At 64.2% G+C, this 54,779-nt stretch carries 54 protein-coding genes (2 of these 54 cut by a window edge); 36 read left to right on the forward strand and 18 right to left on the reverse strand.

The window, feature by feature from the left end; translation table 11 throughout:
* The 10 genes from cyoE to AC2FNZ_RS03255 form a co-directional block, all read left to right on the forward strand.
* A protein-coding gene (gene cyoE / locus AC2FNZ_RS03210) for a heme o synthase (RefSeq protein WP_093962749.1) crosses the window boundary here: on the forward strand, nucleotides 1-898 show its 3' portion. It extends 59 nt beyond the left edge of the window; the window shows 898 of its 957 coding nt (coding positions 60-957); its start codon lies off the left edge, out of view; the stop codon is at nucleotides 896-898.
* Nucleotides 895-1,056, forward strand: a complete 162-nt coding sequence (locus AC2FNZ_RS03215) for a cytochrome c oxidase system small membrane protein (protein ID WP_170337538.1) — start codon at nucleotides 895-897, stop codon at nucleotides 1,054-1,056. Before cyoE ends, AC2FNZ_RS03215 begins: the two co-directional genes overlap by 4 nt.
* Nucleotides 1,056-1,631, forward strand: coding sequence for a cytochrome c oxidase assembly protein (locus tag AC2FNZ_RS03220; RefSeq protein ID WP_170362951.1), 576 nt, complete (start codon nucleotides 1,056-1,058; stop codon nucleotides 1,629-1,631). The genes AC2FNZ_RS03215 and AC2FNZ_RS03220 overlap by 1 nt, the downstream gene beginning before the upstream one ends.
* A gap of 22 nt (nucleotides 1,632-1,653) precedes the next feature.
* Nucleotides 1,654-2,469, forward strand: coding sequence for a cytochrome c oxidase subunit 3 (locus AC2FNZ_RS03225; RefSeq protein WP_093962747.1), 816 nt, complete (start codon nucleotides 1,654-1,656; stop codon nucleotides 2,467-2,469).
* A gap of 173 nt (nucleotides 2,470-2,642) precedes the next feature.
* Entirely contained in the window at nucleotides 2,643-3,320 is a 678-nt protein-coding gene (locus AC2FNZ_RS03230; protein WP_496839907.1) for an SURF1 family protein, read from the forward strand.
* Entirely contained in the window at nucleotides 3,317-4,705 is a 1,389-nt protein-coding gene (gene thrC, locus AC2FNZ_RS03235; RefSeq protein WP_496839517.1) for a threonine synthase, read from the forward strand. Before AC2FNZ_RS03230 ends, thrC begins: the two co-directional genes overlap by 4 nt.
* Nucleotides 4,702-5,964 carry a M16 family metallopeptidase gene (locus AC2FNZ_RS03240; protein ID WP_093962744.1) on the forward strand — a complete coding sequence of 421 codons (1,263 nt, stop codon included), beginning with the start codon at nucleotides 4,702-4,704 and terminating at the stop codon, nucleotides 5,962-5,964. The genes thrC and AC2FNZ_RS03240 overlap by 4 nt, the downstream gene beginning before the upstream one ends.
* Nucleotides 5,964-6,548 (forward strand): GNAT family N-acetyltransferase, encoded by a 585-nt coding sequence (locus AC2FNZ_RS03245; RefSeq protein ID WP_093962743.1) that lies wholly within the window; start codon nucleotides 5,964-5,966, stop codon nucleotides 6,546-6,548. Before AC2FNZ_RS03240 ends, AC2FNZ_RS03245 begins: the two co-directional genes overlap by 1 nt.
* 92 nt (nucleotides 6,549-6,640) lie before the next feature.
* Nucleotides 6,641-7,459 carry an MBL fold metallo-hydrolase gene (locus tag AC2FNZ_RS03250; RefSeq protein WP_093962742.1) on the forward strand — a complete coding sequence of 273 codons (819 nt, stop codon included), beginning with the start codon at nucleotides 6,641-6,643 and terminating at the stop codon, nucleotides 7,457-7,459.
* 38 nt (nucleotides 7,460-7,497) lie between these two features.
* Nucleotides 7,498-8,916, forward strand: coding sequence for an FAD-binding oxidoreductase (locus AC2FNZ_RS03255; protein ID WP_093962741.1), 1,419 nt, complete (start codon nucleotides 7,498-7,500; stop codon nucleotides 8,914-8,916).
* Between the two features lie 38 nt (nucleotides 8,917-8,954).
* On the opposite strand, the gene AC2FNZ_RS03260 is transcribed toward AC2FNZ_RS03255, so the two are convergent.
* On the reverse strand, nucleotides 8,955-9,437 hold the full coding sequence (locus AC2FNZ_RS03260; protein ID WP_093962740.1) for a fasciclin domain-containing protein: 483 nt from the start codon (nucleotides 9,435-9,437) through the stop codon (nucleotides 8,955-8,957).
* A 170-nt stretch (nucleotides 9,438-9,607) separates the two neighbouring features.
* Nucleotides 9,608-10,147 carry an adenine phosphoribosyltransferase gene (locus tag AC2FNZ_RS03265; protein ID WP_093962739.1) on the reverse strand — a complete coding sequence of 180 codons (540 nt, stop codon included), beginning with the start codon at nucleotides 10,145-10,147 and terminating at the stop codon, nucleotides 9,608-9,610.
* A 200-nt stretch (nucleotides 10,148-10,347) separates the two neighbouring features.
* On the opposite strand from AC2FNZ_RS03265, the gene AC2FNZ_RS03270 reads away from it, so the two are divergent.
* Nucleotides 10,348-10,530 carry a hypothetical protein gene (locus AC2FNZ_RS03270; protein WP_496839519.1) on the forward strand — a complete coding sequence of 61 codons (183 nt, stop codon included), beginning with the start codon at nucleotides 10,348-10,350 and terminating at the stop codon, nucleotides 10,528-10,530.
* A gap of 6 nt (nucleotides 10,531-10,536) precedes the next feature.
* Here the strand turns inward: AC2FNZ_RS03270 and AC2FNZ_RS03275 are convergent, their stop codons facing one another.
* On the reverse strand, nucleotides 10,537-11,166 hold the full coding sequence (locus tag AC2FNZ_RS03275; RefSeq protein WP_496839520.1) for a LysE family translocator: 630 nt from the start codon (nucleotides 11,164-11,166) through the stop codon (nucleotides 10,537-10,539).
* 61 nt (nucleotides 11,167-11,227) lie between these two features.
* Entirely contained in the window at nucleotides 11,228-12,100 is an 873-nt protein-coding gene (locus AC2FNZ_RS03280; protein ID WP_496839521.1) for an S-methyl-5'-thioadenosine phosphorylase, read from the reverse strand.
* Between the two features lie 216 nt (nucleotides 12,101-12,316).
* Here AC2FNZ_RS03280 and AC2FNZ_RS03285 point away from each other — a divergent pair, with 216 nt between their 5' ends.
* Nucleotides 12,317-13,951: a SulP family inorganic anion transporter gene (locus AC2FNZ_RS03285; RefSeq protein WP_496839522.1), complete on the forward strand. Its 1,635-nt coding sequence runs from the start codon at nucleotides 12,317-12,319 to the stop codon at nucleotides 13,949-13,951.
* Between the two features lie 58 nt (nucleotides 13,952-14,009).
* Here AC2FNZ_RS03285 and AC2FNZ_RS03290 read toward each other — a convergent pair whose 3' ends face one another.
* A complete protein-coding gene (locus AC2FNZ_RS03290) occupies nucleotides 14,010-14,615 on the reverse strand; it encodes a flavin reductase family protein (protein WP_496839523.1) in 606 nt (201 codons plus the stop codon).
* Between the two features lie 72 nt (nucleotides 14,616-14,687).
* On the opposite strand from AC2FNZ_RS03290, the gene AC2FNZ_RS03295 reads away from it, so the two are divergent.
* From AC2FNZ_RS03295 to AC2FNZ_RS03315, 5 genes are all read left to right on the forward strand, one after another.
* Nucleotides 14,688-15,182: a GNAT family N-acetyltransferase gene (locus AC2FNZ_RS03295; protein ID WP_170366645.1), complete on the forward strand. Its 495-nt coding sequence runs from the start codon at nucleotides 14,688-14,690 to the stop codon at nucleotides 15,180-15,182.
* 54 nt (nucleotides 15,183-15,236) lie between these two features.
* A complete protein-coding gene (locus AC2FNZ_RS03300) occupies nucleotides 15,237-15,986 on the forward strand; it encodes an EcsC family protein (protein ID WP_496839524.1) in 750 nt (249 codons plus the stop codon).
* 227 nt (nucleotides 15,987-16,213) lie between these two features.
* Nucleotides 16,214-16,564: an NUDIX hydrolase gene (locus AC2FNZ_RS03305; protein ID WP_496839525.1), complete on the forward strand. Its 351-nt coding sequence runs from the start codon at nucleotides 16,214-16,216 to the stop codon at nucleotides 16,562-16,564.
* 72 nt (nucleotides 16,565-16,636) lie between these two features.
* A complete protein-coding gene (locus AC2FNZ_RS03310) occupies nucleotides 16,637-17,092 on the forward strand; it encodes a DUF1178 family protein (RefSeq protein WP_496839526.1) in 456 nt (151 codons plus the stop codon).
* A gap of 3 nt (nucleotides 17,093-17,095) precedes the next feature.
* Entirely contained in the window at nucleotides 17,096-17,734 is a 639-nt protein-coding gene (locus AC2FNZ_RS03315) for an SDR family oxidoreductase (protein ID WP_496839527.1), read from the forward strand.
* Here AC2FNZ_RS03315 and AC2FNZ_RS03320 read toward each other — a convergent pair.
* A complete protein-coding gene (locus tag AC2FNZ_RS03320) occupies nucleotides 17,728-18,084 on the reverse strand; it encodes a hypothetical protein (RefSeq protein ID WP_170587649.1) in 357 nt (118 codons plus the stop codon). The two genes, AC2FNZ_RS03315 and AC2FNZ_RS03320, sit on opposite strands and share 7 nt — an antisense overlap.
* Before the next feature lie 166 nt (nucleotides 18,085-18,250).
* Here AC2FNZ_RS03320 and AC2FNZ_RS03325 point away from each other — a divergent pair, with 166 nt between their 5' ends.
* The 6 genes from AC2FNZ_RS03325 (at nucleotide 18,251) to AC2FNZ_RS03350 (ending at nucleotide 27,061) form a co-directional block, all read left to right on the forward strand.
* On the forward strand, nucleotides 18,251-19,489 hold the full coding sequence (locus AC2FNZ_RS03325) for an aspartate kinase (protein WP_170362969.1): 1,239 nt from the start codon (nucleotides 18,251-18,253) through the stop codon (nucleotides 19,487-19,489).
* A gap of 46 nt (nucleotides 19,490-19,535) precedes the next feature.
* Nucleotides 19,536-21,779, forward strand: coding sequence for a phosphoenolpyruvate--protein phosphotransferase (gene ptsP / locus AC2FNZ_RS03330; protein WP_093962727.1), 2,244 nt, complete (start codon nucleotides 19,536-19,538; stop codon nucleotides 21,777-21,779).
* Nucleotides 21,780-21,925: 146 nt separating this feature from the next.
* A complete protein-coding gene (zwf, locus tag AC2FNZ_RS03335) occupies nucleotides 21,926-23,371 on the forward strand; it encodes a glucose-6-phosphate dehydrogenase (protein WP_496839528.1) in 1,446 nt (481 codons plus the stop codon).
* Nucleotide 23,372: 1 nt separating this feature from the next.
* Nucleotides 23,373-25,178 carry a phosphogluconate dehydratase gene (edd, locus tag AC2FNZ_RS03340; RefSeq protein WP_496839529.1) on the forward strand — a complete coding sequence of 602 codons (1,806 nt, stop codon included), beginning with the start codon at nucleotides 23,373-23,375 and terminating at the stop codon, nucleotides 25,176-25,178.
* Between the two features lie 4 nt (nucleotides 25,179-25,182).
* Nucleotides 25,183-25,818, forward strand: a complete 636-nt coding sequence (locus AC2FNZ_RS03345; RefSeq protein ID WP_496839530.1) for a bifunctional 4-hydroxy-2-oxoglutarate aldolase/2-dehydro-3-deoxy-phosphogluconate aldolase — start codon at nucleotides 25,183-25,185, stop codon at nucleotides 25,816-25,818.
* A gap of 52 nt (nucleotides 25,819-25,870) precedes the next feature.
* Complete coding sequence (locus AC2FNZ_RS03350) at nucleotides 25,871-27,061, forward strand: pyridoxal-phosphate-dependent aminotransferase family protein (protein ID WP_496839531.1); 1,191 nt, start codon at nucleotides 25,871-25,873, stop codon at nucleotides 27,059-27,061.
* On the opposite strand, the gene AC2FNZ_RS03355 is transcribed toward AC2FNZ_RS03350, so the two are convergent.
* On the reverse strand, nucleotides 27,058-28,167 hold the full coding sequence (locus AC2FNZ_RS03355; protein WP_496839532.1) for a pyridoxal phosphate-dependent aminotransferase: 1,110 nt from the start codon (nucleotides 28,165-28,167) through the stop codon (nucleotides 27,058-27,060). The genes AC2FNZ_RS03350 and AC2FNZ_RS03355 overlap by 4 nt on opposite strands.
* A 144-nt stretch (nucleotides 28,168-28,311) precedes the next feature.
* Between AC2FNZ_RS03355 and AC2FNZ_RS03360 the strand changes: the two genes are divergently transcribed.
* Nucleotides 28,312-29,094 (forward strand): crotonase/enoyl-CoA hydratase family protein, encoded by a 783-nt coding sequence (locus AC2FNZ_RS03360; protein ID WP_496839533.1) that lies wholly within the window; start codon nucleotides 28,312-28,314, stop codon nucleotides 29,092-29,094.
* Between the two features lie 27 nt (nucleotides 29,095-29,121).
* Here the strand turns inward: AC2FNZ_RS03360 and AC2FNZ_RS03365 are convergent, their stop codons facing one another.
* Nucleotides 29,122-30,288: a benzoate/H(+) symporter BenE family transporter gene (locus tag AC2FNZ_RS03365; RefSeq protein ID WP_496832522.1), complete on the reverse strand. Its 1,167-nt coding sequence runs from the start codon at nucleotides 30,286-30,288 to the stop codon at nucleotides 29,122-29,124.
* A 125-nt stretch (nucleotides 30,289-30,413) separates the two neighbouring features.
* On the reverse strand, nucleotides 30,414-33,575 hold the full coding sequence (locus AC2FNZ_RS03370) for a valine--tRNA ligase (RefSeq protein ID WP_496839534.1): 3,162 nt from the start codon (nucleotides 33,573-33,575) through the stop codon (nucleotides 30,414-30,416).
* A gap of 145 nt (nucleotides 33,576-33,720) precedes the next feature.
* Between AC2FNZ_RS03370 and AC2FNZ_RS03375 the strand changes: the two genes are divergently transcribed.
* Both AC2FNZ_RS03375 and AC2FNZ_RS03380 read left to right on the forward strand, forming a co-directional pair.
* Complete coding sequence (locus AC2FNZ_RS03375) at nucleotides 33,721-36,012, forward strand: xanthine dehydrogenase family protein molybdopterin-binding subunit (protein ID WP_496839536.1); 2,292 nt, start codon at nucleotides 33,721-33,723, stop codon at nucleotides 36,010-36,012.
* A complete protein-coding gene (locus AC2FNZ_RS03380) occupies nucleotides 35,990-37,069 on the forward strand; it encodes a T6SS phospholipase effector Tle1-like catalytic domain-containing protein (protein WP_496832528.1) in 1,080 nt (359 codons plus the stop codon). Before AC2FNZ_RS03375 ends, AC2FNZ_RS03380 begins: the two co-directional genes overlap by 23 nt.
* Nucleotides 37,070-37,072: 3 nt before the next feature.
* Here the strand turns inward: AC2FNZ_RS03380 and AC2FNZ_RS03385 are convergent, their stop codons facing one another.
* A complete protein-coding gene (locus AC2FNZ_RS03385; RefSeq protein ID WP_496839537.1) occupies nucleotides 37,073-37,717 on the reverse strand; it encodes an NUDIX hydrolase in 645 nt (214 codons plus the stop codon).
* 5 nt (nucleotides 37,718-37,722) lie between these two features.
* Nucleotides 37,723-38,301, reverse strand: coding sequence for a GcrA family cell cycle regulator (locus tag AC2FNZ_RS03390; protein WP_093962717.1), 579 nt, complete (start codon nucleotides 38,299-38,301; stop codon nucleotides 37,723-37,725).
* Nucleotides 38,302-38,427: 126 nt separating this feature from the next.
* Here AC2FNZ_RS03390 and AC2FNZ_RS03395 point away from each other — a divergent pair, with 126 nt between their 5' ends.
* Nucleotides 38,428-39,231, forward strand: coding sequence for an ABC transporter permease (locus AC2FNZ_RS03395; RefSeq protein ID WP_093962716.1), 804 nt, complete (start codon nucleotides 38,428-38,430; stop codon nucleotides 39,229-39,231).
* Here AC2FNZ_RS03395 and AC2FNZ_RS03400 read toward each other — a convergent pair.
* Both AC2FNZ_RS03400 and AC2FNZ_RS03405 read right to left on the reverse strand, forming a co-directional pair.
* Nucleotides 39,228-40,463, reverse strand: a complete 1,236-nt coding sequence (locus AC2FNZ_RS03400; RefSeq protein ID WP_093962715.1) for an MFS transporter — start codon at nucleotides 40,461-40,463, stop codon at nucleotides 39,228-39,230. The genes AC2FNZ_RS03395 and AC2FNZ_RS03400 overlap by 4 nt on opposite strands.
* Before the next feature lie 107 nt (nucleotides 40,464-40,570).
* Entirely contained in the window at nucleotides 40,571-41,455 is an 885-nt protein-coding gene (locus tag AC2FNZ_RS03405; RefSeq protein WP_496839539.1) for a DMT family transporter, read from the reverse strand.
* A gap of 306 nt (nucleotides 41,456-41,761) precedes the next feature.
* On the opposite strand from AC2FNZ_RS03405, the gene AC2FNZ_RS03410 reads away from it, so the two are divergent.
* The 3 genes from AC2FNZ_RS03410 to AC2FNZ_RS03420 all read left to right on the forward strand — a co-directional run bounded on the left by AC2FNZ_RS03410 (nucleotide 41,762) and on the right by AC2FNZ_RS03420 (nucleotide 44,341).
* Nucleotides 41,762-42,949 carry an aspartate aminotransferase family protein gene (locus tag AC2FNZ_RS03410; RefSeq protein ID WP_496839540.1) on the forward strand — a complete coding sequence of 396 codons (1,188 nt, stop codon included), beginning with the start codon at nucleotides 41,762-41,764 and terminating at the stop codon, nucleotides 42,947-42,949.
* A gap of 63 nt (nucleotides 42,950-43,012) precedes the next feature.
* Complete coding sequence (gene argF, locus AC2FNZ_RS03415) at nucleotides 43,013-43,939, forward strand: ornithine carbamoyltransferase (protein WP_496839542.1); 927 nt, start codon at nucleotides 43,013-43,015, stop codon at nucleotides 43,937-43,939.
* 57 nt (nucleotides 43,940-43,996) lie between these two features.
* Entirely contained in the window at nucleotides 43,997-44,341 is a 345-nt protein-coding gene (locus AC2FNZ_RS03420) for a 5-carboxymethyl-2-hydroxymuconate Delta-isomerase (protein ID WP_496839543.1), read from the forward strand.
* A 14-nt stretch (nucleotides 44,342-44,355) separates the two neighbouring features.
* Here the strand turns inward: AC2FNZ_RS03420 and AC2FNZ_RS03425 are convergent, their stop codons facing one another.
* Nucleotides 44,356-44,961 carry a ferric reductase-like transmembrane domain-containing protein gene (locus AC2FNZ_RS03425; RefSeq protein WP_496839544.1) on the reverse strand — a complete coding sequence of 202 codons (606 nt, stop codon included), beginning with the start codon at nucleotides 44,959-44,961 and terminating at the stop codon, nucleotides 44,356-44,358.
* Between the two features lie 5 nt (nucleotides 44,962-44,966).
* On the reverse strand, nucleotides 44,967-45,455 hold the full coding sequence (locus tag AC2FNZ_RS03430; protein WP_005977668.1) for a peptidase associated/transthyretin-like domain-containing protein: 489 nt from the start codon (nucleotides 45,453-45,455) through the stop codon (nucleotides 44,967-44,969).
* 205 nt (nucleotides 45,456-45,660) lie between these two features.
* Between AC2FNZ_RS03430 and AC2FNZ_RS03435 the strand changes: the two genes are divergently transcribed.
* From AC2FNZ_RS03435 to AC2FNZ_RS03445, 3 genes are all read left to right on the forward strand, one after another.
* Entirely contained in the window at nucleotides 45,661-46,503 is an 843-nt protein-coding gene (locus tag AC2FNZ_RS03435; protein WP_496839545.1) for a phytanoyl-CoA dioxygenase family protein, read from the forward strand.
* A 102-nt stretch (nucleotides 46,504-46,605) separates the two neighbouring features.
* Nucleotides 46,606-47,568: a pirin family protein gene (locus tag AC2FNZ_RS03440; protein WP_170417657.1), complete on the forward strand. Its 963-nt coding sequence runs from the start codon at nucleotides 46,606-46,608 to the stop codon at nucleotides 47,566-47,568.
* A gap of 78 nt (nucleotides 47,569-47,646) precedes the next feature.
* Nucleotides 47,647-48,642, forward strand: coding sequence for a 2-dehydropantoate 2-reductase (locus AC2FNZ_RS03445; RefSeq protein WP_496839546.1), 996 nt, complete (start codon nucleotides 47,647-47,649; stop codon nucleotides 48,640-48,642).
* On the opposite strand, the gene AC2FNZ_RS03450 is transcribed toward AC2FNZ_RS03445, so the two are convergent.
* Nucleotides 48,639-49,094, reverse strand: coding sequence for an NUDIX hydrolase (locus AC2FNZ_RS03450; protein ID WP_170337574.1), 456 nt, complete (start codon nucleotides 49,092-49,094; stop codon nucleotides 48,639-48,641). The genes AC2FNZ_RS03445 and AC2FNZ_RS03450 overlap by 4 nt on opposite strands.
* A gap of 71 nt (nucleotides 49,095-49,165) precedes the next feature.
* Complete coding sequence (hrpB, locus tag AC2FNZ_RS03455) at nucleotides 49,166-51,616, reverse strand: ATP-dependent helicase HrpB (RefSeq protein WP_496839547.1); 2,451 nt, start codon at nucleotides 51,614-51,616, stop codon at nucleotides 49,166-49,168.
* A gap of 126 nt (nucleotides 51,617-51,742) precedes the next feature.
* Here hrpB and meaB point away from each other — a divergent pair, with 126 nt between their 5' ends.
* The 3 genes from meaB to rpmB all read left to right on the forward strand — a co-directional run bounded on the left by meaB (nucleotide 51,743) and on the right by rpmB (nucleotide 54,472).
* Nucleotides 51,743-52,720, forward strand: a complete 978-nt coding sequence (meaB, locus tag AC2FNZ_RS03460) for a methylmalonyl Co-A mutase-associated GTPase MeaB (protein WP_496839548.1) — start codon at nucleotides 51,743-51,745, stop codon at nucleotides 52,718-52,720.
* A gap of 156 nt (nucleotides 52,721-52,876) precedes the next feature.
* Entirely contained in the window at nucleotides 52,877-53,953 is a 1,077-nt protein-coding gene (locus tag AC2FNZ_RS03465; RefSeq protein WP_496839549.1) for a Hint domain-containing protein, read from the forward strand.
* 231 nt (nucleotides 53,954-54,184) lie between these two features.
* Nucleotides 54,185-54,472, forward strand: a complete 288-nt coding sequence (gene rpmB / locus AC2FNZ_RS03470; RefSeq protein WP_039532366.1) for a 50S ribosomal protein L28 — start codon at nucleotides 54,185-54,187, stop codon at nucleotides 54,470-54,472.
* A gap of 69 nt (nucleotides 54,473-54,541) precedes the next feature.
* Here rpmB and AC2FNZ_RS03475 read toward each other — a convergent pair whose 3' ends face one another.
* Nucleotides 54,542-54,779, reverse strand: the 3' portion of a protein-coding gene (locus AC2FNZ_RS03475) for a GNAT family N-acetyltransferase (RefSeq protein WP_093962703.1). 248 nt of this gene lie beyond the right edge of the window; only the last 238 of its 486 coding nucleotides appear in the window; its start codon lies beyond the right edge, outside the window — the gene reads right to left on this strand; the stop codon is at nucleotides 54,542-54,544.

The raw sequence follows: 54,779 nt of genomic DNA on the forward strand, positions 1-54,779 counted from the left end.
CGGCTTTGGCGACTATTTCGCCCTGCTCAAGCCGCGGGTGATGTCGCTAGTCGTGTTCACCGCGTTGGTGGGTCTGCTGGCCGCCCCTGTGCCGGTACATCCGTTCGTCGGCTTCTGCGCCATACTGTTCATCGCCATCGGCGGTGGCGCCTCGGGCGCGCTGAACATGTGGTGGGACGCGGATATCGACAAGGTGATGAAGCGCACCAAGGGCCGTCCGATCCCGTCGGGCAAGGTTGAGCCCGGCGAGGCGATGGCACTGGGCCTGGCCCTGTCGGGTCTGTCGGTGATCATGCTGGGCTTGGCGACCAACTGGTTCGCGGGCGCGTTTCTGGCCTTTACCATCTTTTTCTATGTCGTGATCTACACGATGTGGCTCAAGCGCCTGACGCCGCAGAACATCGTGATCGGCGGCGCTGCGGGCGCCTTCCCGCCGGTAATCGGCTGGGTTGCTGCCACGGGTTCGATGACGCTCGAGCCGTGGCTGATGTTTGCTCTGACCTTCATGTGGACCCCGCCGCATTTCTGGGCGCTGGCGCTGTTCATGCGCTCGGATTATGACGACGCGGGCGTGCCAATGCTGACCGTAACGCATGGACGCCGCGCCACGCGGACCCATATTCTGGTCTATACCGCATTGCTGGCTCTGCTGGCCGTGGGCACCGCGTTCTCGGGTATCGGTGGGCCGATTTACCTGGCTGTGGCCGTGGTGTTGAACGCTCTGTTCCTGCGGGGGGCATGGGCCATCTCGCGCCGCACCGAGGACGACGCGGAGGCGGACAATTTCAAGGTTGAGCGCAGCTTTTTCAAGCTGTCGCTGCTGTACCTGTTCCTGCATTTTGGCGCGATCCTCGCCGAGGCGCTGCTGAAACCCTACGGGTTGGGAGGCTGGTCATGAGCCTGCGCAAAAGCCATGAACTGCACCAGCGTCGTTTTGGCCGCAACCTGGGTGTTGGGCTGACTCTGGCGGCGTTCATCGTGATTATTTTCGGCCTGACCATCGTAAAGGTCTCGGGCAGCGATTTCGGCGTGCCCAGCGAGGAGGTTCAGAACTGATGGCTTTGAGCGGACCGCAGAAGACCGTCGCGCAGACCGTTGGTCTGGTTGTTCTGATGGGCAGCCTGGCCTGGGCGGCCGTACCGTTCTACGACTGGTTCTGCCGGGTCACCGGGTTCGGGGGCACCACCGGCGTGGCCGAGGCCACGCCCGACGATATCCTCGACCGGGTGGTGACCATTCGCTTCGACGCGTCCAAGGCCAAAGACATGCCGTGGGAGTTCAAACCCGTCGAGCGCGAGATGAAGGTACGCATCGGCGAGACCGGTCTGGCCTTCTACGAAGCATACAACCCGACGGACAAGCCGGTTGCGGGGCAGGCGTCGTACAACGTGACGCCCTATTCCGCCGGCGGATACTTCCAGAAGATCGCCTGTTTCTGCTTTGAAGAGCAGGTTCTGGAGCCTGGCGAGCGGGTCGAGATGCCCGTAACTTTCTTCGTCGACCCCGAAATGGTGGAAGACCCCGAAGCACAGTATGTTCATACGATCACGCTGTCGTATACATTCTATGAAATAGACCTGCCCGAGGGCTATGCCGCCCTGGATGCGCAGGCAGAAACAAACACGAACTAACGCCTGTAGGTGAGGGACGCTGATGGCACACGCAAAAAACCACGATTACCACATTCTGGCACCTTCGATCTGGCCGCTGATCGGCGCGATCGGTGGCTTCGTCATGCTGTTCGGAGCCGTCTTGTGGATGCACGGCATGACCTCCTTCGTGTTCTGGGGTGGTCTTGTGGCGGTACTCTACACGATGTTTGCCTGGTGGTCCGAGGTCGTGGCCGAAAGCCGCGCGGGTGATCACACTCCGGTCGTCCGGATCGGACTGCGCTACGGGTTCATCCTGTTCGTCATGTCCGAGGTGATGTTCTTCTTTGCCTGGTTCTGGTCGTTCTTCAAACATCGCATGTATCCGATGTACGACTATGCCGGTACCGAATACATCCAGCCTGACATCCACGCGGTGGACCCGTTCCACCTGCCGCTGATCAACACTCTGGTTCTGTTGCTATCGGGCTGTGCGATCACTTGGGCGCACCACGCGCTGGTCCACGACAACGACCGCAAGGCGCTGATTCAGGGTCTCGCGATCGGTATCGTCCTGGGTATCGCCTTCACCTTCCTGCAGGCCTTCGAATACTACGAACTGCTGGCCCACGAAGGGTGGGAGTTCGGCGGCGATCAGTTCTACTCGAACTTCTTCATGGCAACCGGCTTCCACGGCGCACATGTGATCATCGGCACCATCTTTCTGACGGTCTGTCTGATCCGCGCGCTGCGTGGCGACTTTACCCCGGAGAAACACGTCGGGTTCGAGGCGGCCGCATGGTACTGGCACTTTGTCGACGTTGTCTGGTTGTTCCTGTTCTTCGCCGTTTACATTTGGGGTCAGGCACCTCTGATGTGACGTCGCGCAAGGCTGTCGAATTGCAAAAGCCGCCCTTCTGGGCGGCTTTTTCTCGATCAGGTGCGCAAGGGATTGCGCCCCTTACAATTGCAAGGTTGCATTTCCTTGCGCACAGACCGTAACAAGACGCCGGCTTGACCCCGAGCCGCTATGACACGCAACAAGGGCCAGACATGCGCCGCATCCTGTTTCTGCTGATTTTCGGGCTCGCCGGGCTGGCGGTTCTTGTGTCTCTGGGCACTTGGCAGGTTCAGCGTCTGGCGTGGAAAGAGGGCATTCTTGCCGATATCGAAGCCCGGATCGCCGCCGATCCGGTGCCGCTGCCCGAGGCGGTCGATCCCGAAGCCGACCGCTATCTGCCCGTAGAGGTATCGGGCGAGATGCTGCCCGGCGAAATCCATGTGCTGGTTTCGGTCAAACAGGTCGGGCCGGGCTATCGGATCATAGCGCCTTTCCGAACCGGTGATAGTACGATCCTGGTGGATCGGGGTTTTGTGCCCACAACGGCCAAGCAGGCCGAACGCCAGATCGGCCCCACGCAGGTTGTCGGAAATCTGCATTGGCCCGATGAGATCGACGGCTATACCCCCGATCCGGACCGGGCGGGCAACATCTGGTTTGCCCGCGATGTACCCGCGCTGGCCGATGCGCTTGGGGCCGAGCCGATCCTTCTGGTTGCCCGCAGCCAGACCGATCCCGCCATCACGCCGCTGCCGGTGGATACGGCGGGTATTCCCAATGACCATCTGCAATACGCGGTGACATGGTTCGGCCTGGCGCTGGTCTGGGCCGCAATGACCGGATATTTCCTGTGGCGCGGCCGCGCCCCATCAGAAAGTGACGCGCAATGAAATATATCTCGACCCGCGGGCAGGCGCCCGAACTGAGCTTTGAAGAGGCGATGCTGACCGGTCTTGCCCGCGACGGCGGCCTGTACCTGCCTGCCGAGATCCCGGTTCTGAGCCAGGACGAGATCGCCGCGATGGCCGGGCTGCCCTATGAAGAGATCGCGTTCCGCGTTATGTGGCCCTATGTCAGCGGCTCGTTCGCCGGGGACGAATTCAAAGAGATCATTGCCCGCGCCTATGCCGGGTTCGGTCATGATGCCCGCGCGCCGTTGAAGCAGCTGAACGAGAACCACTTTCTGCTGGAGCTGTTCCACGGGCCCACGCTGGCCTTCAAGGATTTCGCCATGCAACTGATCGGTCAGCTGTTTCAGGTGGCGCTGAAGCGGCGGGGTGAGCGTGTGACCATCGTGGGCGCCACCAGCGGCGATACCGGATCAGCCGCGATCGAGGCGTTCCGGGGGCTGGATGCGGTCGATGTGTTCATCCTGTTCCCGCATGGTCGCGTGTCCGAGGTGCAGCGCCGGCAGATGACCACACCCGCCGACAGCAACGTGCACGCGCTGGCCGTCGATGGCGATTTCGACGACTGTCAGGCCGCCGTGAAGGACATGTTCAACGATTTCGACTTCCGCGACGGGGTCAAGCTGGCGGGGGTAAACTCGATCAACTTTGCCCGCGTGCTGGCTCAGGTGGTCTATTATTACTCGGCCGCGACCAGCCTGGGCGCGCCGCACCGCAAGGTCAGCTTCACTGTACCCACCGGCAATTTCGGCGACATCTTCGCCGGCTACATCGCCAAGCGGATGGGTCTGCCCATCGACCGTCTGGTGGTGGCGACCAACCAAAACGACATCCTGCATCGCTGCTTGTCGGGGCAGGGCTACTTCAAGGGCGACACCATCCCCTCGATCAGCCCGTCGATGGACATTCAGGTCAGCTCGAACTTTGAACGCGCGCTGTACTATGCCTATGGCGAGGACGGGCGGGCCGTGGCGCAGTTGATGGACGAGCTGAAACAGGGCGGCTTCCACGTCAGCCAAGGCGCGATGGAGGCCCTGCGCGAAAGTTTCGACTCGGGCCGTGTGTCCGAAGAGGAAACCCTCGCCACGATCAAATCCACGCTGGAACACAGCGCCGAGCTGGTCTGCCCGCACACTGCCGTGGGCATCAAGGTGGCCGAGGACACCCGCGCCGCCGATGTGCCGATGGTTACGCTGGCCACTGCGCACCCGGCGAAATTCCCCGCCGCGGTCGAGCAGGCCAGCGGTGTGCATCCGCCTCTTCCCTCGCGCATGTCCGATCTGTATGAACGTCCGGAACGGGTGACCCGCATCGCCAACGATCTGGGCGCCATCGAGGATCATATCAAAAGGCACATTGCTGAGTGACTGTCAGACTGGACCAACTAACGAACGGCTTTCGGATCGTCAGCGAGCAGATGCCGGGGCTGCAATCGGCCGCCATCGGAATCTGGGTGACCGCCGGCGGGCGGCACGAGCGGATCGAACAGAACGGCATCGCGCATTTCCTCGAGCACATGGCCTTCAAGGGCACCGAGCGGCGCTCGGCCCTGCAGATCGCCGAGGCGATCGAGGATGTGGGGGGATATATCAACGCCTATACCTCGCGCGAGGTGACGGCCTATTACGCCCGGGTGCTGAAGGATGACGTGGCACTGGCGATGGACGTGATCGGCGACATCGTTCTGAACCCCGTCTTCGATCCGCGCGAAATCGAAGTCGAGCGCGGCGTGATCCTGCAGGAAATCGGCCAGGCGCATGACACGCCCGATGACGTGATCTTTGACTGGCTGCAGGAACAGAGCTATCACGACCAACCGCTGGGCCGCCCCATCCTTGGCCCATCCGAACGGGTCAGCGCCTTTTCGCGCGACGACCTGTCGGCCTTCGTGGCCGAGCATTATGCGCCCGACCAGATGATCCTGTCGGCGGCAGGTGCCGTCGATCATGACCAGTTGATGAAGCTGGCAGAAGAGATGTTCGGCCATCTGCAACCCCGCAAGGGGCTGCTGCCGGAACCCGCCCGGTTTACCGGCGGCGAGGCGCGGCGGGACAAGGCGCTGGAGCAGGCGCATTTCGCACTGGCGCTGGAAAGCCCGGGCTATCGCGATGACGAGATCTATACCGCGCAGATCTATTCGACCGCGCTGGGTGGCGGCATGTCCTCGCGCCTGTTCCAGGAAGTGCGCGAGACCCGCGGGCTGTGCTATACGATCTTTGCCCAGACCGGCGCCTATGCCGACACGGGAACGACCACGATCTATGCCGGCACCTCGGCCGATCAGGTGGGCGAACTGGCCACCATCACCATCGACGAGATGAAGCGTGCCGCCGAGGACATGAGCCCCGAGGAGGTTGCCCGGGCCCGGGCGCAGATGAAGGCTGGGATGCTGATGGGGCTGGAAAGCCCCTCGAACCGGGCCGAGCGTCTGGCCCGGCTGGTGCAGATCTGGGGCCGTGTTCCGCCGCTCGAGGAAACAGTGGCCAAGATCGACGCGGTCAGCACCGCCGACGTCCGCGCCTTTGCCGAAAAGATGGCGGTTCAGGCCCCGGCGGCGCTGGCGCTTTACGGGCCTGTGGGGGGTGCGCCGACACTGGAGAGGCTGCAGGAGAGGCGCGCGGCGTGATGCTGTTGGGCAGACGCAGGCTGAAACTCGAGACCGAGCGGTTGAGCTTGCGCCCGCCCGTGCATTCCGACTTCAACGACTGGGCCGCGCTGCGGCTGGCCTCGCGCGAGTATCTGACCCCGTGGGAGCCGATCTGGGCCAAGGACCATCTGACCCGCAAATCCTTCACCAACCGTGTCTACTGGGCGCAACGCTCGGTGGCCAATGGCACGGCGGTTCCGCTGTTCCTGTTCCGCAGAACCGATGACATGCTGGTGGGCGCCATCACGCTGGACAACATCCGCCGGGGGCCGGCGCAGGCCGGAACGCTGGGCTATTGGACCGGGCAGGCCTTTGCCCGGCAGGGTTACATGCGCGAGGCCATCGGCGCCGTGGTGCATTACGCCTTTACCCGCCTGGATCTGAGCCGGATCGAGGCCGCCTGTCTGCCGGAAAACGCCGCCTCTCGCGGGCTATTGGAAAGTTCGGGGTTCAAATACGAGGGCGTGGCGCAATCCTATCTGCAGATCAACGGGCGGTGGCGGACGCATGTGCTCTATGCGTCGCTGCGCTCGGACCGGCGCGGGCGGACGGACGCGGGCTAGGGCGCCCGTTCGGCCCTGATCCGGGCGGGCCTGTTTCCGAAATCTAGGCCCCGTGACGTGACTCGAGGCGCGGATGCGCTAGACTACCCGACATGCGGAGTGTTTTGGCGGGTCTGATCTTGCTGGCAGGGACGGCGGCGGCGCAGGAGCGTCGGCCGAGTCATTGCATCGCCATCGCCCAGAATACCCCCGGCATCGAATATCTGCACAAGGCGGCCTGGCAGGATCCGGTGCCCGAATTCTCGGTCCGGATCAGCTATGTCGCGCATGCGTCCTTTCTGATCCAGACACCCGGGGGGCTTAATGCCGTGACCGATTTCACCGGCTTCATCGGCGGCGCGGACCTGATCCCCGACATCGTGACGATGAACCACGCCCATGACACCCATTGGACCGCCTATCCCGATCCGGCCATCCCGCATGTGCTGCCGGGGTGGGGTGAGTTCGGGCAGGGCATCGAACATTACCTCGATCTGGGCGAATTGCTGGTGCGCAACGTATCGACCGATATCCGGTCAGCATACGGCGGAGTGGAAGAACGCGGAAACTCGATCTTCGTGTTCGAGGTCGAAGGCCTGTGCATCGGCCATCTGGGGCATCTGCACCATGTGCCGTCCGACGCGCAATTCGCCGCCCTTGGGCGGCTGGACGTGGTCATGGCGGCGGTAGACGGGGGCACGACCATGCCCTTGCCCGAGATGATCTCGGTCCTGCAGCGGCTGAAAAGCTCGGTCATCATTCCGATGCACTGGTTCTCGGGCTATTCGCTGGACCGGTTCCTGGCCGATATCCGATCCGACTTCCCGGTGCGCCGGGATGGGGTTTCGGAGATCGAAGTATCCCTGCGGACCCTCCCGGACCGCCCGACGGTGGTAGTGCTCGAGCCGCAATACCTGATGGAACTGGAATAAGCCTTGCCGTGCGCCGCGGGCTTGGGCATGCAGAGGGCATGCATTTGAACCCGGCCGACAAAACCTTTGCCGAAACCATCCGCGCCCGCCTGGGTGACGATATTCTGCGCCCGGTCGAGCCGCGCTATCTGGACGAGCCGCGCCGCCGCTTTGTCGGGCAGGCGGGTCTGCTGGCCTTGCCCCGCACGGTTGAGCAGGTCGCAGCCTTGGTGCGGTTGGCGTCCGAGGCCCGCGTCCCGGTGGTGCCATACGGTGGCGGCACCGGTCTTGTGGGCGGGCAGGTCATGGCGGAGGGCCCCGCGCCCCTGATCCTGTCGCTCGAGCGGATGCGCGCGATCCGGGCCGTCTATCCGACCGAAAACATCCTGATCGCCGAGGCCGGCGCGGTTCTGGCCGACATTCAGGCTGCGGCCGAGGCGGCCAATCGGCTGTTTCCGCTGTCGCTGGCGGCGCAAGGATCCTGCCGGATCGGGGGAAACCTGGCTACCAATGCCGGGGGCGTCAACGTCCTGCGTTATGGCAATGCCCGGGATCTGTGCCTGGGGCTCGAGGCGGTTCTGCCCAACGGGGACATCTGGCACGGGCTGGGGCGGCTGCGAAAGGACAACACCGGCTATGACCTGCGCAACCTGCTGATCGGGTCCGAGGGCACGCTAGGGGTCATCACCGCCGCTTCGCTCAAACTGTTCCCGCGTCCTGCCGGGCTGGGCACGGCGATCTTTCAGGTGGCCAGCCCCGAAGCGGCAATCGACCTTCTGGCCCTGGCCCGGGACCATCTGGGCGAAACCGTCAGCGCGTTCGAACTGATCCACAGACAGGGGCTGGATTTTCTGGCCGAGGTCTTGCCGGACGTGCGGCAACCCTTTGACACACCGCCGGAATGGTCGGTCCTGATCGAGCTGGGATTGCCGGCGGGGCACGAGCCCGAGGCGGCGCTGGAGTCCTTGTTCGTGGCTGCCGAGGCCCGTGGTCTGGTGTCGGACGGTGTCATCGCCCAGAGCGCCGCGCAGCGCGACGCGCTGTGGTCGGTGCGCGAACGCATCCCCGAGGCAAACCGGTTGATCGGTTCGGTGTCCAGCCACGATATCTCGGTTCCGATTTCGCGGATCCCCGACTTCATCCGGCAAGGCGGCCAGGCGATTGCCGCCCTTGGACCGTTCCGGGTGAACTGCTTTGGTCATCTGGGGGACGGCAACCTGCACTACAACGTCTTCCCGCCCAAAGGCCACGACCGGGGCGAGTTCGATGACCGGCGCGCCGCGATCAAGCGCGCGGTCCATGACCTGGTGCATGAATTCGAAGGATCGGTCAGTGCCGAGCATGGGGTGGGCCGTTTGAAGACCGGCGATCTGGAACGCTATGGTGATCCGGCCAAACTGTCGGCCATGCGCGCCATAAAGGCTGCTTTGGACCCGCTCGGGATCATGAACCCCGGTGCTGTTCTGTCAGATGTGTGAGTGCGGCCCGGACGCTCCGGGCCGCAGCGATGCGTTCTTTACGACTCGGGCAGGATAACCTTGTCGATGACGTGGATCACGCCATTGCTGGTTTCGATATCTGCCTGAACGACATTTGCGTCATTGACCATGACACCGTTGTCGAGGTCGATTGTGATCTCTCCACCCTGAACGGTGGCGGCGGTCATGTCGTCGGACAGATCACCCGACATCACCTTGCCCGGAACCACGTGATAGGTGAGGATCGCCACAAGCTGGTCCTTGTTCTCGGGCTTCAGCAGCGTTTCAACAGTGCCTTCGGGCAGCGCAGCAAAGGCTTCATCCGTGGGCGCGAACACGGTGAACGGGCCTTCGCCCTTCAGCGTGTCAACCAACTCGGCGGCTTGCACAGCTGCAACCAGAGTGTTGAAGCTGCCGGCTCCGACAGCGGTGTCCACAATGTCCTTGCCGTGGCCGTCGGCCATGGCAGCGGTCGAAAACAGGATACTGGCGACACCGGCAACAGCGAATTTGCGAAACATGATCTACTTCCCTTGTTGAGGATGTCATCGGCGACATCAGGGGCGATACGGGGACATGCCGGAAGGAGATCACGCGTCGGGGACAAAAAAACCGACTGGAAAACGAACGACGCCGCGCTAAGCGCGCGGCGCTTCCAGCGGCAAGTCACGAAATCGTGACCGTTGTCTGTTCACAGCCCTTCGAATTCGCACAGGACATGGACGTCCATGCCCATGTCCTCGAGCACCTTCCGGCCACCCAGCTCGGGCAGGTCGATGATGAAGGCGCAGCTGACGATCTCGCCACCCAGACGTTCGATCAGCTTGATGCCTGCTGCGGCAGTGCCGCCGGTGGCCAGCAGGTCATCGACCACCAGAACCTTTTCGCCGGGCTGGATCGCGTCATCGTGAATCTCGACGATGGCCTCGCCGTATTCCAGCTTGTATTCCTCGCTGATCGTGGTGCCCGGCAGTTTGCCCTTCTTGCGGATCGGGACAAAGCCCACGCTCAGTTGGTGCGCGATTGCGCCCCCCAGGATGAAACCGCGCGCCTCGAGCCCCACGACCTTGTCGATGCGCTCGCCGGCATAGGGGTGCAGCATCTGGTCGATGGCCATGCGAAACCCGCGGGGATCGGCAAACAGGGTCGTCACGTCGCGGAACATGATCCCTTCGTGGGGGAAATCGACGATGGTCCGAATGTAATCCTTGACCGTTTTGCTTCTGGACATGGGGCAACCCTTCTTGCGTCAAAACACGGGGGTGTTTGGCGTATCGCGGTCAGTCATGCAAGCCACGGTTGCCTGCCTGCGCGTATTTGCTGCGGGACAGATGCGCCCGAAACACCTGACCTTGGGGGGCTGCGGGTATCGACAAGCGATGCGCTTTGTCTATACAAGGTGCCACGCGCTGATGCAGGCCCAGAACAAGGATGACAGCCGTGGCCAAGGCCGACCTCAAGGGATCCACCAAAAAGAACAGCCAGCTGGTTCTGCGCCTGGACAAGGACGAACGCGACGCATTTGTTGCGCTGTGCCGCGATCTCGACACCTCGGCCGCGCGCGAGATCCGCCGCTTCATCCGCGCGTTCATGGCCGAGAACACCGGGACGTGACTGCCTTCAGGCCGGGCGGCGCAGTACCGCCGTGGCCACGCCCATTCCGATCAGGGTCAACCCTCCGAAACGGGTCATGCCGGTGATGATGCCGGGGCGGCCAATTACGCGGCGCAGCCGGTCGGCCAACAGCGCATAGGCCAGCGCGTTCAGCCCGGCCAATCCCACGAAAGTGGCAATCAGGATCGCGAATTGCGGGCCCAGCGGCTCGGCCGGGCGCAGGAATTGCGGCACGAAGGCGATGAAGAAGGCGATGGATTTCGGGTTCAGCGCGGTGACTGCGGCCGCATGGCCGAACACGCCGCGCGCGGTGACGTCGCGCCCGGTGGCCACCGCCTGCATCCCGCTGGACGGCGCACTGCTCAGCAGCTTGATGCCCAGCCAGACCAGATAGGCGGCGCCTACCCATTTCAGCACCGAAAACAGCGTGGCCGAGGCCAGCACCAGCGCCCCCAGCCCCAGCAGAGAAGCCGTCATGGCGATCAGGTCCCCCAGCGCAACCCCTGTGGCCGAGGCGACGGCCACGCTGCGCCCTTTCGACAGCGCATAGCTGAGCACCAACAGTACCGTCGGACCCGGGATCAACAGAAGGGCGGTCGAGGCGGCGACAAAAGCCAGCCAAAGTTCAAAATCCATTACACCCCTCCGTCAGATCCGCCGCAGCAAGCCTGAAAAAACACTTGGCCGTCAAGGCCGCTTACAATACCCGGCCCGCCACCGCATCCAGCTTGGCCAGCACTTGCGGGTCGCGCTTTTCCGGGGCTGTCAAAATCGCGTGGTCCAGCGCCCGGTCGCAGCCATGCGGGCAGGGCGCGCGGTCCGCACCCAGCAGGGTGGGCAGGCCTTTGACCAAGGCGCGCGCCTTCTCAGCGTTGCCGGTCAGCGTCGCGATGATCGCGGTCACGTCCACTTCGCCGTGATCGGGGTGCCAGCTGTCATAGTCGGTGACCATCGCGACCGAGGCATAGCAAAGCTCGGCCTCGCGCGCCAGTTTGGCCTCGGGCATGTTTGTCATGCCGATCACGTCGCAGCCCCACTGCTCGCGGTACATCTTCGATTCCGCCAGCGTCGAGAATTGCGGCCCTTCCATCGCCAGATAGGTGCCGCCACGGTGCACGGTGATCCCGGCCGTACGGGCGGCGGATTCACAGGCATCGCCCAGGCGCGGGCAGGTCGGATGAGCCACGCTGACATGGGCGACGCAGCCAGTGCCGAAGAAGCTTTTCTCGCGCGCGAAGGTGCGGTCGATGAACTGATCGACGACCACGAAATCGCCTGGGGCCATGTGCTCGCGGAAGGAGCCGCAGGCCGATACCGAGATCACATCGGTGACCCTCAGCCGTTTCAGCGCGTCGATATTGGCGCGATAGGGCACCTCGGTCGGCGAATGCACATGCCCGCGCCCGTGGCGGGGCAGAAAGGCCATCTCGATGCCGTCCAGTGTCCCGGTCAGGATCTGGTCGGACGGCGCGCCCCAAGGCGTTTCCACGGTAACCCATTGCGGCGTTTCCAGCCCGTCGATGTCATAAATCCCCGATCCGCCGATGACGGCAATCTTTGTCTGGGCCACGTTCGTTCTCCGCTGCGATACCTGCCTGCGGGAATTTCTGCGGGCTTGTCGGGCTTTTGGCAAGGCTTGCCGGTGTTTTTGCGCCGCACAGGGGCGACAATGGGCGTGGCCTTGCAGTTTTTGCATGACAGCCTGCCATCGATGGGCTAGCAGACAGCGCCGAAGGCGGGTATACGACCGCCTTCGCGCGAACATTCTGACCCACAGGACCAATTCATGCCCCGAGCCTTGCTGGCAAGCTTTGCCAATCGCCTCGCCATTCCCGATCTGAGCTGGATGCCGGACGAAAAGCTGACCCCCGCCCGCCTGCGGATCGAGCTTTTGTCGGGCCTGACCGTCGCGCTGGCCCTGGTGCCCGAAGCGGTGGCCTTTGCCTTCGTTGCCGGGGTTCACCCTCTGGTGGGCCTGTATGCGGCGTTTCTGGTGGGGCTGATCACCGCGCTGATCGGGGGCCGTCCGGGTATGATCTCGGGCGCAACCGGTGCGCTGGCGGTCGTTATGGTGGCGCTGGTGGCGCAGCACGGGGTCGAATACCTGTTCGCCACTGTGGTCCTGATGGGGATCCTGCAAATCATCGCCGGGGCCATGCATTGGGGGCGTTTCATCCGACTGGTGCCGCATCCGGTGATGCTGGGCTTTGTCAACGGCCTGGCGATCGTGATCTTTCTGGCGCAGCTGGGCCAGTTCAAGGTGCCGGGCACGATGGAAAACACCGGCCACGGCATGAGCGGCGGTGAATGGCTGTCGGGCATGCAGCTTTATACGATGCTGGGGCTGGTCGCGCTGACCATGGCGGTGATCTGGGTGATGCCGCGCATCACGCGCATCGTGCCAGCGCCGCTGGCGGGCATCGTCGTAGTGGCCGCGTTGGTGATCGGCATGGGGCTAGAGGTTCCGCGTGTGGGTGATCTGGCCTCGATCGAGGGCGGATTGCCGAAATTCCACATCCCAATGGTTCCGCTGAACTGGGAGACCTTCCAGATCATCCTGCCCTACGCCGTGATCCTGGCGGCCATCGGCCTGATCGAATCCCTGCTGACCCTGAACCTGGTGGGCGAGATTACCGGCAAGCGCGGCGGCGCTTCGCAGGAATGCATCGCGCAGGGCACCGCCAACGTCGTCACGGGCTTTTTCGGCGGGATGGGCGGCTGTGCGATGATCGGGCAGTCGATGATCAACGTGAAGTCCGGCGGCCGCACGCGCATCGCGGGGATCGCAGCGGCTCTGTTCTTGCTGGTGTTCATCCTTGTCGGCTCGCCTTTGATCGAACAAATTCCGCTGGCTGCGTTGGTTGGCGTGATGTTCATGGTGGTGATCGGCACCTTCGCCTGGAACTCGTTCAACATCCTGCGCAAGGTGCCGCTGACCGACGCCTTCGTCATCGTTCTGGTCACCGTCGTCACCGTGATGGAAGACCTCGCCGTGGCCGTCGTGGTCGGCGTGATCGTTTCGGCGCTGGCCTATGCCTGGAACAACGCCAAACGCATCCACGCGATCACCCGCGACTCGGAAACCGAGAAAGGCGCCAAGGTCTACGAGATTAAGGGTCCGCTGTTCTTCGGCTCGTCCGAGGGGTTTGTCGAACTGTTCGATGTCCAGAACGACCCGGAAACGGTGATCGTGGATTTTGCCGACAGCCGCGTGGTCGACCAATCGGCCCTGCAGGCGATCGAGAACGTCGCCGCGAAATACGAGGTGGCGGGCAAGCGCGTCATGCTGCGCCATCTAAGCCGCGACTGTCACAAGCTGCTCAAGAAAGCGGGCCACCTGATGGTCGACAGCGACGATGACCCGGATTACGGCCTTGCGGTCGACTATTCTGTTCGAACCGGCATTCTGGGCGGCCACTGAGGCACTGTGAGGCTCTGCCTCGCACCGCGCGGCGGGGGCAGAGCCCCCCAATTCCGGCTCAATCGTCAGGGCGACTGAGCGAGAACAAATCCGTCACCACCGAGTAGTCGCGATAGCCAAGCCGGGACAAAGGTTGAAAGGTGGTGACGTCGAACTTGCCGTCTTTCAGGCAGTCATCGCGCAGGTGCACGCCAATGACCTCTCCGAAAACCACCCGGTTGGCTTCGCCGGGCAGCGTGACGATCTGAGTCAACTTGCATTCCAGCGCGGCGGGGGCGCCTTCGATGCGGGCGCATGGGATGGTTTCGCATTCCACAGGTGTAAGGCCGGCGTGAGCGAACTCGTCCACCTCTTTCGGAAGGCTGGCCGAGCTTGCGTTCATCGCATCCCGATGGGCGTGGGCCACCACGTTGACGCAAAAGACGCCGGTCGCCTCGATATTGGCGATGCTGTCCTTTCCGCGGTCTTGGTCGTGCTTTGTGCCGGTTGAGGCAAACATCACCTGAGGCGGCGTATAGGCGACCCCGTTGAAGAACGAATAGGGCGCCAGGTTGTTGATCCCATCCGCGCCGCGGGTCGAGATCCATCCGATCGGGCGCGGCGTGATGATGGCGTTGAACGGGTTGTGCGGCAAACCGTGACCGTCTTCGGGGCGATAGAACATCTGATCTCCAAGCGTTTGCTCAAGGCCTAGCGAAGTGCTAGGGCGATTGCCAGAGTCGAAAAGAGGGCCGCGGTGCAGCAGTTCGGGATCAGGCCGGAAGAGCCGGAGGATTGGTGGGAAGTCGAAGCCCTCTATGACCTGTGCTTTGCGCCGGGGCGCGAGGCGCTGTCGTCCTACCGCTTGCGCGACGATGTTCCGCCGGTATCAGGCCTGTCGATGGTGGCCCGTGACGGGCAGGGCATTTTGGCTGGGGCCATACGATTCTGGCCGGTTCATGTTGGCGCACACGACGCGCTTTTGCTGGGGCCCGTTGCGGTTCACCCGACCCACCAGGGGGAAGGGTTGGGTGGTTTTCTGATCCACGAAGGTATCGAAGCCGGACGGGCCAAAGGGTGGGACCGGGTCATGCTGGTCGGTGACGCGCCCTATTATTCACGCTTTGGGTTTGCCCGGCTCGAGGGGGTAGAGATGCCGCCGCCAACCAACCCGGATCGGGTTCTCGGGCTGGATTTGACCCCCGGCGCATGGCTCGGAGTGAGTGGTTTGGTGACCCGCTGGACGCGCTGATCTATTGAAACGGCGTTGTGAAATGCCAATGTTTCAGGGTCAGGAGGACACCGAATGAATGACGTCGTTCTCGTCGGAGAAATTGACCCCGACGCCGAGTTGGACCGGCTGGCAAGCCACTACCGCAGTGCGGGCGGCAGCGGCATCCGGTTGCTCAATCGTCTGGGTGGATCGGCCGAGTCGCTGCTGGAACAGCTGCCCGGTTCGGTGCGCGATGGGCTGACCGGTGCAACCGAGCAGGCTTTGTGGCTTGCAGTCCGTGCCTCTGACGGATCGCGCCGCGCGATTCCCGACCAGAAGCCGTGGGTCAACACCGCCATATCGACCACGATGGGCGCCGCGGGTGGGGCTGGCGGCCTGACGACGGCGTTGATCGAGCTTCCGGCGACCACGGCCATGTTGCTGCGCGCAATCCAAGGGGCCGCATCGCGTGAAGGTTTCGACCCCTCGGCACGGAACGTGCAGTTCGATTGCATCCGCGTTTTGTCGGCGGCAGGTCCCTTGGCGCATGACGACGGCGCAGACATGGGGTTCTTTTCGGTCCGACTGACCGTGACGGGCCCCGCCCTACAAAAGATCATTGCTGCCGTGGCGCCGAGATTGTCGGTCGTTTTGGGGCAGAAACTGGCGGCACAGACCGTTCCGGTACTGGGAGCTTTGGCCGGAGGCGGCGCGAACTACCTCTACGCCCGGTACTATCAGCAGATTGCCCGTGTGCATTTTGGCCTGCGGCGTCTGGCGATCGATGCCGATATTCCGCATGACGAGCTTGTGCAGCGTCTGCAACGTCGCATGTTGGCCTGACCCACAGTTTCAAAATTGGACAGAACCGCAGGATGTGGTATCCTGCACCTAATCGGTCCGCAAGATAAGTGGCCGAAAACAGGCAAGAATAACAAAACAAGAGGCGGGGCAGCGTGAAAAACGCAGGGCTGTCACCAGATATTTTGTCCGAAACCGGGGCATTTCCGGTTCTGCCGCAGTCTGCGGCTCTATGCTACCGGCTTCGGCGCGGGGTGCCTGAGATATTGTTGATCACGACCCGGGGGTCGGGGCGGTGGATCATCCCCAAAGGCCGCATGATCGACGGCCTTAGCGGGGCTGAGACCGCAGCGCAGGAGGCCTGGGAAGAGGCCGGTGTGACAGGCTGCTGTGAGACGCGCAGTATCGGGCAGTTCTCATTCGACAAACACCACCGGGACCTGGGGCGGGTGACATGCGTTGTTGATGTCTACCCGTTGCTTGTTGCCAAGACGGCGGATCGGTTCCCCGAAGTCGCCGAGCGGCGGCGTAGATGGATGCTGCCCGAAAAGGCAGCACAAGCGGTTTCGATCGGCGGGCTTTCCGGGCTGTTGCGGTCAAATGCGCTCAATCCTCATTGAACCGCCTCTGTAAAGACTTGATATTGCCATGTCTGTCAGTATCTATTGGCCCACCGACATTTTGGGCGACAGATGATTCAATATTCACTGAAATGCTGCAATGGTCATGCGTTTGACAGTTGGTTCCAGTCTGCGGACGCTTACGACAAGCTGTCCAAGGCTGGAATGGTCTCTTGCGCGACTTGCGGCAGCACCCAGGTCGAAAAGGCGATCATGACGCCGCGGGTCCAGTCTGCGCGCTCGTCTGCGGCATTGCCGCGCACGGAGAACAGTGATCGACCCGAAGCCCAGCGCCAACCGACCAAGGCCGAGATAGAGCGTGTCCTCAGCGCCCTGCGCGCCAAAGTCGAGGCGAATTCCGACTATGTCGGCCGCGAATTTGCGCGCGAGGCCCGCAAGATACATCTGGGCGAGGCCCCGGAGCGTGCAATCTATGGCGAGGCCAAGCCGGAAGAGGCCAAGGCCCTGATCGAAGACGGCGTCCCGGTGGCCCCTCTGCCGTTCATTCCAAGCCGAAAGACGAACTGAACCGTGCATCTTGTCATAACCGGCGCCAATCGCGGCATTGGGCGTGCTCTTGCTGAATGCTATCGTGGCCGAGGCGATACTGTCACCGGCACCGCACGGGACGATTCCGCCGATATTCGTCTGGACGTTACCGACCCGGCGCAACAGGCGCAGATGGCGCGCAAGTTGGATGGCCAGCCTGTAGATCTGTTGATCTGCAATGCAGGTGTCTATCTGGACAAAGGCCAGACAATAGATGGCTACCCGGCCGAGATGTGGGGCCAGACCTTTTCTGCCAACGTCACCGGGGTGTTTCTAACCATTCAGGCCTTGTTGCCCAACTTGCGTGCGGCGCGCGGCAAGATCGCGATCATCTCGTCGCAGATGGCCTCGCACACGCGGGCGCCGGGCGGCAGCTATATCTATCGGGCCTCCAAGGCGGCTGTGCTGAACCTGGGGCGCAACTTGGCGGTGGATCTCAAGGACGATGGCATCGCCGTCGGCATCTATCACCCGGGATGGGTGCAGACGGACATGGGCGGCCAGGCCGCCGATATCACCGTGTCACAGGCCGTTGCCGGGTTGACTGAGCGTTTCGATGCGCTGAGTTTGGACTCCACCGGCTGCTTTGAAGCCTGGGACGGGCAGGCACATCCTTACTGAGCGGCCAGCGCTGCCTTGGGGATCTCGTAGACTTCACCGGGATCGATGAAAATCACCAGAATTTCGCCCCGCGTTTCCGAAGTGATCTTCGACGTCGAGCTGCTGGAATCCGGCTTTCCATCGGTGAAATAGATGCGGCGCACTTCCCCAGTATCCAACTGAACCGCCAGGGTCGCAGTGCCATCATCCTTGCGCCGCAACTCGGCAGGGCAATTTTTCAATGGCTGACCCGCCAACGCGGCGCAGGGGACCGTTCCCAACGCGTTCTGGCCGTCCGTTCCGGACAGTGACGCCACCTGGGCCATAGCCGGGCCGGACATCAGCGCACAGGCGAAAACAAAACGCAGCATGGTGTTCCTCATGGTTTAACTCCTTGACGATACGCTGACATTGCTGCCTGTCCTTGTAAAGCGTTGCGCTGCAGTGTCCCGATTTTCTATGTACCCTTGCTCTTGCGTGTTGCCTCGCATAAGACGCACGGGACCGGAAATCCAAGGCGCGGAGACATTTGCCCCCATGCCCGTACTCGTGATGAAATTTGGCGGCACATCCGTCGCCAACCTCGACCGCATCCGCCGCGCGGCCAAGCGCATCGGCGTCGAAGTGGCCAAGGGTTATGACGTCATCGTCATCGTGTCGGCCATGTCAGGCAAGACCAACGAACTGGTGGGTTGGGTCGACGAGATCTCGCCGCTGTACGACGCACGCGAATATGATGCCGTGGTATCCTCGGGCGAGAATGTCACCGCCGGTCTGATGGCACTGACGCTGCAGGAAATGGACATTCCCGCCCGCAGCTGGCAGGGCTGGCAGGTACCGCTGCTGACCGATGGCGCCCATTCGGCGGCGCGGATCCAGGATATCCCGACCGACAACATCAATCAGAAGTTCGGCGAGGGGATGAAGGTCGCCGTGGTGGCGGGCTTTCAGGGCCTCAGCCCCGAAGGTCGGATCACCACGTTGGGCCGCGGCGGTTCGGACACCACTGCCGTGGCTTTTGCCGCCGCCTTCGACGCCGAGCGCTGCGACATCTACACGGATGTGGACGGCGTCTATACCACCGATCCGCGCATCTGCGAGAAGGCGCGCAAGCTGGACAAGATCTCGTTCGAGGAAATGCTCGAACTGGCCTCGTTGGGGGCCAAGGTGCTGCAAACCCGCTCGGTCGAGCTGGCGATGCGGTACAAGGTGAAACTGCGTGTTCTCTCGAGCTTCGAGGAACAGTCCGACGAGGCCGGAACCCTGGTCGTCGACGAGGAGGAAATCATGGAATCCAATGTAGTCTCGGGTGTGGCCTATTCGCGGGACGAGGCCAAGATGACCGTCGTGTCGGTCGCCGACCGCCCCGGCATCGCGGCGATCATCTTCAACGCGCTCAGCGATGAGGGGATCAATGTCGACATGATCGTGCAGAACATCTCGGACGAGGGGCGCACGGACATGACCTTTTCCTGCCCCACCAACCAGGTGGCGCGCGCCGAAAAGGCGCTGTTGGCGGTCAAGGAGCGTGGCGAGTTGAACTATGCCGAGCTGGTCGCCGACACCGATGTGGCCAAGGTTTCTGTGGTGGGCATCGGCATGCGCTCGCAGTCGGGCGTGGCGGCCAAGATGTTCAAGGTACTCTCGGATGAGGGGATCAATATCAAGGTCATTACAACCTCCGAGATCAAAATTTCCGTCCTCGTCGACCGGAAATACATGGAACTTGCCGTTCAGGCGCTGCATGATGCCTTTGAACTGGAAAAGGCGGCCTGAGCATCTCGGCCAAGGTCCCGCCTGACACCGCAGAGTAGATCGGGCGATGGCAGACGGAATGGAAACAGAATCCCGCAAGCTGCTGGGGCGGCTGCGCGAGGAGATGGCAAGCGAGGCGGCCGGTCAGGAGCGTCTTGACCGGATCACGCATCTGATCGCCGACAGCATGCGGTGCGAGGTATGTTCGATCTACCTGTTCCGCGACGACGAAACCCTGGAGCTGTGTGCCACCGAAGGTCTTGCTCCCGAGGCCGTTCACCAGACCCGGATGCGTCTGGGCGAAGGTCTTGTTGGCCGGGTGGCCAAGTTCGGCAAGGTCGTCAACGCCGCCGATGCGCCCTCCGAGAAAGGTTTCCGGTACATGCCGGAAACGGGCGAGGAGCGGTTTTCGTCGTTCTTGGGTGTGCCCATTCAGCGGCTGGGGCAGAAGCTTGGGGTTCTTGTGGTCCAGTCCCGCGCTCAACGCGAGTTTTCCGCGGATGAGGTCTATGCGCTTGAAGTCGTGGCAATGGTTCTTGCGGAAATGGCCGAATTGGGTGCGTTTGTGGGCGAAGGTGCCGCCCTTTCACCGCTGCATCAGCAATCCATTTTGCTGCGCGGTGGCCCGGCACAGGAGGGCTCGGCCGAAGGGCATGTCTGGCTGCACGAGCCGCGCGTCGTCGTCACCAACCCGATCGCCGACGATCCACATCGCGAGCTGGAGCGGCTGAACGAGGCGGTCGAAGAGCTGCGCGTGGGCGTCGACAAGATGCTTGAAATCTCGCGGGGCGGTGACACCGAACAGCTGCAGGTTCTGGAAGCCTACCGGATGTTCGCCAATTCCAAGGGCTGGATGCGCCGGATGGAAGAGGACATCGCCCGCGGTCTCAGCGCCGAAGCGGCGGTGGAAAAGGAACAGTCGCAGGCCCGCGCCCGAATGAGCCAGGTTACGGATCCCTATTTGCGCGAGCGTCTGGCGGATCTGGACGATCTGTCCAACCGTCTGCTGCGCATCCTGACCGGGCAGGGCGGGTCGAACGGTAAAGAGCTGCCGCCCGATCCGATCCTTGTGGCGCGCAATATCGGCCCGGGTGACCTGCTGGAGTATGGCCGTTCGCTGAAAGGTGTCGTGCTCGAGGAGGGCTCGGTCGGCAGTCATGCCACCATCGTCGCCCGCGCTCTGGCCATCCCGCTGGTGGTGCATGTGGGCCGGATCACGACCGAGGCCTTGAACGGCGACCACATCCTGGTTGACGGCGACGAGGGCGTTGTGCATCTGCGCCCTGAAGATACGGTGGTCAGCGCCTTCCGCGACAAGATGGCCATGCAGGCCGAGGCGCAGAAACGCTATGCCTCGATCCGTGAAACCCCGACCGTGACCAAGGATGGCGAGCGGATCAATCTGGTGATGAATGCCGGCCTGATGGCCGACTTGCCGTCGCTCAAAACGTCGGGGGCCGAGGGCGTGGGACTGTTCCGCACCGAATTGCAGTTCCTGATCCGCAACCAGATGCCGAAACGGTCCGAGTTGGTGGCGCAGTACAAACGCGTTCTGGATTCGGCCGATGGCAAGCGCGTGGTATTCCGAACGCTGGATATCGGGTCGGACAAGGTGCTGCCCTACATGAAGCATGTCGCCGAGCCCAACCCGGCGCTGGGCTGGCGCGCCATTCGTGTGGGCCTGGACAAGCGCGGCGTGATGCGGATGCAGCTTCAGGCCCTGTTGCGCGCGGCGGATGGCCGTCCTCTGACGGTCATGTTCCCGTTTGTCGCCCAGGCCGACGAATACCGCGAGGCCCGTTGGGAAGTGAACAAGACACTGGAGCGCGAAAAGCGCTTGGGTCATGTCCTGCCGGAAACGCTGGAAGTTGGGGCGATGCTGGAAACACCATCATTGGCCTTCGCCCCCCAGAAGTTCTTTGACGAGGTCGATTTCATCTCGATCGGCGGCAACGACCTGAAACAGTTCTTCTTCGCCGCCGACCGAGAGAACGAGCTGGTGCGCCGCCGCTATGACACCTTGAATGTCAGCTTCCTCAGCCTGATCGAGCGCATCGTCGAACGGTGCGGAATTTCCGACACGCCGCTGAGTTTCTGCGGCGAGGATGCCGGCCGCCCGATCGAGGCGCTGTGCCTGGCGGCGATGGGCATCCGCACCTTGTCGATGCGCCCGGCCTCAATCGGCCCGGTCAAAAGCCTGCTGTTGCGGTCAAACCTGCAGGATGTCCGCAAGATCATCGCCGACGCCCGCCATCGGGGCGAACAATCGGTGCGTCCGGCGATCATGGAGTATCTGCGCGACAACGGCTGACGCCCGGGTGACCGCGAAAAAAGGCCCGATTCCGAAATCCGGGCTTGCTTTTTGGGCTTGGTCTTTCTATCCAAGCCACGAATGTTAGCGGTAACAGGGTGTCTGGCTGCAGACCGCGCCGGATTGTCCGAAGAAGGGAGCCAGCCATGGTTTCACGCGTAATCCCGGTAGATCCGTTCGATCTGGTCCTGTTCGGCGCGACCGGAGATCTGGCCCAGCGCAAGATCCTGCCGGGCCTCTACCATCGCTTTGAAGTGGGGCAGATGCCCGAAGATGCGCGCATCATCGGGACCGCGCGGTCGGATATGGACGATGACGGGTTCCGCGCACAGGTGCGCAAGTCGATGAAGGAATTCGCGCCGTCCTTCAAAAAGGACGTGCTGGATCGGTTTCTGGCCCGGGTCGAATACGTGCCTGTGGATGCGTTGGGCGAAAACGGCTGGGACAAGCTGGCCAAATCGCTGCGCCCTGACGTGGTGCGCGCCTTTTACTTGTCGGTTGGTCCGAAACTGTTTCCCGGCATCGCGCAGCGCTTGCATGATCACGGGCTTGCCACCCCCGACAGCCGCATCGTGGTCGAGAAACCCTTCGGCCATGATCTGGCCTCGGCCAAGGGGCTGAACGAAGGTCTGCGCGCCTGTTTCGAAGAGCATCAGATCTATCGGATCGACCATTACCTGGGCAAGGAGACGGTGCAGAACCTGATGGCGCTGCGCTTCGCCAACTCGCTGTTCGAACCGCTATGGAACGCGACCCATGTGGATCATGTCCAGATCACCGTGGCCGAAACCGTCGGGGTCGAAGGGCGCGGCGCCTATTACGACCAGTCCGGCGCGATGCGGGACATGGTGCAGAACCACCTGGTGCAGCTTTTGTGCCTGACCGCGATGGAGCCGCCTTCGACCTTCTCGCCCAACGCGGTGCGCAGTGAAAAGGTCAAGGTGATCGAGGCACTGGAACCTGTCGCCCCGACCGACATCGCCCGCGGCCAGTACCGGGCGGACAAGGGCGGCGACGGCTATCTCGATCATGTGGGCAACCCCGACAGCCTGACCGAAAGCTACATCGCGCTGAAGGTGCGCGTGGGCAACTGGCGCTGGTCGGGGGTTCCGTTCTATCTCCGCACGGGCAAGCGTCTACGCGCCCGGGAATCCGAAATCGCGGTGTTTTTCCGCGACCCGCCGCACACGATCTTTCCCAATGTCGGCCCGCTGCACGGCAACGTGCTGGTGATCCGCCTGCAGCCCGACGAAGGCATCACCCTGCGCACCACGATCAAGGATCCCGGCCCGGGCGGCTTCCGCCTGACGGACGTGGCGCTGGACATGAGCTTTGCCGAGGCACTGGGTGCCGATGTGCGCGCGCAGGACGCCTATGAGCGGCTGGTGATGGACGTGATCCGCGGGGACCAGACCCTGTTCATGCGCGGCGACGAGGTCGAGGCCGCCTGGGCCTGGGTCGATCCCATCATCAAGGGCTGGGAAGAGCGCGGCGACCGTCCCTCGCGCTATGATCAGGGCAGTTCCGGCCCGGAAGACGCATTGATGCTGATGCATCGCGACGGGCGCCGCTGGCGCCAGATCGGAGGTTGAGATGGTTCACAACGTCATCACCGATGTTACCCATAGAATAATTGAGCGCAGCGCCGATTCCCGCCACACCTATCTGCAGCGGATGGAGCAGGCTCGGTCCGAAGGGCCGGCACGCGCGCATCTGTCCTGCAGCGGCCAGGCCCACGCCTATGCCGGGGCAGGGGCCGATCAGCAGACGCTGGCCACCACCAGCGTGGGCAATCTGGGCATCGTCACCGCCTATAACGACATGCTGTCGGCGCATCAACCGTTCGAGCGCTATCCCGAACTGATCCGGCGCGCGGCCCGTGCCGCGGGCGGCACCGCGCAGGTGGCGGGCGGGGTGCCGGCCATGTGCGACGGGGTCACGCAAGGTGAGGCCGGGATGGAACTGTCGCTGTTCTCGCGCGACGTGATCGCGCTCGCGGCGGCGGTGGCGCTCAGCCACAATACATTTGACGCGGCGGTGTTCCTGGGGGTCTGCGACAAGATCGTGCCGGGGCTGGTGATCGCAGCGCAGAGCTTTGGCCACCTGCCGGCGGTGTTCCTGCCCGCCGGCCCGATGACCAGCGGCCTGCCCAATGACGAAAAGGCCAAGGTGCGCCAGAAATTCGCCGCCGGCGAAGCCACGCGCGAAGAACTGATGGCCGCCGAAATGGCCGCCTATCACGGGCCGGGCACCTGCACCTTCTACGGCACCGCCAACACCAACCAGATGTTGATGGAGTTCATGGGTCTGCACCTGCCGGGCTCCAGCTTCGTCAACCCCAACACGCCGCTGCGCGATGCGTTGACCGAGGAAGGCGCCCGCCGTGCCCTGTCGCTCAGCGCGCTGGGCAACAATTACTCGCCAGTGTGCCAGATCCTCGACGAACGGGCCTTCGTGAACGGTATCGTGGGGCTGATGGCCACGGGCGGGTCGACCAACCTGCTGATCCACCTGATCGCCATGGCCCGTGCCGGGGGTATCGTGCTGGACTGGCAGGATTTCTCGGACATCTCGGGCGTCGTGCCCCTGGTCGCGCGGGTCTATCCTAACGGTTTGGCCGACGTGAACCATTTCCACGCCGCGGGCGGTCTGGGGTATACCATCGGCACGCTGCTGGATGAAGGCCTGCTGCATCCCGACACGCTGACCGTGGCGGGGCAGGGGCTGCACCACTATACGCAGGAGCCCAAGCTGATCGATGGCGCGCTGGTCTGGGAGGACGGCGCCGGCCACAGTCTGAACGAAAAGATCCTGCGCCCGGCCAGTGACCCGTTCCAGCCCACCGGAGGCCTGTCGCGGCTGAGCGGCAACCTGGGTACAGGAGTAATGAAGGTCTCGGCCGTGGCGCCCGAACACCAGGTGGTCGAGGCTCCGGTGCGCGTCTTCCACGACCAGGACGAGGTCAAGGCCGCGTTCAAGGCGGGCGAGTTCACCGACGATGTCATCGTCGTGGTCCGTTTTCAGGGGCCCAAGGCCAATGGCATGCCTGAACTGCACTCGCTGACGCCGCTGCTGTCGATCCTTCAGGGGCGCGGGCAGAAGGTGGCGTTGGTGACCGATGGCCGCATGTCGGGGGCCTCGGGCAAAGTGCCCGCGGCGATCCATGTCTGCCCCGAGGCGCTGGATGGCGGCCCGATCGCCAAGCTACGCAATGGCGACCTGCTGCGCGTCGATGCGGTGCGGGGTCAGCTTGAAATCCTGACCCCCGGCGTGCTGGACCGCCCCGCCACCACCGCCGATCTTTCGGCGCATCAATACGGGGTCGGCCGCGACCTGTTTACCACGTTCCGCAACGCCGTCGGCTCGGCCGATGCCGGTGCCAGCATTTTCGGAGCCTGAGCCTATGTCCGCAAAAACCCAACGCACCCGCGAGATCTGCGAATTGGCGCCTATCGTCCCGGTTCTGGTCGTCGATGACGCCACCCATGCCCGCCCGCTGGCCGAGGCACTGGTGGCCGGTGGTCTGCCCGCGCTCGAGGTCACCTTGCGCACGCCCGCGGCGCTGGACGCGATCCGCGCCATGGCGCAGGTGCCCGGCGGGGTCGTGGGGGCCGGCACGCTGGTCACGCCCGACGATGTCCGCGCCGCAAAAGAGGCGGGCGCGCAATTCGGGGTATCGCCCGGTGCCACCGACGCCCTGATCGCCGCCTGCGAGGCCGAGGGCCTGCCGCTGCTGCCCGGCGCGGCCACTGCGACCGAGGCGATGCGCCTGCTTGAGCAGGGCTATGACATGCTGAAATTCTTCCCGGCCGAAGCCTCGGGCGGGGCGCCTGCGCTCAAGGCGATCGGCGCGCCGCTGCCGCAGATCACCTTCTGCCCGACTGGCGGTGTGTCGCCCGCCAACGCGCGCGACTACCTGTCCCTGCCTAACGTGATCTGCGCGGGCGGCAGCTGGGTTGCGCCGAAACAGATGGTTACAAAGGGTAACTGGGCGGGGATCGAAACCCTCGCGCGTGAGGCCGCCGCCCTGATGGATTGACCTTGCCGGGCCGGGCGCTAGGGTGGGCGCCATTACAGGCAGGTTGATCCACATGACAGACAATATGTCCCTCGCCCAAGGGCGAAATTATCTGGCCATTCCGGGCCCTTCCGTGATTCCGGACGCGGTGCTGCAGGCCATGCACCGCCCGTCGCCCAATATCTATGCCGGTGAACTGGTCGAGATGATGCCCGACCTGACGGCCGACCTGCGCCGCGTGGCCCGTACCCGGCACGAGGTGGCGATTTATATCGCCAACGGCCACGGCGCGTGGGAGGCGGCGCTGTCCAACGTTCTGGTGCCGGGGGAAACCGTGCTGGCTCCGGCTTCGGGGCGGTTCACCCATGGCTGGGCGGAAATGGCCGAGCGTCTGGGCGTGAAGGTCGAGCTGATCGATTTCGGCCCGTCCGACCCGTGGGACATGGATCGGATCGCGCAGGCCCTGCGGGCTGATGCCGATCACCGGATCAAGGCGGTTCTTGCGGTGCATGTGGACACGTCCAGCTCGATCCGTAACGACATTCCGGCGCTGCGGGCGCTGCTGGACGATCTGAACCACCCGGCATTGCTGATGGCGGATTGCATCGCCTCGCTGGGCTGCGACCGGTTCGAGATGGATGACTGGGGCGTCGATGTCATGGTCACCGCCTGCCAGAAGGGGCTGATGACCCCGGCGGGCATGTCCTTCGTGTTCTTCAACGACCGGGCCAAGGCCAAACGGGCCGCGATGCCGCGGGTTTCGGCCTATTGGGACTGGCTGCCGCGATCAGAGCCCGACTGGTTCTATCAGTATTTCGGCGGCACCGCGCCGACGCACCACCTGTATGGTCTGCGCGCCGCCCTGGACTTGATCCATGCTGAGGGGATTGAGCATGTCTGGACCCGCCATGCGCGGCTGGCCCGGGCCGTCTGGGCCGCCTGCGAGAAGTGGGCCGAGGGCGGGGCGCTGCACCTGAACGTTGGCGATCGCGCGCATCGCAGCCATGCCGTCACCGCCCTGCGCCTGACCGAGGGTCGCGGCACGCCCCTGCGCAGCTATACCGAGCGGCATCTGGGCCTGACACTGGGTATCGGGCTGGGCATGGCGGACGAGGAGTCGTGTTTCCGGCTGGGCCACATGGGCCATTTGAACGGGCACATGGTCATGGGCCTGCTGGGCGGCATCGAAACCGCCATGGCCGCGTTGGAGATCCCGCGCGGGTCCGGCGCGCTTGAGGCTGCGGCGGCGGTTCTGGCAGGTTAAGCGCTGAGTGCTGCCGCCAGCGCCTGCGGCAGGGCGGCGGCAAAGGCGTTCAAGTGGGCTTCGGTGCCGCAACTGACGCGGATGCAGCGGTTCTGCGGGGCCGCAAAGGGCATCCGCACGAAGATCCCCTGCGCCACCAGCGCATCCAGCACCGCCTTGGCAAATGCTCCGTCGCGCCCGCAGTCGATCGCCACGAAATTGGTGGCCGAGGGCAGCGGGGTCAGTCCGTTGTCACGCGCGATCGCGCCGATCCGGTCGCGGGCCGAGACGATGCGCGCCTTTACCTGCGCCAGCCAGTCCTGATCGTGCAGGGCGGCCAGCGCCCCGGCTTGCGCCATGCGGTTCATGCCGAAATGGTTGCGCACCTTGTTGAAGGCCGAGATCAACCCTGGCGCTCCGATCGCATAGCCGACCCGCGCGCCGGCCATACCGTAAACCTTGGAAAAGGTGCGCATCCGGATAACGCGCGGATCATCCGCCGCGACCGGCGCAGCGGTGCCGTCGGGTGCACATTCCACATAGGCCTCGTCCAAAACCAGCAGGCAGCCGTCCGGCAGGGCGTCCAGCGCCGCGACGATATCCGCGCCGCGATGCCAGCTGCCCATCGGGTTGTCCGGATTGGCCAGATAGACCAGCTTGGCGCCGAGCTCGGCCGCCTTGGCGAACAGGGCGGCCGGGTCCTCGTGATCGTTGGTATAAGGCACCTTGTGGATCGCCCCGCCATAGCCCGCGACGTGGTAGTTGAAGGTGGGATAGGCCCCGTCCGAAGTCACGACCGCATCGCCCGGACCGACCATCAGGCGCACCAGGTAGCCCAACAGCCCGTCGATGCCTTCGCCGACCACGATGTTGTCGGGGCTGATCCCGTGATGATCGGCCAGCGCATGGCGCAGATCGTGGTTCTCGGGGTCGCCATACATCCAGATGCCGTCAGCGGCCTGCCGCATCGCCTCGATCGCGCGGGGCGAGGGGCCGAACACGCTCTCGTTTGCGCCCAGCCGGGCCACGAAGGGCGCGCCGCGCTGGCGCTCCTGCGTCTCGGGGCCGACGAAGGGCACGGTTGCGGGCAGGGATTGGGTAAGCGGGGTGTATCTGGGTCCGGTCATGGGCGCAGATAATCCCAAGGGCATAGCCGGGGCAAGCCTTGCATGGGGCCGGGCCGTCCGCGCCGATCTGCCCTCACGTCGGGCTGGCGTCGGCTGCGGGTTTCGGGGCATGGTTTGCCCGGAACATCAAACCCGGAGGCCCAGATGGCGCGCGTATCAGTCGAATACAGGAACCACATCGCCCATGTCACCCTGACCCGCGGCGACAAGATGAACGCGCTGGACGACGCGATGATCAAGGCGATCCTGGCGGCGGGGCAAGAGGTCGCCGCCTCGGACGCCCGTGCCGTGGTGCTGTCGGGCGAGGGCAAAAGCTTCTGCGCGGGGCTCGACATGGCCAGTTTCGCGGCCATGGCGCACAAGGACCCGACCGAGTGGCTAATGACCCGCAGCCATGACGACGCCAACGAGATGCAGGAACTGGCGCTGATCTGGCGCCGCGTGCAGGTGCCGGTGATCTGCGCCATTCAGGGCGTGGCCTATGGCGGTGGTCTGCAAATCGCGCTGGGCGCCGATATCCGCATTGCCCATCCCGACGCCAAGCTGGCCGTGATGGAGATGAAATGGGGCATCATCCCAGATATGGGCGGCATGGTCCTGTTGCCGAAACTGGTGCGGTCCGACGTGCTGCGCATGCTGACCTATACCGCGCGGCCCATCGGTGCCGCCCAGGCCGCCGACTGGGGGTTGGTCACTAGCCTGTCGGATGATCCGCTGACCGAAGCCATCGCACTGGCCGAGGATATTGCGGGTAAGAGCCCCTCGGCCATCCGCGCCGCGAAACGTCTGATTGAGGTGGCCGAATCCAAGTCGCGCGCCGAGGTTCTGTTGGCAGAGTCCGCCGAACAGGTCGAGCTGATCGGCAAACCCGACCAGATGGAAGTGGTGATGGCCCAGATGCAGGGCCGCAAGCCCGAGTTCAAGTAAACCTCGCGGGCAGCGGCCAGATCGATCTCAGCCCCGCAGGCGCGTCGTCACCCCATAGGCGATGCCGCCGGCCAGCAGGCCCCAGACCGCCGCGCCCAGGCCGAACACGGTAATGCCCGAGGCGGTGATGGCAAAGGTCAGGATCGCGGCTTCGCGCTCGGCCGGAACCTCGAGAGCGGCGAAGGTGGCATTGGCCATGACCCCGATCAGCGCCACACCGGTCAACGTGCCCATCAGCATCGGATCGGCATGGGCGGCAAACCCGGTGATGGCCACGGCGAACACCCCGAACAGGCAATAGAACACCCCGGCCATGACCGCAGACCAATAGCGCTGATCCCGGTCGGGGTGGCTGTCCTCGTTCGAGCACATGGCGGCGGTGATGGCCGCGAGGCAGGTCGCCGGCGCGCCGAAGGGGGCCGACAGGATGCTGGCCCCGCCCACGGCCGAGAACAGCCGTCCTGCGATCGGGGCATAGCCAAAGCTGCGCATGACCGCGATGCCAGGGATGTTCTGAGTGGCCATCGTGACCACGAACAGCGGCACCCCGATGCCGATCATCGACGGCACCGAAAAGGTGGGAGTGGTCCAGACCGGCGCGGCCAGCAGGTGGTCGGGGCGGACCGACGGGCCGTCAGAGAACAGAACGACGACCAGCGCGGCGGCCAGCACGGCGGCGGGGACGGCCAGCAGTCTGTGTACACGTCCGGCGATGAACCAGGTCAGGATCACCGGCAGGGCCTGCCAGGGGATCTCGACCGCGGCCTGAAACGGGATGATGCACAGCGGCAGCAGCACTCCGCCCAGCATCGCCTGTGCCAGCGTGGTGGGAATCGCCGCCGCCAACCGCCCCAGCGGGCGCCACATACCGGCCAGCACGGTCAGCGCACCCGCAAACAGGAACGCGCCGATGGCACCCGAGAATCCCGCAGCCGGCGCGGCCGAAACCGCCAGCAGCGCCGCGCCGGGCGTGGACCAGGCCACGCTGATCGGTTGGCGGTACCACAGGCTCAGCACGATCGCCGCCAGCCCCATGGCAAGGGCGGCCATCATCAGCCCCGATGCCGCCTGCGGCCCCGAGGCGCCCATGGCGTCCAGCCCCTGCAGGACAATCGGAAACGAGCTGAAAAAGCCGACTACGGCCACGACCAGCCCGGTTGAAACGGTCTGCATCGGTGGAAAGGGTCTGGACATGGGGGCCTCGGTGGATTGGTCCCGAGATTGCTAGCAACCGTTTGGCCCGGTGAACAGGGCCGGGTGCAAAAAACCCCACCGGGCGTGCGCGGCGGGGTTTCGTCAAGCTGCGGAGGGCTGACGGATCAAGCGATCTCGGCCAGTCGGGCCAGCGCCTCGTTGATGCGGGCCTCTTCCTCTTCGCGGGCGGCCAAGTTGGCCTTGGCCTCTTCCACCACCTCTTCGGGGGCCGAGGCCACGAATTTGGGGTTGTTGAGACGCCCGCGCAGACCGCCCAGTTCCTTGGCCAGTTTGCCCTTGGCTTTTTCCAGCCGTTCCTTTTCGGCGCCGATGTCGATGATGTCGGCCAGCGGCAGGCCAAAGGACGCGCCGGGCGCCGCGATCGAGATCGTGCCCTTGGGCAACGTGTCGGCCTTGGTCAGGCTGTCGATCCGGGCCAGCCGTTTGATCAGCGCCTCGTTCCGGTCCCAGGCGGCCTGGCCGTGGGCGTCGATCTCGGTCACCAGCATCGGCACGTACAGGCCCGCCGGAACGCGCATCTGGGCGCGGGCCGAGCGGGTGTTCTCGATCACCGAGATCACCCAGTTCATCTCGCGATCCGCGTCGGCATCGACCAGATCGGCGGCGGCATAGGTTGGCCAGTCGGCATGCACCAGCATCTTGGGCCGCGCGCCGGTCAGGCCCCACAGCTCTTCGGTGATGAAGGGCATGATCGGGTGCAGCAGGATCAGGCACTGGTCCAGAACCCAGCGCATGGTGGCGCGGGTCTCGGCCTGGGCCTCGGCATCGTCGCCCTGCAGCAGCGGTTTGGACAGTTCCACGTACCAGTCACAGACCTTGCCCCAGACGAAGGCATAAAGCGCATTGGCAGCGTCATTGAAGCGATTGCTCTCTAGCGCCGCGTCGACCTCTTCCCGCACGCGGGCGGTTTCGCCGATGATCCAGCGGTTTACTGCGGCCTTGGGCTGCAGGTCGGCCACATCCAGTTGCGGGACGGCGTCGGTGAAGACCTCGTTCATCTCGGCAAAGCGGACGGCGTTCCACAGCTTGGTGCCAAAGTTGCGATAACCGGTGATCCGCTCGCGCGACAGTTTCAGCACGCCGCCGATGGCCGCCATCGAGGCGTTGGTGAAGCGCAGCGCGTCGGCGCCGAACTCGTCCACGATTTCCAGCGGGTCGATGACGTTGCCGGTGGTCTTGGACATCTTCTTGCCCTTTTCGTCGCGGACGAGCTGGTGCAGATAGACGGTGTGGAACGGGATTTCGTTCACCACGGCCAGCTGCATCATCATCATCCGCGCGACCCAGAAGAACAGGATGTCGAACCCGGTGATCAGGACATCGGTGGGGAAGTAGCGCTGCAACTCCTCGGTCTGTTCGGGCCAGCCCAGCGTGCCGATGGGCCACAGGCCGGACGAGAACCAGGTGTCCAGCACATCCGGGTCACGCCAGACTGGATAGACCAGCTTGGTCGGGTCGCGGTCGATGGCGTATTGTGCCAGGCTTTCGGCGAACCGGTGGATCGCCTCGTGCTTGTCGGCCACCTCGATCACCGTGGCGTGGCTGAGCGGGCTGGGAATGTCGGCATTGTCATCCAGGAACTTCCCGGTGACGTCCTCGAAGCTGGCGGCGCACTCCATGACCGCGCCCCGGTGCAGCATGCCGCCTTCGTTCAGCAGCCGGCCCAGTTCGACCAGGTCCAGCTCGCCGTCGTTTTCGTCATCCTTGAAATCCTCGGCGGACAGGTCCAGCCCGTACCAGACCGGAATCTGATGGCCCCACCACAGCTGGCGGCTGATGCACCAGGGCTCGATGTTTTCCAGCCAGTGGTAATAGGTCTTTTCACCCGATTCCGGGATGATCTTGACCCGGCCATCGCGCACCGCGTCCAGCGCGGGACCCACGATCTTTGACGTCTCGACGAACCACTGGTCGGTCAGCATCGGTTCGATCACTACCTTCGAGCGGTCGCCGAAGGGCTGCATGATCGGTTTGCTCTCGACCAGCGGCACCAGCGCGTCGGCGCCCTCGGCATCGGGTTTCAGCGCGGTCGATCCCAGGCGCGGGTCATCCGCGCGGGTCATCACGGCCAGGCCTTCGGCGGTGATCTCTTCGACCACCTTGGCGCGCGCCTCGAATCGGTCCAGGCCGCGCAGGTGGTCGGGCACCAGGTTGATCGCGTCGATCTCGTTCTCGGTGAATTCGCGCCCGCGGGCATATTCCTGGGCCTTGGCGGCTTCGTCCGCGTAGGGCGCGCCGTCGGCCCGCATGTGGCCGCGCGTGTCCATCAGGCGGTACATCGGGATCTTGCCGCGCTTGGCCACCTGATAGTCGTTGAAATCATGCGCGCCGGTGATCTTCACCGCGCCCGAGCCGAAATTCGGGTCGGGGTATTCGTCGGTGATGATCGGGATCTGGCGGCGATGCTCTTTCGGGCCCACCGGGATTTCGCACAGCTTGCCGACGATGGGCGCATAGCGTTCGTCTGACGGGTGCACCGCAACCGCGCCGTCGCCCAGCATGGTCTCGGGTCGGGTCGTGGCGATCGAGATGTAGTCGCGCTCTTCCTCGAGGATGACGTTTCCGTCCTCGTCCTTTTCGACGTAGGTATAGGTCTCGCCCCCGGCCAGCGGGTACTTGAAGTGCCACATATGGCCGGCGACCTCGATATTCTCGACCTCGAGGTCCGAGATCGCGGTCTCGAAATGCGGGTCCCAGTTGACCAGCCGCTTGCCGCGGTAGATCAGGCCCTTGTCGTACATGTCGACAAAGACCTTGATGACCGCGTCATGGAAGTTGGGGCTGTTTTCGTGGCCCGTGCGCGGGTCACCGGCCGCACCGGCCATGGTGAAGGCGTTGCGCGACCAGTCGCACGAAGAGCCGAGGCGTTTCAGCTGCTCGATGATGGTGCCGCCGTATTCGCCCTTCCACTCCCAGACCTTCTCGAGAAACCTCTCACGGCCCAGTTCGTTCCGGCTGGGTTGTTGCGTGGCGGCGAGCATCTTTTCGACCTGCATCTGGGTGGCGATGCCGGCATGGTCCTGTCCGGGCTGCCACAACGTGTCGAACCCGCGCATCCGGTGCCAGCGGGTCAGAATGTCCTGCAGGGTGTTGTTGAACGCATGGCCCACATGCAGCGCGCCGGTCACGTTCGGCGGCGGGATCATGATGCAAAAGCTTTCGTCGCGCGACTTGTTCGCGCCTGCCTTGAAGGCTCCGGCCTCTTCCCAGGCCTTGGAGATCCGGGCCTCGGCCTCGGCCGCGTTGAATGTCTTGTCCATCGCCATCGGGTGCGTCCTGCGTCATCGATCTTGGGTCAGCGCCTGCAATAGCGAATGGCGGCGGGAAGGGAAAGGGCCAAGCACCCCGCGCACTGGACATCCGCCGCATCAAGGCTAGGGTCGCGGTCTGAGGCAGTGAAAGGGGCGCGTCATGGAAAAGTTTGGCAAGAGCCAACCGGTCACCCGGACCGAGGATCAGCGGTTCCTGACCGGGCACGGGCGCTACATGGACGATACGGTGCCGCCCGGCGCGCTGCATGCGGTGTTCTTTCGCAGCCCGGTGGCGCATGGAGACATCACCGGGCTGGACCTCAACGCTGCCCGCGCCGCGCCCGGCGTGCGGCTGGTGCTGACCATCGATGACCTGATCGCCGCCGGAATCGACCCGGTGCTGAGCGCCACGATCCTTGTCAACCGCGACGGCACCCGCGCCGCCAATCCGCCGCGCCACATGCTGGCCCGCGACCGGGTGCGCTTCGTCGGCGAGCCGGTGGCGATGGTCGTCGCCGAGACCCCCGCGCAGGCCCGCGACGCGGCCGAGCTGATCTGGATGGATACCACCGACCGCCCCGCCAAGCTTGACCTTGCGCCGGGTGGTGAGCCGCTGCACCCCGAGGCCCCCGACAACCGCGCCTTTGACTGGGCCGTGGGCGACGAGGCCGCGACCCAGGCCGCCTTTGACGCCGCCGCCCATGTCGTGTCGCTGCAGGTGGCCGACAACCGGGTGATCGTGAACTCGATCGAGCCGCGCGGCTGCAACGCGGTCTGGTCCGACGGGCGGCTGCATTTCAGCTATGGCGGGCAGGGTGTCTGGGGGATGAAGGCGCAGCTGGCCGACAAGCTGCGGCTGGATCCGCAGGCCGTCCATGTCACCACGCCCGATGTGGGCGGCGGGTTCGGCATGAAGGCGATGCCGTATCCCGAGTATTTCTCGGTCGCGATGGCGGCGATGCAACTGGGCCAGCCCGTGCACTGGATGTCGGACCGAACCGAGGCGATGCTGTCCGACCACCACGGGCGCGACCTGACCTCGCTGGCTGAACTGGCCTTTGACGAGGACCTTCGCATCACCGCCTACCGGGTCCACAGCCGCTGCAATCTGGGCGCTTACAACAGCCATTTCGGCCAGGCGATCCAGACCAATCTGTTCAAATGCGTGCTGCCGGGCGTCTATGACGTGCAGAAAACCTATCTGCGAGTCGAGGGGTTCTATACCAACACCACCCAGGTCGATGCCTATCGCGGTGCCGGCCGCCCAGAAGCGATCTATGTGCTGGAACGCGCGATGGATCGCGCCGCGCGCGAGCTGGGCGTCGACCCGTGGGAGCTGCGCCGCCGCAACTTCATCCGGCCCGACAACTTTCCCTATGTCTCGGCCACCGGTGAAACCTATGACGTGGGCGATTTCGGAATGGTCCTGTCCCGCGCCGCCGAACAGACCGATGGTTTCGCCGCGCGCAAGGCCGCCGACGCCGAACGCGGCCTGATCCGGGGGCAGGGGCTTTGTTACTATATCGAAAGCATTCTGGGTGACCCTTCCGAAGGCGCAAAAGTCGAATTCTGTCAGGACGGAACCGTGAATCTTTATGTCGGGACGCAATCGAACGGGCAGGGGCATGAGACGGTCTATGCCCAGTTCCTGTCGGATCAGACGGGGATTCCGGCCGACCGAATCCGGGTCGTGCAGGGCGACAGCGACCGCATGGCGCAGGGCGGAGGCACCGGCGGGTCGCGCTCGGTCACGGTCCAAAGCGCGGCGACGCTGGTCACGATTGACCAGATGATTGCCGCATTCACGCCCTATCTGGCGGATAAAATGGGGGTCGAGGAAAGTAATGTGACCTTCGACCATGAAACCTTTCGCGCGCCGGGGTCGAACCTGACGCCCACGCTGATCGAAGCGGCCGAGATGGCCCGCGCAGATGGCCGCACCGACCTGCTGCAGCACGAGGCCCGCACGCGGCTTGAGGCGCGCAGCTATCCCAACGGCGCCCATGTTGCCGAGATCGTGATCGACCCGGAAACCGGCACGACGACGGTCGACCGCTATACGGTCGTCGATGATTTCGGCAATCTCATCAACCCCATGCTGGCCGAAGGGCAGGTGCATGGCGGGGTGGCTCAGGGTATCGGCCAGGCGCTGTGCGAGCACGTGGTGCATGATGGTGAGGGGCAGTTGCTCACGGCAACGTTCATGGATTACGCCTTGCCGCGCGCCGCTGACATACCCATGATTAGGTTTACCTCGGCGCCGGTTCCGTCGACCGCCAACCCCATGGGAATGAAAGGATGCGGCGAGGCAGGCACCGTTGGCGCATTGGCCGCGGTTGCAAATGCGGTGCAGGATGCGCTCTGGGATCATGGGGTGCGGCAGGCGGACATGCCGTTCACTCCGGTCAAGGTTTGGGAATTGTTGTCGAATGGTACTGTCGCGGTTCGGTAAAAAGATACTTGGATGGCTCGGCCGCCCCCTGCGGTCGGAGCATTCTGCCGAAACGCGCCACCGCGAACCCATCAGTCATGTCATCATCCTGGACGGAACGATGTCTACCCTGGAGCCCGGCTTCGAGACCCATGCTGGCCAAACCTTTCGGTTGTGCTGTGAAATGGGCAATCAGGTCTCGGTCTTCTATGAAGCGGGCGTGCAATGGGAGAGCTGGAAATCCACGCTGGATGTGATGATGGGGCGGGGGATCAACCGCCAGATCCGCAGGGCCTACGGCTACCTTGCCTCGCGGTACAAGCCCGGCGATCGGATCTACTTCATCGGCTATTCCCGCGGCGCTTATGGTGTACGCAGCCTTGCCGGCGTCATCGATATGATCGGGCTGTTGCGTGCCGAGCATGCCACCGAGCGCAACATCAAGCAGGCCTACCGACATTACGAGTGCAATCCGGGCGGGCAGGCCGCACAGGACTTTCGCCGGAACTTCTGCCACGAAGGCGTCGAAGTTGAGATGATCGGCGTCTGGGACACTGTAAAGGCATTGGGACTGCGCCTGCCATTACTGTGGCGCATGGCCGAAGAGCGGCATTCATTTCACAACCACCACCTTGGGCCGTCCGCCCGGCACGGGTATCATGCGCTGGCGCTGGATGAAACGCGAGAGGTCTTCACGCCAGTCCTTTGGGCGACCCCAGCGGATTTCCGCGGCCATTGCGAACAGGTCTGGTTCCGCGGCACGCATGGTGACGTCGGGGGGCAACTCAGCGGATTCGAGCCCGCGCGACCGCTGGCCAATATTTCGCTGGTGTGGATACTCGACAAGGCCGAGTTGCATGGTCTGCCGCTGCCTGAAGATTGGCGCACCCGCTTTCCCACTGATCCGCATGCGCCATCAGTCGGGACGTGGCGGGGTTGGGGCAAGATCTTCCTGCTACGCAAGCATCGCACCGTAGGTCAGGACCCGTCCGAACGCCTGCATGTCTCGGTTTCGCCCAGCGAACTGCCCAAATGGGTTCATTTGCCGGCAGGGCCGCATTCACATCCGGCGCAGTAACGGTCAGTCAAACATCGCCGGGCTGGGTGACTTGGCGTTCGCTTGAAACGCATCGTGGATGTCTTTTTCCAGATTGCGTGTCAGGGACAGGTCCGGCAACGCATCCGGGGCGAAAAACACCGCTTCACTGGTTTCGGTGCCCGGGGTCGGGGTGGCGGCATCCAGAGAGCTACACAGGAAGAACAGTTTGTAGAAGTCCCGTGGATCTGCCGGGTAGGGATGCTGTGCCTTGTGGCGTACGGAATAGAGTGTCTGCGCCGCGACACGCAGACCGGCTTCCTCCAAGACTTCGCGTTCGATGTTCTCCGCCGGAGAGCTGCCGATATCGGCAAAACCGCCAGGCATCGCCCACAACCCGTCGCTGCGTTCCCGTACCAGCAGGATACCGCCGTTGCGAATTACGGCGGCGCGGATGTCGATGCTGGGTGTTGCGTATCCGCCCGTATGGGCAGGCATCGCCATTTCGATCTGTGACAAAGGCACCCGACCCAGATCGGCCAGCATCGCGCGGGCCATTCCGGCGATCTCGTCATAGCGTTCGCGGTCGAACGGATCGGTGGTGAAATGCTGGCCGGTTTCGGCCAGCGCCAAAAGCCGTTTGGCCCGGGCCAGCCAGGTATCCTCCATCGCTGTCGGATCCTGGCGCATGGGCCTCAGCGACGCCGGTCGCGGCGCGAGCTCATGGGTTGGAAGGCGACGCCCACATGCGCCTCGCAATAGGGTTTGCCCGGCTCGGCCGGCAGACCGCAAAACCAGAAATCATCCGTGGCCGGATCGCCCACGGGCCATTTGCAGGTCTTCTCGGTCAGTTCCATCAGGGTCAGCTTCTTGGCCTTCTTCTCGACCTCGTTGACCTTGGCCAGCGCCTCGGGGCTAATCTCATTGGCCGAAGGCTGCGGCGGCAGCGGCTGGCCGGCCGGAATGATCTGGCGGCGCGGCGGCGTGGCCGGCTTTGCCTCGGCGGCCGGTGCGGCTGCTGCAGGGCGGGCCGGTTCGGTCTTGGGGGCGGGTTTGGGCTTGGCCTCGGCCTTGGGTGCGGGGGCCGGTTTTTCCTTGGGCTCGGCCTTGGCCGGTGCGGCGCCGGTGGTCCGGTTCGACAGGCCCAGGCGATGGACCTTGCCGATCACCGCGTTGCGGGTGACCCCGCCCAGTTCCTTGGCGATCTGGCTGGCCGACTGGCCTTCGCCCCACATTTTCTTGAGCAGTTCAACGCGCTCGTCTGTCCAGGACATTGGTAGCCTTTCAAAAGCGGGAAAGCGGCCTCGGTCACGGGCCGCCTTCGGAATTCGTCTCAGCGCCCTATTCTAATCACTGCGGGCCGAGTTACAAGCGGTCATCGAATCAGATTGGGGGCAGGAATGCAGAATCTCGCGGATCAGGACATGCGCCGTTTCGGAGCGGTCAACTGGATGGGGCTGTGGACACTGGCCCAGCGCGAAACCCTGCGCTTCCTGGCGGTCTGGACGCAGACCCTGCTGGCGCCTCTGGTCACAGCGGGCCTGTTCCTGCTGATCTTCAACATCGCTGTCGGTCCGGGGCGGCCGGATGTGATGGGCGTGCCCTTCCTGACATTCCTGGCGCCCGGGATCATGATGATGACCGTGATCCAGAACGCCTTTGCCAACACTTCGTCCTCAATGGTGATCTCGAAAGTGCAGGGCAACATCGTGGACACGCTGATGCCGCCGTTGTCCCCACTCGAGATCTTGCTGGGCTATCTGGCGGGCGGCATCGCACGGGGTGTGCTGATCGCGTTGATGCTGGCCGCTGCGCTGGCGCTTGGCTTGGGGCTGATGCCGCAGCATCCCGCGCTGGCCTTGGTTTTCGTCATTCTTGGGGGTGCGTTCATGGGCGCGCTGGGCCTGCTGGCAGGGGTCTTCGCCAACAAGTTCGATCAGATGGCCGCCATTACCAACTTCATCGTCACCCCGTTGGCGTTTCTGTCCGGCACCTTCTACTCGGTCGATGCGTTGCCGCCGTTGCTGAACAGGATCAGTCACGTGAACCCCGTTTTCTACCTGATCGACGGATTGCGATACGGCATGATCGGTGTGTCGGACAGCAACCCGATGTTGGGGATGGCCGTCTGTTTGCTGTCGACCCTGCTGATCTGCGCCGTCATCTGGCAAATGCTGCGGACCGGTTACCGTTTGAAGGCCTAGGCAGCTTCGGACAACGAACCGGGCTGCAGCGGTACGCGAGGGCGTCCCAGCCGCGGGTGCAGTCGTGCGGCCACGGACCAGGCGCCCAGCATTGCAAGCCCACCTGCCGCAAAAACACCAGCCACTGGTGTGGCCAGCAACACCAAGGCGGCAACGCCCGGTGTCAGAATTCCCGAAACATCGCGATAGCTGGAATAGATTGCAGACATCTCTGTCCGCTCGGACGGCTTCACCGCCATCAGGAATGGCAGACCGGCACATATGTCCAGCACGATCAACCAGATTGACCCCATGACCAGTGCGACGACCGATGCCACCGGCCAGCCCGAGAGAAATGCAGCCAACAGAAAACATGTGGCGCAGGCGGCAAAGCCTGTTCGCACGGCGCTGCGCAGTGACCGGTTCTGGACCCAGCGCAGAATCAGGGGGGCAGCAAACAGCATGGCGTTCGTGGCGGACAAAAGCGTGCCGCCCAATTGCTCACCCAACCCGTTTTCAATGGCGAAAATCGGAAGGTAGACCACATAGATCCACCAGCCACAGGACCGGATCATGGCAAACAGATACCCGGCCACCAGCCGCGGTTGGGCAAAGAACCGTCGCAGAAATGACAGCGGATTCTTCGTCGCACCTCTGGCCTTGGTAATCAGTTTGCCGTTGCCCAGACGCATGGCCCAGAACATGATCAGCATCCCAGCGGCGGCGGCCGCGCTGATGACGAAAGGGGCAGGGGCCCATAATTCCATCAGCATCACGCCTGCCATCGGCCCCGCTGTCCAACCCAGCGCGCTGTAGAACATCCGGCTCGTTTCGCAGCGGCCGAGCTCGATCTTGCTGATGTAGTCCAAAACGTAGGCGTTGAAGCAGATGAAAGTCACCACCGCGGCCACGGTGTTCAGCGCAAGTGCGCCGATCACGGCCTTGGGGCTGCCGTCGATGGCCAGCAGAGCGCCGGTGATGAACATAACGCAGCCAGCGGTGTAAGCCCATCGCCGCGGGACATAACGGATCAGGAACGGCACCATCAGTCCGGCCAATAACGAAACGAGGCCGACCAGAAAGTAAACGAGCGAGACGGACCCGGCGTCGCCCATGGCCCGGTACATCACCAAGGGGAACACGGAAATCAGGATGCCGCGAACGACAGCCTCGAACCCGGCAAGTATTCCGAACTTGCGAACGGAGGGCGCGGGCGCATGACGGACCCATTCCGGGATTCGGCGTTCGTGCATCGGGCAATCTCTCTAACCAACCGCGTTCAGGGTGCGTCATGCGGTGTCGGTTTCATGAGAGTTTGCGACATCGGGGTCGCCTGCGGACAAGGCCGTAGAAAAAAATCCTAGCGGCGTCTGGCCCGGGCCTCGCGCCAGACAAGGATCAGCGCCCCGGTCAGGATGACCCCTGAGCCCAGCAGACTGACCCAATCCGGAACGACCCGGAACACCGCATAGTCATAAAGCGCGGCGAATATCAGCGTTGCATAGCTGATTGGCGCTACGAACGAGGCATCTGCCCGGGCCATTCCATTGACGAAGCAGGCCTGCGCGCAAGCCATCAGAAAACCAATGCCGGCCAAAGCCGCCCACTGAGCGGGCGATGGTGGCTGCCAGACGGTTGCGACCGCGATGCTGGCAATCGTCAGGCCCATGGCGTTGTTGATGAGCAGGATCTGGATGGGACTCTCGCGGCCGGACAGCTTTTTGATGAAGATAAGTTCCATCCCGATCACTGCCGCCGCCGCCAAGGCCAGCAGGGCCGCAGGTTGAAAGCTGTCGGGTGTGGGACGCAGCAGGATGATCGCCCCAGTCAAAGCGACCGCCGCAGCGAGCCAGCGCCAAGGCCCCACGGTCTCTTTCAGCAGAGGAATGGCCAGAACCATCGCGAAAACAGGGTTCAGAAACGATATCGCCGTGGCATCGGCTATTGGGATATAGGCGACCGACGCGAACATCAGAGTAATGCCAGTCCACCCGAAACTGGTGCGTCCGATATGCAGACCCCAATGCGGACGCCGGAGTTGGGGACGCAGAACGCCAACCGCTGCCACGATGACCACAAATGCGAACAGGAACCGGCCATGGCTGATCTGCATCGGGTGCAGGGGCGGGCCCAGTGTCTCGGTGCCCAGAGCTTTGGCCAGCAATGTCGTGCCCGCGATGAAAGCGCTGGCGCAGAAGATAAGCACGGCTGCCAGGGCAGGGTTGTGGGCTTGTGGTGAGAACATGGGCCATCGGTGCGCCAGCGTAAGAGAAATGACAAGCCCGAATTGCAAGGGGTCCGACCCGCGCCCGCAAAAAATCCATGGGCGGACGCATTTTGCCTTTCCACACTGGGCTTGCCCCGCTATACGGGCGCCCATGATCAAACTCGTGCATATCCTGCCGCTCCGACGTCGACGCATCATTGCGTAACCGGCCCGTTTGATCCTGTGCGCGCGAACCAAATCCGCGCATCTCTCACCAAATCTGTTGACGAACCCTGTCTCAGTGTTTCAGTCACTGGGTTCAAGTTTTCCAAAAAGGATGATCCGATGATCCCGTCCGTTCTGCCGACCTACAATCGTGCTCCGCTGACCTTCGTGAAGGGCGAAGGCGCCTGGCTGACCGAGGCGGACGGCCGACGTTTCCTTGATCTGGGCGCGGGTATCGCGGTGAATGCGCTGGGCCATGCACACCCGGCACTGGTCGGCGCCTTGACTGAACAGGCGCACGCGCTGTGGCATGTTTCGAACCTGTACCATATTCCGCAGCAGCAGGCGCTGGCCGACAAGCTGGTGGATCTGACCTTTGCCGACACGGTGTTCTTCACCAATTCCGGAACCGAGTCCTGCGAATTGGCGGTCAAGATGGCCCGCAAATACTTCTACGATCAGGGGCAACCCGAGCGGGTAGAGATCATCACGTTTGATGGGTCATTCCACGGGCGCTCATCGGCAGGCATCGCCGCTGCCGGGTCCGAGAAGATGACCAAGGGGTTCGGCCCGCTGCTGCCCGGGTTCGTCCATGTCGCCTTCGGCGATCTGGACGGTGTGACCAACGCGATCAGCGACAACACCGCCGCGATCATGATCGAGCCGATCCAAGGCGAGGGCGGCATCCGCCCCGTCCCCGATGTCGAGCTCAAGGCCCTGCGCCAGATCTGCGACGACAACGGGCTGCTGCTGATCCTCGACGAGGTGCAGTGCGGCGTCGGCCGGACCGGGAAACTCTTCGCCCACGAATGGGCGGGCATTACGCCCGACATCATGATGGTGGCCAAGGGCATCGGCGGGGGCTTTCCTCTGGGTGCGGTGCTGGCCACCGAAGCGGCCGCCAGCAGCATGACCGCGGGCACCCATGGGTCGACCTATGGCGGCAACCCGCTGGGCTGCGCAGTGGGCTGCGCGGTCCTGGACCATGTGGCAACCCCGGCCTTCCTGGACGGCGTCAACCGCAAGGCGGGACTGCTGCGCCAAAAGCTCGAGGGCCTAGTCGCCGATCACCCCGACGTTTTCGAAGAAGTCCGCGGATCTGGCCTGATGCTGGGCCTGAAATGCAAGGCGCCCAACGCCGACGTGGTCGCGGCCGGCTATGACAACGAAGTCATCACAGTGCCCGCGGCCGACAACGTGATCCGCCTGCTGCCGCCGCTGACCCTGACCGAGGATGACATCGCCCAGGCCCAGATCCGCCTCGAGAAAGCCGCCCAGCAGGTTCAAGGCCAACTCGCCTCGGCCTGACGCCCCTATTCCCGAATGCGCCGGAGGCTCTCGGGCAACCGACAGTGAAAAAAGTGAAACGACATGAACCATTTCCTTGATATCCACAAAACCGACGCCGCCGCGCTGCGGTCGATGATCGACCAGGCCGGCGCGATGAAGCAGGCCCGGTTGGGCCGTCCCAAGGCCGCGCCCGACGACGAACAGCCGCTGGCCGGCCGCATGGTGGCGCTGATCTTCGAAAAACCCTCGACCCGGACCCGCGTTTCGTTCGATGTGGGCGTGCGCCAGATGGGCGGTCAGACCATGGTGCTGTCGGGCAAGGACATGCAGCTGGGCCATGGCGAGACCATCGCCGACACCGCCCGCGTGCTGTCGCGCTATGTCGATATGATCATGATCCGCACCTTCGACGAAACCATCCTGACCGAGATGGCCGAATACTCGGACGTGCCGGTGATCAACGGCCTGACCGACCGCACCCATCCCTGCCAGATCATGGCCGACGTGCTGACCTACGAGGAACACCGCGGCCCCATCGCCGGGAAAAAGGTGGTCTGGACGGGTGACGGCAACAATGTCTGCGCCTCGTTCCTGCATGCGGCGGGTCAGTTCGGTTTTGACCTGACCTTTACCGGCCCCGCCCAGTTCGACCCCGAGGAAGAGTTCATGGGCTTCGCCCGCCAGAAGGGTTCAAAGATCGTGGTCGAACGCGACCCGTACAAGGCCGTAGAAGGCGCTGATCTGGTTGTGGCCGACACCTGGGTTTCGATGCACGATTCCCAATCCGCGAAAGAGCGCCGCCACAACCTGCTGCGGCCCTATCAGGTCAACGCCGAACTGATGGTCCATGCCAAGCCCGACGCGCTGTTCATGCACTGCCTGCCCGCCCACCGCGAGGAGGAAGCGACCTCCGAAGTGATGGACGGGCCGAACTCGGTGATCTTTGACGAGGCCGAAAACCGCCTGCACGCACAGAAGGCGGTGATGCGTTGGTGTTTGGGGGTCTGAAGCTCCCTCAGAAATTCAATGGGAGCCTCTGGTTCTCTTTCATTCTTGGAGGCTCCCATGCCGCACGTCGTTCTGGAATTTTCCGCCGGGCTTGAGCAATCGCACGATTTTCAAGCCATATGCGAAGAACTCTATACGGTCCTCGCCGAGCATGAGGAATTTGACGCGCCAACGCTCAAAATCCGCGCCATGCCGATCCCGTATTCCCACATCGGGACCGATCCGCAGACGTTCATCCACGCCACTCTGTTTCTGATGCAAGGCCGGGACGAGCCGACGCGAACCGAACTGAACGCGATCATTCTGGATGTTCTGACCGCCGTTGCGCCGACGGTCGGCAGCATCACCGTATGGGATGTAGAGATGAACCGCGCCACCTATGCCAAGCGCCTGGCGACCTGACGTGCGCCCGTTGCCTAACCCTGCGGTTTCACGTCCCAGACCTGCAATCTGATCAAGGCCCCGACGCAGGCGAACGATACAAGTCCGCACAATGCGGCCTTTGTGACGGTTTCCATTGCGCCCTCGATCAGCACGGCGTGAACGACCGTGCCCAGAATGGTCACCAGCGCAAGACTGGCATGGGCCAAACGCCAAAGGCGGAACCGCCAACCCAGCCGGCTGCGCAACGCGGCCAGTGCTGCTGCGGCGAACGCTGCCCACATGGCCACCACGCCCCAGGCCGAGAACGGGGTGGGGGACCGGAACAGCAGGGCATCCACCACATCCGGGGGGCTCGTGATCCACAGCCCGCCCACATGTAGGACAATCATGGCGATCAGGGTGATCCCGACCCAGCGGTGCACCATTCGGCTGTTCATCGCGGTCAGTCCCGGCAACACGCGCGCAGCCAGCAGCGGCTGTATCAGCAGCAATCCCAACCCGATGATCCCGGCGAAGCCTGCAGCGATATAGATCGGGCTGCGCCAGGCCAGATACGGGCTGAACCCCGCCACCACCACGGGCACCGCGATGGCCGCGATCAGCGCCAGCCAGACCGCAAGGACGCCCGGGCGCGGCACGTGGTTCAGACCGGTTGCAGAACGAAATGCGCGGCGAGGGTCTTGTCGCGCGCACTGGACATGATCGGGCGCAGGAAGACGGTCTCGAATTCGCCGCTGTCATAGGCCAGATGTCCGTGCGGCTGACCAAAGGCCGGCACGATCTGCGGCATCTCCAGCCGGAATTCTCCGTTCGCATCGGTCAGGGTGGCGCCGTGGCTTTGCGGGTCGCGTTCGTGGCCTTCGGTTGTGTGCGCCCAGACCTGGATGCGCTGACCGGGCAGGGGCGCGCCGTCGCCGGCCCGCCGTACTGTGCCGGTCATCCAGAAGCCGCCGCCGCCGATCCGGTCCACGATCGGCGCGCCCGGGCGATAATTGTTCGATCCGCCCCGCATCGACGGGGTCGGCGCCAACCCACTGGCCCGCGCCGGCAGGATCAGCCCGCTGCCGGCCGTGGCCACCAGTGCGGTACCGGCCACCAACATGGTTCTTCGGTTCAGTGAATCTCCGGGCATCGAAACCTCTCCTGTGCTGACCCGGCAGCTGTTCCAACCGCCACAGTGGAAGAATAGCACGATCGCGGTTCATTCCGAGCGTTCCGGGCAAAATCCGGCCGACCTGCAGACAAAAGCGCGTGGAATGGACCGAGACGGCAATAATCTTTGACGCCTGCGCCATTCGGGTGCGATCCTTTTCCTTGCGTCACCAAGGGGGAAGCCGATGACAGATGCCAGCCTGCTGACCAAGGATGAAATCTCCGCCTTCCGCCGCGATGGTGCGGTGGTGCTGCGCCAGAAATTCAGCGCCGACTGGCTCGAGTTGCTGCGCGCGGGCATCGACGCCGATCTGCGGGCCCCGACCGAGAACTTCACCCGCCACACCAAGGACCCGGACGCGCCGGCCTATCTCGAGGACTACTGGGCCTGGAGCAAGATCCCCCAGTTCGAGGAATTCGTTCGCAACTCGCCTTGTGCGCCAATCGCTTCCGAATTGCTGGGCGCCGCGTCGATCAATCTGGTGATGGACAACTGGTTCCTGCGCGAGGCCGGATCGACCTCGCGCCCGCCATTCCATCAGGACCTGTCCTATTTCGATTTCGAAGGCTCGATGTGCGTGCTGTGGCTACCGCTTGAACCGGTCAGCAAGGACAACGGGATCGCCTTCGTGCGCGGCTCGCACCTTTGGGACAAGCTGTTCATGCGGGTGCGGTTCGCCGACGGGCACCCCAGCTATGAACCCACGCAGGTTGCAGGCCGCACCTATCACCCGCCACCGGACGTGAATGCCGACCCCGGCGCCTATGACCTGCTGCAATGGGATATGGATCTGGGCGACTGCATCTATTTCGACATGCGCACGCTGCACGGGGGGCTGTCCTCGGTCACGCCCACGGAAACCGTGCGCCGCTTCACCCTGCGCATGACCGGGCCGGACGGGGTGATCCGGTATCGCGGCGATTGGGCAAAGGAGGAGCGGGCGCAGTTTGAGGTTGCCGGCTATTCCGAGGGCGACCGGATCGCCGGCCCGTTTTTCCCGCAGCTCTGGCCCCGCGCACAGGACTGATCCGGGGCGCAGCCTGTCTGTGCGCAGATGCACTTTGCCCGCTGGTATTTTGCGCTAGATTGCCAAGGGTGAACATCCCGCCGCACCGGATTGGAGGCCGACATGAGCTGGAACCCCACCCACAGTCCCGAATGCGTCAGCGAAGGATCGGCACTGGAAACCCTGATCATCCCGCGCGCCCGCGATCTGGGCGGGTTCGAGGTGCGCCGCGCGCTGCCCTCGGTCAAGCGCCAGTTGGTGGGGCCCTTCATCTTCTTCGACCAGATGGGACCGGCCGAGTTCATCACCGATGGCGGCATCGACGTACGCCCACATCCGCATATCGGGCTGGGCACGGTCACCTACCTGTACCAAGGCGAATTTGAACATCGCGACAGCCTCGGCACCCATCAGATGATCTATCCCGGTGAGGTCAACTGGATGGTCGCGGGCCGCGGCGTTACCCATTCCGAACGCACCAGCGCCGAAACCCGCGCCAAGCGGCACAGCCTGTTCGGTATCCAGACCTGGATTGCGCTGCCGGAAGCGCACGAAGACATGGCCCCCGATTTCGAACATCACAAGCAGGCCGCACTGCCGCATATCCAGGATGCCGGTGTCAGCGCCCGGCTGATCCTCGGCTCGGCCTATGGGGAAACCAGCCCGGTCACGATGCTGTCGGAAACCTTCTATCTGGACGTGCAACTGGACCCCGGCGCCGCCTTCCCGTTGCCCGACGATCACGAGGATCGGGGCGTCTACGTCACCCAAGGCTCGGTCGAGATCGCGGGTGACCGGTTTGAGGAAGGCCGCATGATGGTCTTCCGCCCGGGTGACCGCCTGTCGGTGACCGCCGGGCCGGCGGGGGCGCGGCTGATGCTGCTGGGCGGGGCCACGATGAATGAGGATCGGTATATCTGGTGGAACTTCGTCTCGTCTTCGAAGGACAAGATCGAAACGGCGATCCGCGAATGGAAATCCGCCGATTGGGCCAACGGCGCCTTCCACCTGCCGCCGGGGGACGAAGACGAGTTCATTCCGATCACCCCGGAGCTGGAACGCACCAAGCCCCGGCGCGCGCGCTGAACGCGACGTCAGCGCCCGCACGGCTTGCCCACCCGCGCGATCCCGGCGATCCTTGGCCGCAAACGGGAAGGGGACGGCATGAAACTGGTGATCGCGGGCGCGGGCAGCATCGGATGCTATTGCGGGGGGTTACTGGCCGATGCCGGTCAGGAGGTCACGCTGCTGGGCCGGGCACGGGTGCTGGACCCGATCCGGCAGAACGGGCTGACCGTCACCGACTATTCCGGCATGCGCAAAACGATCCCCGCCGACCGTCTGACCCTGACCGAAGACCCTGCCTGCCTGTCCGACGCCGATTTGGTTCTGGTCACGGTGAAAACCGGCGCCACCGCCGAGATGGGCCGCCTGATCGCCGCGTACGCCCCGGCCGAGACCCCGGTCATTTCGTGGCAGAACGGGATCGAGAACGCGCGCACCCTACGCACCGCGCTGCCCGGGCGGGACGTGCGCGCCGGGATGGTGCCGTTCAACGTGGTGCCTGCCGGTCCGGCCACCTGGCATCGCGCGACATCCGGCGACATCGTGATCCAGTCCGGCCCCGGCGCGCTGGCCCGCGGCCTGTCCACGCCCGATCTGCCGGTCACCGAAACCGACGGGATTGAGGCGGTGCAATGGGGCAAGCTGGTCATCAACCTCAACAACGCACTGAACGCGCTGTCGGGTCTGACCCTTCGCGAACAGCTTTTGAACCGCGACTGGCGCCGTCTGATGGCCGATCAGATGGCCGAGGCGCTGGCGGTTCTGGCCGCCTCCGGGCGCCCCGTGGCCTCGACCACGCCGCTGCCGGCCTCGATGACGCCGCATATCCTGCGCCTGCCCACGCCGCTGTTTTCGCGCATCGCGGCGCGGATGCTGACGATCGACCCCGCCGCGCGCACCTCGATGGCCTATGATCTGGATGCCGGTCGCCCGACCGAAATCGACAGTCTGCAGGGCGAGATCATCCGCCTGGGTCGCGAAACCGGCACACCGACCCCTATCTGCGACCGGGTGGCAGCGCTGATCACGCAGGGCGAGACGGGTCCGCTGACCCCCGATCAGATCCGCGCAGGGCTGCACGGTCCCGGCGGTTAGATCCGCAACAGCAGCTTTTTCAGCTCTGGTTCATGGACGCGTTCAGACGCCTCTTGCGGCGAGACCCACTCGCGGGTGCGTTCGTGCATTTCGGGAAATTCATCGGCCAGGTCGGTGACCCGCAGCCGATAAACAGTGGTGCAGACCGGATCGATCGCGCCGCTTTTGCGGACCTTGCCGTAGCAGTAGCTGCCGACCGGCTCTGGATCGACCTCGGCGTTGCGCACGCCGGCCTCTTCCCAGGCCTCCTGCACCGCCGCCTCGGCCCCGTTCAGCCCGTCAATCGGCCAGCCCTTGGGAATGATCCACCGCCCGGTGTCCCGGCTGGTGACCAGCAGCACCTGCGTATCGGGGCCATCGCCACGGGTACACAGCGCCGCGAACTGCACGAGGCGCGGACGCTGAAACAGGGGTTTCAGGACCCCCTCCCAGAATTTGTGCAGCCATGTCATTGCGGGTGCCTGCCGTTTTTTTGTTGTTCTGCCTTCCAGACGGCGAGAGATATCAATCTGACAGACGGTATTCAAGCACCCCTGCGTTTGGCCCGCAGGGTCGGGTCGGCCTGGGTCGGGTCTTCGGGCCAGGGGTGCTTGGGATATTGCGCGCGCATGTCCTTGCGCACATCGGCATAGGACCCGGCCCAGAACCCCGGCAGGTCGCGGGTGATCTGGATCGGGCGTTGCGCGGGGGACAGAAGGGTGATCTTCAGCGGCTCGCCGCCCACCATCGGGTGCCGTGTGACCCCGAACATCTCCTGAAGGCGAACGGCGATTTCGGGCACCGCCTTGCCATAGTCGATCGGGACTTTGCGCCCCAGCGGCGTGACGAAGGCCGGAGGCGCGCGGCGGTCCAGTTCCTGCATCTGGTCCCAACTCAGCCGCGCCTGAAGGGCGGGCAGCAGGTCGAACCGCTTCCAATCCTCGGCACTGCGCACGCCCGTCAGCATCGGCAGCAGCCAATCCTCAAGCGTGTCCATCAGCCCGCTGTCCGAGAAATCAGGCAGGTCGACGCCCGCCGCCCGTACCAGCTCGACCCGTGCGGCCAGTCGCGCCGCTTTGCCCTCCAGCCGCAAGCCCAGATCGCGCACGCCGTCCAGCATCGCGCGGGCCACGGACTCGTCGGGCACGTCCTTCCAGATGCGGTCATCCAGCACCAGCGCCCCGAACCGTTCCTGCCGCCGGGCCACCACTCGACGGTCCCGTTTCGACCAGGCGCAGGTCTCGACCCATTCGATCTGGTCGGCGAACAACGCCCGGATCTCGGCCTCGGTGATCTGCGCGGCCATGCGCAGCCGGGCCTCGCGCGGGTTGCCGTCGGTGTCGATGGCCACCAGATACGGCGCCGCGGCCAGCGGATCGCCGGGGTCCATCACCACGCCCTTGCCGCCCGACAGCACATAGCGCGGCGCGTCGCCCTTGCGCCGCTGGCCGACCCGGTCGGGATAGGCCAGCGCGGCCATCGCCGCCGGGCTCTGCGGGTCGCCTTCGGTCTTGATCTGGCCGCGCAGCCGTTTCGCCTCGGACCGGATTCGGTCCAGAACGCCGGGATTGGCGGGCCAGACCCGGTTGCGCTGATAGGCGCGCGGATCGCGCAGCGCCTCGAGCCGCAGCGACAGGTCCACCGGCGCGCCCTTCAACGGGTCGCGCTCGGCCATCAGGGCGGCAAGCGTAGCGGCCTGCGCGCCTGCCGTGACCAGCATGTGCCCCAGCCGCGGATGCAGCGGCAGACCAGCCAGTGCGCGGCCATGTTCGGTGATCCGGCCCTTGCCGTCCAGCGCGCCCAGCATCCGCAGCAGCGCGCGCGCCTCGGCCAGCGCCCCCTCTGGCGGTGGTGTCAGAAAGGCCAGATCCTGCGGCTCGGCCCCCCACAGGGCCAGTTCCAGCGCAAGTCCGGTCAGGTCGGCGGCCTCGATCTCGGCGGGTGGAAAGGCGGGCAGGGCGCCTTCCTCACCCTTCGACCACAGGCGATAGCACAGCCCTTCGGCCACACGGCCCGCGCGGCCCGCGCGCTGGGTCGCCTCGGCGCGGGTGACGCGCTCGGTCACCAGCCGCGACATGCCCGAGCCAGGATCGAACCGCGCGCGGCGGGCCTGACCCATGTCCACCACCACCCGGATGTCCGGAATGGTCAGCGAGGTCTCGGCGATCGAGGTGGCCAGCACCACCTTGCGCCCGGCCTCGGCCGGCGCAAGGGCGGCGCGCTGGGCGGCGAAGGGCAGGGCGCCGAACAGCGGCCGGATCGCGCAATCGCCGGGCAGCCGGCCGGCCAGCGCGGCCTCGGCCCGGCGGATCTCGCCCTCGCCCGGCAGGAACACCAGAATGCCGCCGCCGGTGGCGCGGGTCTCGCGCTCGGCCTGAACCACCAGGTCGACCAACGCGTCCAGCCGCCGCGCCTGCGGGCCCAGCGGGCGGTCCAGCCAGCGGGTCTGAACCGGAAAACTGCGCCCCTCGGATGTCACCAGCGGCGCGTCCATCAACCGGGCCACCGGATTGGCATCCAGCGTGGCCGACATCGCCAGCAGGATCAGGTCGTCGCGCAGCGCACCGGCGACCTCAAGGCACAGGGCCAGCCCCAGATCGGCGTTCAAAGAGCGTTCGTGGAATTCGTCGAAGATCACCGCACCCACACCGGGCAGGTCGGGTTCGGATTGCAGCATCCGGGTCAGGATGCCTTCGGTCACCACCTCGATCTGGGTGGCTTTCGACACTTTCGCCTCGCCCCGCACGCGATAGCCGACGGTCTCGCCCGCACGTTCGCCCAGTGTCTCGGCCATGCGTTCGGCAGCGGCGCGGGCGGCCAGCCGCCGCGGTTCCAGCATCACGATCCGCCCGTCGCACAGGCCGGCGTCGCGCATCGCCAGAGGCACGCGCGTTGTCTTGCCGGCGCCGGGCGGGGCCTGCAGCACGGCGCGGCCGCGTGTGCGCAGCGGGGCGATCAGATCAGGCAGGGCATCGTCGATCGGTAGGCGGGTCATGCCGCCTTATCGCCAAAGCTCCGGCCAAGGTCCAGAACGCCTGCGTCAAATCCCGCGCGCGGCGGTACTGGACAAACCGGGCCCATCCCCGTCATCTAGGGCAGATTTCGACGAAGGACCCCGCCCATGACCACAGCCGAGCTTGTCGACAGGATCCTCAAGGGCGATCGCCGGGCGTTGGCCCGCGCGATCACCCTTGTCGAAAGCACCCGCGCCGATCACCGCGCCCAGACGGCACAGCTGCTCGACGCGCTGTCAGGCGCCGGGCGGCAGGCGCTGCGCATCGGCCTGTCGGGAACGCCGGGGGTGGGCAAATCAACCTTCATCGAGAGTTTCGGCATGATGCTGATCGGGCAGGGGCTGCGGGTGGCGGTTCTTGCGGTCGATCCCAGCTCGGCCCGGTCGGGCGGCTCGATCCTTGGCGACAAGACCCGGATGGAACGCCTCAGCCGCGAGCCGAACGCCTTCATCCGCCCCTCGCCCAGCCAGAGCCATCTGGGCGGCGTCGCCCGCCGTACGCGCGAGGCCATCGCCCTGTGCGAGGCGGCCGGGTTCGACGTGGTGCTGATCGAAACCGTGGGCGTGGGCCAGTCGGAAACCGTGGTGTCGGAAATGTCCGACCTGTTCCTGCTGTTGCTGGCGCCGGCCGGCGGCGACGAGCTGCAGGGCGTCAAGCGCGGCATCATGGAAATGGCCGACATGATCCTTGTGAACAAGGCCGACGGCGACCTGAAAGCCACCGCCACCCGCACCTGCGCCGACTACGCCGGGGCGCTGCGCCTGCTGCGCAAACGCCCGCAGGACCCCGAGGGCTTTCCCAAGGCGATGACAGTCTCGGCGGTCGAGGAACACGGCTTGGACCAGGCCTGGGGCGAGATGCAGGCCCTTGCCGACTGGCGCAAAAAGAACGGCCACTGGGAGGCCAACCGCGCCGAACAGGCCCGCTACTGGTTCGACCAGGAGGTACGCCACGCGCTCCTCGCCAAGTTGGAGACCCCGCAGGCCCGGTCCGAGATGGACCGTCTTGCCGCCGAGGTCGGGGCGGGGCGGCTTAGCCCCTCGGTGGCGGCCGAGCGGATGCTGAGGACTCTTGCATCCGGGTAACACTATTGCCCGCGCGGACAGGAAAACTTGGTGCAACGCACGAGAGTTCTGTAGCCTGAGTGCAGGTGAAATCCTTGGTTGTGGCGCCCAGCACATAGAAAAACCGGGGCACAGCTGGCTGGCCATGACCAAGCGGAGAAACAGGACCCGCCTCTTATGCCCGATATCTTTGGGACAAACGGCGACGACGATATCGATGTCACCAATGACAACGGTACGCTGAACGGCACCCCTCAGGGTACGCCGATCGATGATATCCGCGCGCGCGGCGGGAACGACATTATCACTGTTACCAACAGTACCATCTCTGGCAGTGTCCGTGGAAATGCTGGGATCGATACGATCACGGTGATCGGCAGCACGATCGGCGGTCAGGTAAGGGCCGGATCAGACGACGACACGGTCACGCTGCAAGGCTCGGTCATTGGCAATATCCGCCTGGGCGGCGGAAATGATGTTCTGAACTTCCGCAGCACCAGCGTGTCCGGCGATGTGCGCGGTGGCAGTGGCACCGACACGCTGAATCTGCCTGCAGGAACTGTGGTTAACGACAGCTCATTCGGGACATTCACCGTGTCCGCCGGCACCAGCTATTCGTTGACCAGCGGCAGTTTCACCCTGCCGTCGGGCATCACGGTCACCTATTCCGCATTTGAAAACGGATCCGGCGTTCCGTGTTTTACCGCTGGCACGAACATTCTGACTGCCCGCGGCCCGGTACAGGTGCAAGACCTGTGCACCGGCGACCTGATCTGTACGGCCGAGAGCGGCAACCAATCCATCCGCTGGATCGGTCGGCGCAGGTTCGATGCGATTGATCTGAGGGCCAAGCCGAAACTGCGCCCCGTCCGTATTTGCGCCGGGGCTTTGGGGGCAGGGCTGCCCACCCGGGACCTGTTGGTTTCCCGCCAGCACCGCATGATGGTCGGTTCTCGCATCGCGCAACGCATGTTCGGCCGGTATCAAGTTCTGATTCCCGCGATCAAGCTGACGGCGCTGCCGGGGATTTTCGTAGATTGCACGGTCGATAGCATCGAGTACTTCCATCTGCTGTTCGACCGGCACGAGATCCTGTTTGCCGAATCCGCACCGACCGAAAGCCTGTATACCGGCCCTGAGGCGCTGAAATCTCTGGGACCCGCGGCAAGGACTGAAATCCTTGCGATTTTTCCGGAACTGGCTGACGAGAACCACGAATCCGAACCCGCAAGGTTGATCCCAATAAGCCAATAGCAGACCCGTTTGATTGCTCGTCACCTCAAAAATCACCGGCCTTTGCTTGTTGATGCCTGAGCCGTTTCAGGACCATTTATTGGCCCGGAAAGATTTCGCAGCTGCTGTCTTGACCCTTCCGGCGATTCCCACTAAACGCATCCAACCAGTTTTCGGGCGCGACTTCGGGTTGTGCCCCTTGTGATTTGGCTGCGGATTTATGCCCGGCCTCCAGAAACAAAGGAAGAAACCATGTCGCGCCGTTGCGAACTGACCGGAAAAGGCCCGATGACTGGCAACAATGTCAGCCACGCCAAAAACAGAACTCGTCGTCGTTTTCTGCCCAACCTGAACGACGTGACCCTGCAGTCGGAAACCCTGGGTCGTGGCGTCAAGCTGCGCATCTCGGCCGCCGCACTGCGCTCGGTCGATCACCGTGGTGGTCTGGACGCGTTCCTGGCGAAAGCCAAGGACGAAGAGCTGTCCGCCAACGCGCTGAAAGTGAAAAAGGAAATCGCCAAGGCGCAAGCCTCGGCCTGATTTTCCCAGAGACTGTTTCGTGGCCCCTGTACCCGTTGGTGCAGGGGCTTTTCGTTTGTCTGTGGGTCCTCAACCTGTCTCAAGCCTGTATTTCAGGAACCGCGCGCCGGAATAGGTCACCGGACCGACACAATGCGCGCCGATACGCCGTAGCGCAGAGAGATTGCGGCGGGACGGTGGAAGCAGAAAAGTGACATAGGGAATGCGTTCATCGGCTCGGGCGAATGCGATGGCCTTGCGGGTGATGCGTGTGCCCAGACCGAATGCGTCCGCCGTCAGGACCAGACCGAAATCCCATTCACTGCCT

Source organism: Ruegeria sp. SAZA006 (genome assembly GCF_059613465.1).

What these genes read in the sequence shown, in the direction of transcription:
- AC2FNZ_RS03405 (WP_496839539.1), bottom strand. Translation starts at nt 41,455, where the DNA reads ATGTTCTCACCACAAGCCCACAACCCTGCCCTGGCAGCCGTGCTTATC.
- AC2FNZ_RS03360 (WP_496839533.1), top strand. Translation starts at nt 28,312, where the DNA reads ATGGCGCGCGTATCAGTCGAATACAGGAACCACATCGCCCATGTCACC.
- AC2FNZ_RS03245 (WP_093962743.1), top strand. Translation starts at nt 5,964, where the DNA reads ATGCTGTTGGGCAGACGCAGGCTGAAACTCGAGACCGAGCGGTTGAGC.
- ptsP (WP_093962727.1), top strand. Translation starts at nt 19,536, where the DNA reads ATGGCAGACGGAATGGAAACAGAATCCCGCAAGCTGCTGGGGCGGCTG.
- AC2FNZ_RS03265 (WP_093962739.1), bottom strand. Translation starts at nt 10,147, where the DNA reads ATGTCCAGAAGCAAAACGGTCAAGGATTACATTCGGACCATCGTCGAT.
- AC2FNZ_RS03255 (WP_093962741.1), top strand. Translation starts at nt 7,498, where the DNA reads ATGCATTTGAACCCGGCCGACAAAACCTTTGCCGAAACCATCCGCGCC.
- AC2FNZ_RS03275 (WP_496839520.1), bottom strand. Translation starts at nt 11,166, where the DNA reads ATGGATTTTGAACTTTGGCTGGCTTTTGTCGCCGCCTCGACCGCCCTT.
- AC2FNZ_RS03385 (WP_496839537.1), bottom strand. Translation starts at nt 37,717, where the DNA reads ATGCGCCAGGATCCGACAGCGATGGAGGATACCTGGCTGGCCCGGGCC.
- AC2FNZ_RS03350 (WP_496839531.1), top strand. Translation starts at nt 25,871, where the DNA reads ATGACAGACAATATGTCCCTCGCCCAAGGGCGAAATTATCTGGCCATT.
- AC2FNZ_RS03400 (WP_093962715.1), bottom strand. Translation starts at nt 40,463, where the DNA reads ATGCACGAACGCCGAATCCCGGAATGGGTCCGTCATGCGCCCGCGCCC.
- AC2FNZ_RS03380 (WP_496832528.1), top strand. Translation starts at nt 35,990, where the DNA reads ATGGTACTGTCGCGGTTCGGTAAAAAGATACTTGGATGGCTCGGCCGC.
- AC2FNZ_RS03325 (WP_170362969.1), top strand. Translation starts at nt 18,251, where the DNA reads ATGCCCGTACTCGTGATGAAATTTGGCGGCACATCCGTCGCCAACCTC.
- AC2FNZ_RS03355 (WP_496839532.1), bottom strand. Translation starts at nt 28,167, where the DNA reads ATGACCGGACCCAGATACACCCCGCTTACCCAATCCCTGCCCGCAACC.
- thrC (WP_496839517.1), top strand. Translation starts at nt 3,317, where the DNA reads ATGAAATATATCTCGACCCGCGGGCAGGCGCCCGAACTGAGCTTTGAA.
- AC2FNZ_RS03435 (WP_496839545.1), top strand. Translation starts at nt 45,661, where the DNA reads ATGACAGATGCCAGCCTGCTGACCAAGGATGAAATCTCCGCCTTCCGC.
- argF (WP_496839542.1), top strand. Translation starts at nt 43,013, where the DNA reads ATGAACCATTTCCTTGATATCCACAAAACCGACGCCGCCGCGCTGCGG.
- edd (WP_496839529.1), top strand. Translation starts at nt 23,373, where the DNA reads ATGGTTCACAACGTCATCACCGATGTTACCCATAGAATAATTGAGCGC.
- AC2FNZ_RS03320 (WP_170587649.1), bottom strand. Translation starts at nt 18,084, where the DNA reads ATGCTGCGTTTTGTTTTCGCCTGTGCGCTGATGTCCGGCCCGGCTATG.
- AC2FNZ_RS03215 (WP_170337538.1), top strand. Translation starts at nt 895, where the DNA reads ATGAGCCTGCGCAAAAGCCATGAACTGCACCAGCGTCGTTTTGGCCGC.
- rpmB (WP_039532366.1), top strand. Translation starts at nt 54,185, where the DNA reads ATGTCGCGCCGTTGCGAACTGACCGGAAAAGGCCCGATGACTGGCAAC.
- AC2FNZ_RS03310 (WP_496839526.1), top strand. Translation starts at nt 16,637, where the DNA reads ATGATTCAATATTCACTGAAATGCTGCAATGGTCATGCGTTTGACAGT.
- AC2FNZ_RS03465 (WP_496839549.1), top strand. Translation starts at nt 52,877, where the DNA reads ATGCCCGATATCTTTGGGACAAACGGCGACGACGATATCGATGTCACC.
- AC2FNZ_RS03260 (WP_093962740.1), bottom strand. Translation starts at nt 9,437, where the DNA reads ATGTTTCGCAAATTCGCTGTTGCCGGTGTCGCCAGTATCCTGTTTTCG.
- hrpB (WP_496839547.1), bottom strand. Translation starts at nt 51,616, where the DNA reads ATGACCCGCCTACCGATCGACGATGCCCTGCCTGATCTGATCGCCCCG.
- AC2FNZ_RS03395 (WP_093962716.1), top strand. Translation starts at nt 38,428, where the DNA reads ATGCAGAATCTCGCGGATCAGGACATGCGCCGTTTCGGAGCGGTCAAC.
- AC2FNZ_RS03285 (WP_496839522.1), top strand. Translation starts at nt 12,317, where the DNA reads ATGCCCCGAGCCTTGCTGGCAAGCTTTGCCAATCGCCTCGCCATTCCC.
- AC2FNZ_RS03230 (WP_496839907.1), top strand. Translation starts at nt 2,643, where the DNA reads ATGCGCCGCATCCTGTTTCTGCTGATTTTCGGGCTCGCCGGGCTGGCG.
- AC2FNZ_RS03375 (WP_496839536.1), top strand. Translation starts at nt 33,721, where the DNA reads ATGGAAAAGTTTGGCAAGAGCCAACCGGTCACCCGGACCGAGGATCAG.
- AC2FNZ_RS03410 (WP_496839540.1), top strand. Translation starts at nt 41,762, where the DNA reads ATGATCCCGTCCGTTCTGCCGACCTACAATCGTGCTCCGCTGACCTTC.
- meaB (WP_496839548.1), top strand. Translation starts at nt 51,743, where the DNA reads ATGACCACAGCCGAGCTTGTCGACAGGATCCTCAAGGGCGATCGCCGG.
- AC2FNZ_RS03365 (WP_496832522.1), bottom strand. Translation starts at nt 30,288, where the DNA reads ATGTCCAGACCCTTTCCACCGATGCAGACCGTTTCAACCGGGCTGGTC.
- AC2FNZ_RS03440 (WP_170417657.1), top strand. Translation starts at nt 46,606, where the DNA reads ATGAGCTGGAACCCCACCCACAGTCCCGAATGCGTCAGCGAAGGATCG.
- AC2FNZ_RS03220 (WP_170362951.1), top strand. Translation starts at nt 1,056, where the DNA reads ATGGCTTTGAGCGGACCGCAGAAGACCGTCGCGCAGACCGTTGGTCTG.
- AC2FNZ_RS03450 (WP_170337574.1), bottom strand. Translation starts at nt 49,094, where the DNA reads ATGACATGGCTGCACAAATTCTGGGAGGGGGTCCTGAAACCCCTGTTT.
- AC2FNZ_RS03445 (WP_496839546.1), top strand. Translation starts at nt 47,647, where the DNA reads ATGAAACTGGTGATCGCGGGCGCGGGCAGCATCGGATGCTATTGCGGG.
- AC2FNZ_RS03430 (WP_005977668.1), bottom strand. Translation starts at nt 45,455, where the DNA reads ATGCCCGGAGATTCACTGAACCGAAGAACCATGTTGGTGGCCGGTACC.
- AC2FNZ_RS03300 (WP_496839524.1), top strand. Translation starts at nt 15,237, where the DNA reads ATGAATGACGTCGTTCTCGTCGGAGAAATTGACCCCGACGCCGAGTTG.
- AC2FNZ_RS03225 (WP_093962747.1), top strand. Translation starts at nt 1,654, where the DNA reads ATGGCACACGCAAAAAACCACGATTACCACATTCTGGCACCTTCGATC.
- AC2FNZ_RS03250 (WP_093962742.1), top strand. Translation starts at nt 6,641, where the DNA reads ATGCGGAGTGTTTTGGCGGGTCTGATCTTGCTGGCAGGGACGGCGGCG.
- AC2FNZ_RS03345 (WP_496839530.1), top strand. Translation starts at nt 25,183, where the DNA reads ATGTCCGCAAAAACCCAACGCACCCGCGAGATCTGCGAATTGGCGCCT.
- zwf (WP_496839528.1), top strand. Translation starts at nt 21,926, where the DNA reads ATGGTTTCACGCGTAATCCCGGTAGATCCGTTCGATCTGGTCCTGTTC.
- AC2FNZ_RS03420 (WP_496839543.1), top strand. Translation starts at nt 43,997, where the DNA reads ATGCCGCACGTCGTTCTGGAATTTTCCGCCGGGCTTGAGCAATCGCAC.
- AC2FNZ_RS03290 (WP_496839523.1), bottom strand. Translation starts at nt 14,615, where the DNA reads ATGTTCTATCGCCCCGAAGACGGTCACGGTTTGCCGCACAACCCGTTC.
- AC2FNZ_RS03390 (WP_093962717.1), bottom strand. Translation starts at nt 38,301, where the DNA reads ATGTCCTGGACAGACGAGCGCGTTGAACTGCTCAAGAAAATGTGGGGC.
- AC2FNZ_RS03370 (WP_496839534.1), bottom strand. Translation starts at nt 33,575, where the DNA reads ATGGCGATGGACAAGACATTCAACGCGGCCGAGGCCGAGGCCCGGATC.
- AC2FNZ_RS03270 (WP_496839519.1), top strand. Translation starts at nt 10,348, where the DNA reads ATGACAGCCGTGGCCAAGGCCGACCTCAAGGGATCCACCAAAAAGAAC.